The 42,484-nt window shown below is 74.1% G+C and carries 36 protein-coding genes; 18 read left to right on the top strand and 18 right to left on the bottom strand.

Features of this window, described 5'->3' with window-relative positions; translation table 11 throughout:
- Window positions 1-657: 657 nt before the first annotated feature.
- From PUR56_RS12740 to PUR56_RS12720, 5 genes are all read left to right on the top strand, one after another.
- Window positions 658-861, top strand: a complete 204-nt coding sequence (locus PUR56_RS12740) for a cold-shock protein (protein ID WP_030289665.1) — start codon at window positions 658-660, stop codon at window positions 859-861.
- 381 nt (window positions 862-1,242) lie between these two features.
- A complete protein-coding gene (groL, locus tag PUR56_RS12735) occupies window positions 1,243-2,862 on the top strand; it encodes a chaperonin GroEL (RefSeq protein WP_329877131.1) in 1,620 nt (539 codons plus the stop codon).
- A gap of 171 nt (window positions 2,863-3,033) precedes the next feature.
- A complete protein-coding gene (locus PUR56_RS12730) occupies window positions 3,034-3,393 on the top strand; it encodes a hypothetical protein (protein WP_329948975.1) in 360 nt (119 codons plus the stop codon).
- Between the two features lie 312 nt (window positions 3,394-3,705).
- Entirely contained in the window at window positions 3,706-4,458 is a 753-nt protein-coding gene (locus PUR56_RS12725; protein ID WP_329948974.1) for an ABC transporter ATP-binding protein, read from the top strand.
- Window positions 4,455-7,196, top strand: coding sequence for an ABC transporter permease (locus tag PUR56_RS12720; RefSeq protein WP_329948973.1), 2,742 nt, complete (start codon window positions 4,455-4,457; stop codon window positions 7,194-7,196). Before PUR56_RS12725 ends, PUR56_RS12720 begins: the two co-directional genes overlap by 4 nt.
- A gap of 164 nt (window positions 7,197-7,360) precedes the next feature.
- Here PUR56_RS12720 and PUR56_RS12715 read toward each other — a convergent pair whose 3' ends face one another.
- The gene (locus tag PUR56_RS12715; protein ID WP_329948972.1) at window positions 7,361-8,005 is read right to left on the bottom strand and encodes an HD domain-containing protein; all 645 of its coding nucleotides are present in this window, start codon (window positions 8,003-8,005) and stop codon (window positions 7,361-7,363) included.
- 83 nt (window positions 8,006-8,088) lie between these two features.
- Between PUR56_RS12715 and PUR56_RS12710 the strand changes: the two genes are divergently transcribed.
- The 3 genes from PUR56_RS12710 to PUR56_RS12700 all read left to right on the top strand — a co-directional run bounded on the left by PUR56_RS12710 (window position 8,089) and on the right by PUR56_RS12700 (window position 10,472).
- Complete coding sequence (locus tag PUR56_RS12710; RefSeq protein ID WP_329948971.1) at window positions 8,089-8,478, top strand: PadR family transcriptional regulator; 390 nt, start codon at window positions 8,089-8,091, stop codon at window positions 8,476-8,478.
- Window positions 8,475-9,443, top strand: coding sequence for a hypothetical protein (locus PUR56_RS12705; RefSeq protein WP_329948970.1), 969 nt, complete (start codon window positions 8,475-8,477; stop codon window positions 9,441-9,443). The genes PUR56_RS12710 and PUR56_RS12705 overlap by 4 nt, the downstream gene beginning before the upstream one ends.
- Before the next feature lie 342 nt (window positions 9,444-9,785).
- Entirely contained in the window at window positions 9,786-10,472 is a 687-nt protein-coding gene (locus PUR56_RS12700) for a copper homeostasis protein CutC (protein WP_329948969.1), read from the top strand.
- A gap of 151 nt (window positions 10,473-10,623) precedes the next feature.
- Here the strand turns inward: PUR56_RS12700 and PUR56_RS12695 are convergent, their stop codons facing one another.
- A complete protein-coding gene (locus PUR56_RS12695; protein ID WP_329948968.1) occupies window positions 10,624-12,675 on the bottom strand; it encodes a HelD family protein in 2,052 nt (683 codons plus the stop codon).
- A gap of 289 nt (window positions 12,676-12,964) precedes the next feature.
- Here PUR56_RS12695 and PUR56_RS12690 point away from each other — a divergent pair, with 289 nt between their 5' ends.
- The 3 genes from PUR56_RS12690 to PUR56_RS12680 all read left to right on the top strand — a co-directional run bounded on the left by PUR56_RS12690 (window position 12,965) and on the right by PUR56_RS12680 (window position 15,186).
- The gene (locus PUR56_RS12690) at window positions 12,965-13,150 is read left to right on the top strand and encodes a hypothetical protein (RefSeq protein ID WP_329948967.1); all 186 of its coding nucleotides are present in this window, start codon (window positions 12,965-12,967) and stop codon (window positions 13,148-13,150) included.
- 97 nt (window positions 13,151-13,247) lie between these two features.
- The gene (locus PUR56_RS12685; protein ID WP_329948966.1) at window positions 13,248-14,612 is read left to right on the top strand and encodes an AAA family ATPase; all 1,365 of its coding nucleotides are present in this window, start codon (window positions 13,248-13,250) and stop codon (window positions 14,610-14,612) included.
- On the top strand, window positions 14,560-15,186 hold the full coding sequence (locus PUR56_RS12680) for an RloB family protein (RefSeq protein ID WP_329948965.1): 627 nt from the start codon (window positions 14,560-14,562) through the stop codon (window positions 15,184-15,186). The genes PUR56_RS12685 and PUR56_RS12680 overlap by 53 nt, the downstream gene beginning before the upstream one ends.
- A gap of 4 nt (window positions 15,187-15,190) precedes the next feature.
- Here PUR56_RS12680 and PUR56_RS12675 read toward each other — a convergent pair whose 3' ends face one another.
- Window positions 15,191-16,828 (bottom strand): DNA repair helicase XPB, encoded by a 1,638-nt coding sequence (locus tag PUR56_RS12675; RefSeq protein WP_329877109.1) that lies wholly within the window; start codon window positions 16,826-16,828, stop codon window positions 15,191-15,193.
- 82 nt (window positions 16,829-16,910) lie between these two features.
- A complete protein-coding gene (locus PUR56_RS12670) occupies window positions 16,911-17,315 on the bottom strand; it encodes a hypothetical protein (RefSeq protein ID WP_329948964.1) in 405 nt (134 codons plus the stop codon).
- Window positions 17,316-17,451: 136 nt separating this feature from the next.
- On the opposite strand from PUR56_RS12670, the gene PUR56_RS12665 reads away from it, so the two are divergent.
- Window positions 17,452-17,718, top strand: coding sequence for a hypothetical protein (locus PUR56_RS12665; protein ID WP_329877105.1), 267 nt, complete (start codon window positions 17,452-17,454; stop codon window positions 17,716-17,718).
- A 139-nt stretch (window positions 17,719-17,857) separates the two neighbouring features.
- Here PUR56_RS12665 and PUR56_RS12660 read toward each other — a convergent pair whose 3' ends face one another.
- On the bottom strand, window positions 17,858-20,362 hold the full coding sequence (locus tag PUR56_RS12660; RefSeq protein ID WP_329948963.1) for a helicase C-terminal domain-containing protein: 2,505 nt from the start codon (window positions 20,360-20,362) through the stop codon (window positions 17,858-17,860).
- Window positions 20,363-20,901: 539 nt separating this feature from the next.
- Here PUR56_RS12660 and PUR56_RS12655 point away from each other — a divergent pair.
- Complete coding sequence (locus PUR56_RS12655) at window positions 20,902-21,642, top strand: hypothetical protein (protein ID WP_329948962.1); 741 nt, start codon at window positions 20,902-20,904, stop codon at window positions 21,640-21,642.
- A gap of 119 nt (window positions 21,643-21,761) precedes the next feature.
- Here the strand turns inward: PUR56_RS12655 and PUR56_RS12650 are convergent, their stop codons facing one another.
- The 4 genes from PUR56_RS12650 to PUR56_RS12635 form a co-directional block, all read right to left on the bottom strand.
- Window positions 21,762-22,748, bottom strand: a complete 987-nt coding sequence (locus PUR56_RS12650) for an iron-siderophore ABC transporter substrate-binding protein (protein WP_329948961.1) — start codon at window positions 22,746-22,748, stop codon at window positions 21,762-21,764.
- 72 nt (window positions 22,749-22,820) lie between these two features.
- Complete coding sequence (locus tag PUR56_RS12645; protein WP_329948960.1) at window positions 22,821-23,702, bottom strand: ABC transporter ATP-binding protein; 882 nt, start codon at window positions 23,700-23,702, stop codon at window positions 22,821-22,823.
- A complete protein-coding gene (locus PUR56_RS12640; RefSeq protein ID WP_329877094.1) occupies window positions 23,702-24,748 on the bottom strand; it encodes a FecCD family ABC transporter permease in 1,047 nt (348 codons plus the stop codon). Before PUR56_RS12640 ends, PUR56_RS12645 begins: the two co-directional genes overlap by 1 nt.
- A complete protein-coding gene (locus PUR56_RS12635; RefSeq protein ID WP_329877092.1) occupies window positions 24,745-25,773 on the bottom strand; it encodes a FecCD family ABC transporter permease in 1,029 nt (342 codons plus the stop codon). Before PUR56_RS12635 ends, PUR56_RS12640 begins: the two co-directional genes overlap by 4 nt.
- Window positions 25,774-25,887: 114 nt before the next feature.
- On the opposite strand from PUR56_RS12635, the gene PUR56_RS12630 reads away from it, so the two are divergent.
- Window positions 25,888-26,517 (top strand): HAD family hydrolase, encoded by a 630-nt coding sequence (locus PUR56_RS12630; RefSeq protein ID WP_329948959.1) that lies wholly within the window; start codon window positions 25,888-25,890, stop codon window positions 26,515-26,517.
- 37 nt (window positions 26,518-26,554) lie between these two features.
- Here the strand turns inward: PUR56_RS12630 and PUR56_RS12625 are convergent, their stop codons facing one another.
- Window positions 26,555-26,791: a hypothetical protein gene (locus PUR56_RS12625; protein ID WP_329877088.1), complete on the bottom strand. Its 237-nt coding sequence runs from the start codon at window positions 26,789-26,791 to the stop codon at window positions 26,555-26,557.
- Window positions 26,792-27,261: 470 nt separating this feature from the next.
- Here PUR56_RS12625 and PUR56_RS12620 point away from each other — a divergent pair, with 470 nt between their 5' ends.
- Complete coding sequence (locus PUR56_RS12620) at window positions 27,262-27,645, top strand: cold-shock protein (RefSeq protein WP_329948958.1); 384 nt, start codon at window positions 27,262-27,264, stop codon at window positions 27,643-27,645.
- A 100-nt stretch (window positions 27,646-27,745) separates the two neighbouring features.
- Here PUR56_RS12620 and PUR56_RS12615 read toward each other — a convergent pair whose 3' ends face one another.
- From PUR56_RS12615 to PUR56_RS12600, 4 genes are all read right to left on the bottom strand, one after another.
- A complete protein-coding gene (locus PUR56_RS12615) occupies window positions 27,746-28,591 on the bottom strand; it encodes a 1,4-dihydroxy-6-naphthoate synthase (RefSeq protein ID WP_329948957.1) in 846 nt (281 codons plus the stop codon).
- Window positions 28,584-29,483 carry a futalosine hydrolase gene (locus tag PUR56_RS12610; protein WP_329948956.1) on the bottom strand — a complete coding sequence of 300 codons (900 nt, stop codon included), beginning with the start codon at window positions 29,481-29,483 and terminating at the stop codon, window positions 28,584-28,586. The genes PUR56_RS12615 and PUR56_RS12610 overlap by 8 nt, the downstream gene beginning before the upstream one ends.
- Before the next feature lie 10 nt (window positions 29,484-29,493).
- On the bottom strand, window positions 29,494-30,027 hold the full coding sequence (locus tag PUR56_RS12605) for a hypothetical protein (RefSeq protein ID WP_329877081.1): 534 nt from the start codon (window positions 30,025-30,027) through the stop codon (window positions 29,494-29,496).
- Window positions 30,028-30,166: 139 nt separating this feature from the next.
- Window positions 30,167-31,501 carry an MFS transporter gene (locus PUR56_RS12600; protein WP_329877173.1) on the bottom strand — a complete coding sequence of 445 codons (1,335 nt, stop codon included), beginning with the start codon at window positions 31,499-31,501 and terminating at the stop codon, window positions 30,167-30,169.
- Window positions 31,502-32,274: 773 nt separating this feature from the next.
- On the opposite strand from PUR56_RS12600, the gene PUR56_RS12595 reads away from it, so the two are divergent.
- Together PUR56_RS12595 and PUR56_RS12590 are read left to right on the top strand one after the other, a co-directional pair.
- Complete coding sequence (locus PUR56_RS12595) at window positions 32,275-33,156, top strand: DUF3027 domain-containing protein (protein ID WP_329877171.1); 882 nt, start codon at window positions 32,275-32,277, stop codon at window positions 33,154-33,156.
- A gap of 287 nt (window positions 33,157-33,443) precedes the next feature.
- On the top strand, window positions 33,444-36,731 hold the full coding sequence (locus tag PUR56_RS12590) for a sacsin N-terminal ATP-binding-like domain-containing protein (RefSeq protein WP_329877079.1): 3,288 nt from the start codon (window positions 33,444-33,446) through the stop codon (window positions 36,729-36,731).
- A gap of 99 nt (window positions 36,732-36,830) precedes the next feature.
- Here PUR56_RS12590 and PUR56_RS12585 read toward each other — a convergent pair whose 3' ends face one another.
- Genes PUR56_RS12585 through PUR56_RS12575 form a run of 3 tightly spaced genes read right to left on the bottom strand, consistent with a single transcriptional unit; the run spans window position 36,831 to window position 40,015 of the window.
- Entirely contained in the window at window positions 36,831-37,067 is a 237-nt protein-coding gene (locus tag PUR56_RS12585; RefSeq protein WP_329948955.1) for a hypothetical protein, read from the bottom strand.
- 43 nt (window positions 37,068-37,110) lie between these two features.
- Entirely contained in the window at window positions 37,111-39,660 is a 2,550-nt protein-coding gene (locus PUR56_RS12580) for an HAD-IC family P-type ATPase (RefSeq protein ID WP_329948954.1), read from the bottom strand.
- 52 nt (window positions 39,661-39,712) lie between these two features.
- The gene (locus tag PUR56_RS12575) at window positions 39,713-40,015 is read right to left on the bottom strand and encodes a DUF2530 domain-containing protein (RefSeq protein ID WP_329877073.1); all 303 of its coding nucleotides are present in this window, start codon (window positions 40,013-40,015) and stop codon (window positions 39,713-39,715) included.
- Between the two features lie 246 nt (window positions 40,016-40,261).
- Between PUR56_RS12575 and PUR56_RS12570 the strand changes: the two genes are divergently transcribed.
- Window positions 40,262-41,722: an NCS2 family permease gene (locus PUR56_RS12570; protein ID WP_329877071.1), complete on the top strand. Its 1,461-nt coding sequence runs from the start codon at window positions 40,262-40,264 to the stop codon at window positions 41,720-41,722.
- A gap of 232 nt (window positions 41,723-41,954) precedes the next feature.
- Here the strand turns inward: PUR56_RS12570 and PUR56_RS12565 are convergent.
- Window positions 41,955-42,484 (bottom strand): ABC transporter permease (locus tag PUR56_RS12565; RefSeq protein ID WP_329948953.1); only part of this gene is annotated, 530 nt, incomplete at its 5' end.

The following is a 42,484-nucleotide window of genomic DNA, read 5'->3' as shown; positions in this document are numbered from 1 at the left end:
CGACGAGGCTGTGCGGTTCGCCGTGGGGGGGGGCTGGGTGCTCTTGGCCGGCGCGCGCGTGGGTTTCTGTCCGGGGGGGGCGGGGGGCTGCTGAGCGCCTTTACGCGGTACCCGGCCGTTGGCGGCGGGTAATTCCGCGCCGCTCACGGCCGGTCGTATTTTGGCGGGAATATTTTCCGTCCCGGGCGGAGTAAAGTGTCGCCGTACCGGGAACAGCGCCGCCCCTCCCCGCCCTCCCGGCGATCGCGCCCACTCGCACCCGTACCGCCGCCGACCGTCCGGCCGTTGAGACCGGCGACGGGCCCGCGGGAGGGAAACATGTCAGGCCGGTGTCAGAATTCTGGAGCGGATTTCGGGCATTCCGTCCGCTATGTCCGGGAGGAAAGGCGGCCTTCCTCCCGATTACTCCCGGGCTGTCCCTTGATCATGCCGGGGAATTCCCAACCGTTGACCCTGTTGCAGAGGGCGTCGATCCGGATACATTCAGCCGCGGTCGACGCAATCGCCCGTTCGCCGGATACCGTCCGGCGGCGTCGGGGGGATTGTGGCGTGCGCGGTTGCGCCCAGGGGGGGTTCCCCGGGCCGGCCTCCAACCAGACCCGGGCCCGCAGACCTGCGGGCACGTGAAGGGCCAGCACAGCACTAGGGGAGTTCGGAATGGCTCAGGGCACCGTCAAGTGGTTCAACGCGGAGAAGGGCTACGGCTTCATCGCGGTCGACGGTGGTGCGGACGTCTTCGTCCACTACAGCGCGATCCAGATGGACGGCTACCGCACCCTTGAGGAGGGCCAGCGGGTCGAGTTCGAGATCTCTCAGGGGCAGAAGGGCCCGCAGGCGGACATGGTCCGCGCGGCGGTCTGACCTTTCCGACACCCAGGAGTTCGGCTCGGCTCATCGGCTGGTGCGCCTCTTGCTTCCCGGCGGGCCCGTACGACACACGTCGTACGGGCCCGCCGGCCTGTCCGGGGGTGCGTCCGGAGGCGGTCGGGGACCGCCGGAGGTGCCCCGGAGGGGGGCGTGCGGAGGCCCCCGGAGGCGCTCGCGGATTGCCGATTGGGCTTGCACTCGCCCACCTAGAGTGCTAATCATTGGCGTTAGCACTCACAGCTTGAGAGTGATAAGCGGACCGGGTCGGTGAGGCCCCAGGGAGCGGTAGGGGAAGGGACCCCCGCATACCAGGGCCGTCCGTCGCGGGCACCCCTTGGTCCGAGCAGTCGACCGTGTCCCGGAGGACCACTTCAGATGGCCAAGATCATCGCCTTTGATGAGGAAGCTCGCCGCGGCCTTGAGCGTGGCATGAACCAGCTCGCCGACGCGGTGAAGGTCACGCTCGGCCCCAAGGGTCGCAACGTCGTTCTGGAGAAGAAGTGGGGCGCCCCCACGATCACCAACGACGGTGTCTCCATTGCCAAGGAGATCGAGCTCGAGGACCCGTACGAGAAGATCGGTGCGGAGCTCGTCAAGGAGGTCGCCAAGAAGACCGACGACGTCGCGGGTGACGGCACCACCACCGCCACCGTGCTGGCCCAGGCGCTCGTTCGCGAGGGTCTGCGCAACGTCGCCGCCGGCGCCAACCCGATGGCCCTGAAGCGTGGTATCGAGAAGGCCGTCATCGCCGTCTCCGACCAGCTGCTGGCCCAGGCCAAGGACGTGGAGACCAAGGAGCAGATCGCCTCCACTGCCTCCATCTCGGCCGCCGACACCCAGATCGGCGAGCTCATCGCCGAGGCCATGGACAAGGTCGGCAAGGAAGGCGTCATCACCGTCGAGGAGAGCAACACCTTCGGTCTGGAGCTTGAGCTCACCGAGGGCATGCGCTTCGACAAGGGCTACATCTCGGCCTACTTCGCCACCGACCTGGAGCGCATGGAGGCCGTCTTCGACGAGCCGTACATCCTGATCGCCAACTCCAAGATCGGCTCGGTCAAGGACCTCCTGCCGCTGCTGGAGAAGGTCATGCAGAGCGGCAAGCCGCTCGTCATCATCGCCGAGGACGTCGAGGCCGAGGCCCTGTCGACCCTGGTCGTGAACAAGATCAAGGGCACCTTCAAGTCCGTCGCCGTCAAGGCCCCGGGCTTCGGTGACCGCCGCAAGGCCATGCTCCAGGACATCGCCATCCTCACCGGCGGCACCGTGATCGCCGAGGAGGTGGGCCTGAAGCTGGAGAGCGCCGGCCTCGACCTGCTGGGCACCGCCCGCAAGGTGGTCATCACCAAGGACGAGACGACCATCGTCGACGGTGGCGGCGACGGCGAGCAGGTCGCCGGTCGCGTGAGCCAGATCCGCGTCGAGATCGAGAACAGCGACTCGGACTACGACCGCGAGAAGCTCCAGGAGCGCCTCGCCAAGCTGGCCGGCGGCGTGGCCGTCATCAAGGCCGGCGCGGCCACCGAGGTGGAGCTCAAGGAGCGCAAGCACCGCATCGAGGACGCGGTGCGCAACGCCAAGGCCGCCGTCGAGGAGGGCATCGTCGCCGGTGGTGGCGTCGCCCTGCTGCAGGCCGCCGTCGCGTTCGACAAGCTGGAGCTGGAGGGCGACGAGGCCACCGGTGCCAACATCGTCAAGATCGCGCTGGAGGCCCCGATCAAGCAGATCGCGACCAACGCCGGTCTTGAGGGTGGCGTCGTGGTGGAGAAGGTGCGCAACCTTCCCGCCGGCCACGGCCTGAACGCCGCGACCAACGAGTACGTCGACCTCATCGCCGCGGGCATCATCGACCCGGCGAAGGTCACCCGCTCCGCGCTGCAGAACGCCGCCTCCATCGCGGCGCTCTTCCTCACCACCGAGGCCGTCATCGCCGACAAGCCGGAGAAGGCTTCGGCCGCCGGCGGCGGCATGCCGGGCGGTGACATGGACTTCTGATCCTTCGGGATCGGACGGTTCCTCGTCCGCACGGGCGGTCCCCTTCGGGGGGCCGCCCGTGCGGCGTTTGCGGGGGAGCGGGGGCGTTTGCGGGGGCGCGGCACCGGGCGGTTCGGCGGGGCCTCGTGCGGAGGGCGTCCGGGGCGGCGGCGGGTTTGGGAGAATGGGCCGATGGCTTCCCCTGACGACATCGAGACGGCGCTGCACACCGCACGGGCGCTGATTCTGGCCGACCTCACCGCACGGGACGTGGCGGACGCCGCCGTGGTGTCGCTGGTCGAGCAGGCCGTGACGCACCGGCGCTGGTGGCTGGAGCAGTGGCCGGACGGCACCGAGTACGTGCTCGGGCTGGTCGCCCAGGACGTCCAGGACGCGCTGCTGGAGAACTACGGCCGCTGGCCGCTCTGCGCCGAGTGCGCGGCGGACGGGGACCCGCACGCGCTCGGCGTGGAGCCGGAGCTGGGCCCCGAGCCGCACTGGGTCTGCGGCAAGCAGGGCGCCGCGGTGGCGCCCGTCGGGCAGCTCGCCTGACGCCCCCGCCGTTCCGGCGCCGCCCGCTGCCCCGGTCGTCTCCGCCGTCTCCTTCGTCGCCGCGCTCCTTGCCGCCCCTGCCGCTTCCCCGCCCTCCGCCTGCCGGTTCCCCCGCTTCTCCTCGTCCGCCGCCGTCGTGCCTCCGGGTGCGGCGGCTTTTTTCGCGGCTCCGACTCGCGTAACCTGCATATGCAGTCTACCGACTTATGTCGGGCACTTGAGTCACCCCCTCGGGTGGGGGTATACATACTCGGTATGTAGGGCGCCGCCGGCCGCGAGGCCGTCCGCCCACGCGAAACGAGGGGGAGAAGCATGTCCCAGTCAGATTTGGCCCGGCCCGTCCTGCAGCTGCGGAACGTCACCCGGGTGCACGGGCAGGGCCCGTCCGAGGTGCACGCGCTGCGCGGCGTCGACCTGGCCGTCCACCCCGGGGAGTTCGTCGCCGTGATGGGCCCGTCCGGCTCCGGCAAGTCCACCCTGCTGACGCTGGCCGGCGGTCTCGACCGGCCCTCCGGCGGGGAGGTGCTGGTCGAGGGCGTCGAGCTCGGCGGACTGAGCCGGACCGGGCTCGCCGCCGTCCGCCGTCGCTCGGTCGGCTACGTCTTCCAGGACTACAACCTGATTCCGGCCCTCACCGCCGCCGAGAACATCGCGCTGCCCCGGGAGCTGGACGGCACCTCCGGGCGGATCGCCCGCCGCGAGGCACTGGCCGCACTCACCGAACTGGGCATCGCCGAGCTGGCCGACCGCTTCCCCGAGGAGATGTCCGGCGGTCAGCAGCAGCGCGTCGCCATCGCCCGCGCGCTCGTCGGCGACCGCCGCCTCGTCCTCGCCGACGAACCCACCGGCGCCCTCGACTCCGCCACCGGGGAGGCCGTGCTCGCGGTGCTGCGGGCCCGCTGCGACGCCGGCGCCGCCGCCATGATGGTCACGCACGAACCCCGGCACGCCGTCTGGGCCGACCGCGTGGTCTTCCTTCGCGACGGCCGGATCGTCGACGAGAGCATCGGCCGGGACGCCGAGACCCTGATGCTGCTCTCCAGCCGGAACGGAGCCGGTCGATGAGGCTCTCCGCCCTGCGCGTCGCGCTGCGCATCGCCCGCCGCGACGCCCTGCGCGCCAAGGGCCGCAGCGCCCTCGTCGTCGCCATGATCGCCCTGCCCGTCCTCGGTGTCACCGGCGCCGACGTCGTCTACCGCAGCGGCCAGCTCACCCCCGGCGAGCGGGCCGAGCGGCTCATGGGCGGCACCGACGCGCTGGTCACCGCCTACCGGCCGGGCCGCGCGGTCGAACAGGCCCCGGTCGCCGAGGACGGCGTCCGGGTGCTGGTGGCCGGGGAGACGGCCACCGCCGAGCAGCAGCGCGCCGCCGCGACGGCCCCGGCCGCCCTGGTCGCCGGGTTGCTGCCGTCCGGGGCCGTGCTCCTGCCGGCCACCCCCGGACCCGAGGTCAGCGCCTCGACCCGGGAGGGCCTGTTCACCACCTCGACCGGTGAGGCCGACCTGACGGCGAAGGACTGGTCCGGCCGTCTCGACCTGGTCGAGGGCCGGGCCCCCTCCGCGCCGCACGAGGCCGCCGTCACCCGGGCCTTCCTCGACGAGGCCGGGCTGCGGATCGGCGACGCCACCACGCTCAAGGGCCTGGCGGCCCCGTTCACCCTGACCGGCGTGGTCGAGCACCCCGGGGACCTGGACAAGGTGGAGCTGGTCGGCCGCCCCGGCGAGGTGGTCGCCCCGCTCACGGCGGCGATGACGCCGAAGACCGCCGGGATCACCGCCCCGGTCGCCGACGAGGGCGCCCCGCCGGAGCAGTGGCTGGTGCGGCTGCCCGCCGGTGGACGGCTCGACTGGGCCAAGGTCCAGGAGTTCAACAGGTACGGCTTCACCGTCACCTCCCGGGCCGTCACCCTCGACCCGCCCGCCCGGTCCGCCGTCCCCTACCAGCTGGACCGGCCGGTGGACCTCACGGCCGCCACGGACAACCGGACCGTCGTGCTCGTCACCGTCGTCGGGATGGCACTGCTGGAGGTCGCGCTGCTGGCCGGCCCCGCGTTCGCCGTGGGCGCCCGCCGCTCGCGCCGCCAGCTCGCCCTGATCGGGGCGGCCGGAGGCCACCGCGGCCACGTCCGCGCCGTGGTCCTCGGCGCCGGGCTGGTGCTCGGGCTGGCCGGTGCCGCGCTCGGTGTCGGACTCGGCACCGGACTGGTCGCCGCCGTCCGGCCCTGGGCCGAGGAGGCGGGCGGCAGCCGCTTCGGACACTTCGCGCTCGCCCCGGTCGACCTGCTGGCGATCGCCGGCGTCGGCGTCCTCACCGCACTGCTGGCCGCCGTGCTGCCCGCCGTGCAGGCAGCCCGCCGTGACGTGGTGGCCGGTCTCACCGGCCGCGACACCGTCACCGCCCCCAGCCGCTGGGCCCCGGTCGTGGGTCTGCTGCTGGTCGGCGCCGGCGCGGCCGTGGCGGTCTACGGGGTCGGCACGTACTCCAGTGCCGGCATGCCGGTGGTCGGGAGCTTCACCGCCCGGACCCTCTCGGTGCTGGCCGGAGCGGCCACCGCCGAAATGGGCCTGCTGCTGTTCACCCCGATGCTGATCGCCCTGTTCGGCAGGCTGGCCCGCCGGCTCCCGCTCGGCCCCCGGCTCGCCCTGCGCGACTCGGCCCGCCACCGCGGCCGGACCGCGCCGGCCGTGGCCGCCGTGCTGGCCGCCGTCGCCGGGGCCGTCGCCGTCGGCGTCTACACCACCGGTACCGACGCGCAGGAACGCGCCGCCTACCGTCCGGAGGCCCCGCCCGGCGCCGTCGTGGTCGACGCCGCCCTCAAGCCGGACAGTCCGCAGCTGACGCGGCTGCGCACCTCCGTCGAGCAGGACCTGCCCGGGCTCGGCACCCGCGCCGACGTCCACGAGGTCGTCTACGTGTTCTGCCCGGAGTGCTCCTCCAGCGTGCGGATCCAGGGGACGGGCCCGGTCGAACGGGGCAGGTCCGCGGTCCGGACGCTGGCCGGGGACGCGACCGTCCTGCACAACCTGTTCGGCCTGCACGACCGGACCGCCGAGGAGGCACTGGCGGCCGGCAGGACGGTCGTCTTCGACCGAGCCTTCCTGCGCGACGGCCGGGCGGTGCTGACGATGCAGGGCGGCGCCGGTGGACCGGTCCAGCCCGGCCAGGCGCCGCAGACGGAGAACCGCGAGGTCGGCGTCGAGGCGGTCCTGGTGGAGAACCCGGAAGCCGCCCGGTTCGGGCCGGTCCTGATGAGCCTCGACGCGGTGCGGAAGGCCGGTCTCGAAGCCCGGCCGGCCGGGTCGGTCTGGCTGCCGGAGACGGTGCCCACCCCGAAGGAGCAGCAGCGGGCCGAGGCGACCGTGGCACGGATCGTCCCGTTCGCCCAGCTCCGGGTGGAGCGGGGCTACGACCCGAAGAGCAACCTGAACACCGTGGCGCTCACCGGGTTCGCGGCCGTCGTGGTGCTGGGCGCCGCGGCCGTGGCCACCGGGCTCGCCGCCGCGGACTCGCGCAACGACCAGGCCACGCTGGCCGCGGTCGGCGCGCCGCCGCGGATCCGGCGGGTGCAGGCCGGTCTGCAGTGCGCGCTGATCGCGGCGATCGGGGCGGTGCTCGGCACGATCAGCGGGTTCGTACCGGCGATGGGGCTGCTCCGGGCCCACAGTGCCGGGAGCTCGGCGGCGCCGTTCGCCGCACCGTGGGGGGTGATCCTGCTGGTCACGGTGGTGCTGCCGGTGGTGGCCGGGCTGGGAGCGGCCGCGTTCACCCGAGGGGGGCTGCCGCTGGCGCGGCGGGCCGGCTGACGGGGCCGTGCCTCCCGTGCCCGCTCCGGTGGGCCGTGCTTCGACGGGCCCGGCTGCTTCGGCGGCCGGGCCCGCCCCTGTCCGGGAGGCATCGGAACGGGGCCCGGGCGGCGGGCCCGGGTGGCCTGGGGCCCGGGTGGCGGGCCCGCCGGGCACCGGAGGGCCTACGCGCGGGTGAGTCCGGCGAGCTCGGCGGCCAGGTTGGCGCGTGCGGGGGCGTCGAACCGCTCGTGCGCGGTGGGCGTGCGGTAGAGCGCGGGGAGCGCGAGCAGCTGCCGGAGCACCGCCGCGCGCCCGGCGCGGAAGTCCGGCTCGGGGACGAAGGCGTACTCCTCCCGGACGGCTGCCGCGTACGCCGCGTAGGCGTCCGGCGGACCGCCGAGGACGGCGAGGTCGGCGTCGCAGAGCACCTCGCCGTCGCGGTCACCGGGGTCGGGGTGGTGGGTGACGGTGAGCCGGACCAGCCGGGCGACCTCGTCGACCCGTGCGGCGGCGAGCCCCGCCTCGGTGAGCGCGCGGACGGCGAGGACGGCGCTGCGCTCCTCGTTCTCCGAGCGGTCCGGGCGGTAGACGGCGTCGTGGAACCAGGCGGCCAGCCGGACGGCGTCCGGGTCGGCGGCGTGCCCGGCGAGCGCGTCGACGTGGGCCAGGACCGCGCGCAGGTGCTCGGTGGTGTGGTACCGCCGCTGCGGTTCGGCCCAGCGCCGCAGCAGCTCCCGTCCGGCCGGCTCGGGGTCGGCCCCGGTGCCGCAGCGGCGGAGCAGGGCGGTCCAGGCGGCGAGGAGACCGGGGTCGGGTGCGTCGGGCATGGGGTCATTCTGTCCGGCCGTCACCCGGATCGGTGACGGATTCCGCTGGACTGGATATGTCGGTGGACGGTATATGTAGTTCCATGACAGAACGGGCCATGCAGGAGCCGACGCTGCTCCTGCTCACCGCGCTCGCCGATGCCCCCCGGCACGGCTACGCGCTCATCCAGGAAGTCGCCGCGATTTCCGGCGGCCGGGTCACGATGCGCACCGGCACGCTGTACGGCGCGCTCGACCGGCTGCTCCAGCAGGGCCTGATCGAGGTCGCTGCCGAGGAGGTCGTCGACGGCAGGGCCCGCCGCACCTACGCGCTCACCGAGGGCGGACGGGGCGCGCTGGGCACCGAGGCCGAACGGCTGGCCGCCGTCGCCGAGGAGGCGCGGCGCAGGCTGGCGGCCGTCCGGCCCGCCGCCGTCCGTCCGACCGGAACGGCGCGGCCCGCGTTCCTGAGGGTCAGGGGGGCCTTCGCATGACTCATCAGACCTTTCCGGGATTCCTGGCGGAGCCGGTGGCGTTCCGCGCCGCGCTCCGGCTCTACCCGGCCCGCTACCGCCGGGAGCGCGGGGACGAGCTGTCCGCCGTCTTCGCCGACAGCACGGCCGAGGCCGGCAAGCTGGCGACCGCCCGGGAGGCGGTCGACCTCGGGGCCTACGGCCTGCGCATGCGCGCCGGGCTGACCGCCTCGTCCCGCCTGGGGCAGCTGCTCGCGGCCGCCGCGCCGCTGATCGCCGGGGCGATCGCGGGGCTGGGGGTGGCGCAGGCGCTGGGGAGCGCGGTCGGCTCCTACCGGCCCAGGCTGCTGATGACGCCGGACCACATCACGCACGTGCCCGGGTTCATCGCCTCCGTCGGGGAGATGTTCGTCCCGCTGCTGCTCGTCGCCTTCGTGCTGGCGGGCCGCTGGCAGGCCGCCCGGGTGACGGCGCTGGTCGTGGTCCTCGCCGGGGCGTTCCGGATGGTCGAGGTGATCGGGGTCTCGCACGACGGGTGGCAGTTCTTCCTGGGGAGCTGCGAGGCGACACCGCAGCTGGTGTCCGGCCTGCTCTTCGCGCTCGCGCCGCAGGAACTGCTGGAACGTCCGACCTGGCGGAGCCGTGCCGTGGTGGTGGCCTCGATGGTCGGGGGCGGGCTGGTCCTGCTGGCCGAGGAGTTCTACAGCTCCTTCGTGCTGATGGACGGGCGGACGGCGGCGCTGCTGCTGATCGTCCCGCTGGTGTCGCTGCTCGGGGTGGCCCGGGGGCGGCTGGCGCCGGCGGCGATGGGGCTGACGGTGCTCGCGCTGAGCGCGGGGTTCAGTCTCTTCCGGGCCTGGCAGGTGGTCGGCGGGGCGTGGCGGCTGCTGCCGCTGATGGGCGTCGCGCTGGTGGTGCTGCTGGCCCTCGGCCGGATCCTCGGCCGGAGTGGAGCCGGGGCGGGAGGTGGCCGGAGCCTCGCCTGAGTGCACTCGGATCCGTCGGGGATCCGCGGGCCCGGAGGGGTTCGCGCGAACCCCGCCGGAGCGGGGACGGCCGGGGCTTCGCCGCCCCTGAACGGCCGGACGACCGGATGTGGGACCGGTCGTCCGGCCGTTCGGTCTGTCCGGGGTCGGGGCCGGGGCCGTTCGGTCTGTCCGGGGTCGGGGCCGGGGCCGGGGCCCGGGCCGGGGTCGAGGGCGGGGCCGGTCGCGCCGTCGCCGGGCGGGTGCGGTGGACGCGGTTGCCGGAAGGGGCGGGTGGATTCGGTGCTCCGGGTGGCTGCACGGGGCTCGCCGGGCGCTGCCCGATGTGGCAGGCTGTCTGATATGTCTAGACCAATTTTCGAAGTCATCGCGCTGACGCCCCAGGACGCCCAGGCCGCCGAGTCGGGCGGCGCCGACCGGCTCGAACTGGTCACGGACATGGCCGCCGACGGGCTGACCCCCTCGGTCGAGGACTTCGCCAAGATCCGCGACGCCGTGGAGCTGCCGCTGCGCGTCATGCTGCGCCTGCGCGACGGCTTCGCGCCCGGGGACCTGGACGAGCTGCGCGCCCGCGCCGCCGCCCTCCGGGCCGAGGGCGCCGACGAGTTCGTCTTCGGCTTCCTCGACGCCGACGGCGGCGTCGACCTCGCCGCCACCGAGGCCGTCGCCGACGCGGTGGCCGGCTGCCGGTGGACCTTCCACCGGGCGGTCGACCACAGCGCCGACCGGGCCGCCGTGCGCGCGGCCGTCGGCGCGCTGCCCGGACTCGACACCTTCCTCACCTCCGGCGCGGCCGGCGGCGTGGACGCGGGCCGGGACGTCCTGCTGGCCGAGCTGGCCCGCGCCGGCGAGCCCGGCTACACCCAGCGGATCCTGATCGGCGGCGGCCTGCGCGCCGAGCACCTGGCCGGGCTGCTGGCGGCCGGCTTCGACGCCTTCCACGTCGGCGGCGCGGTGCGGGTCGACGGGTGGCAGTCGCCGGTGGACGCCGCCAAGGTGGCCGAGTGGCGGGCGCTGATCGGCGGCTGAACCACGTCGGAGCCCGGGGCCGGCCCTCCACGGGCCGGCCCCTCCGTCGTGGCGCCACCGTCCGCCGTCGCGCGGTCCGTCGGTGCCCGGTACCCGGCGCCCCGTGCCCCGTGCCCCGTGCCCCGTGCCCCGTCCTCCGGCGTCGCGTCCGTCAGCGCAGCTGCTCGGGCAGCGGCTCCGAGTGCAGGACCTCCAGGCCGGAGACCGCACGGGTCAGCGACACGTACAGCCGCCGCAGGCCCGTCCGCTCGTCCGGCTCGCCGGCGATCACCGCGGCCGGCTCGTCGAGCACCACGTAGTCGTACTCCAGACCCTTGGCCAGCGAGGCCGGGACGAGCGTCAGCCGGGCCTCCGCGCTGGTCTCGGTGCCCGGGGCGAGGTGCGGCAGGCCGGCCGCCGCCAGGGCCTGCGCGAGCAGCGGGACGTGCGCGTCCGCCGCGATCAGGCCGGTCGACCCCTCGTTGAGCAGCGCCCGGCGGCAGGCCTCGACCACCGCCTCCACCCGCTCCGCGCCGTCGACGTGACGGACGATCAGCGAACCCGGGGCGTCGCGGACCGAGCCGGCCGGGGCCAGTCCGGGCGCGATCGCCGGCAGCAGCCGGGACGCGTAGGAGATGACCTCCTCCGGCACCCGGAAGCCCTTGGTCAGCTCCTCGATGTGGGCGCCCGGCTTGCCGAGGTGGTGCAGGGCCTCCGGCCAGCTCGCCGTCGCCCAGGGGGTGGTGCCCTGGGCGAGGTCGCCGAGCACGGTCGCCGAGCCGGTGGAGCAGCGGCGGCCGACCGCGCGGTACTGCATCGGCGAGAGGTCCTGCGCCTCGTCGAGGACCACGTGGCCGAGCGAGGGCGTGCGCTGCACCAGGTCGGTCGCCTCGTCGACGAGGACGGCGTCGGCGGCCGTCCAGCGGGCGGTCCTCACCGAGCGGCCCGGCTTCGGCCACAGCACGGCGGCCTGCTCCTCGTCGGTCAGCAGGCCGTCCGCGCACGCGGCCAGGAACTCCGGCTCGGAGAGCAGGCGCAGCACCAGCTTGGCCGGCTCCACCAGCGGCCAGCACTCCTTGACCACCGCCTTCACCGCCGCGTTGCGGGCCACCGCGTCCTGCACCCGGTCGTCCGGGGCCTCGCCGCCCTGCTCCATCTTCAGCAGCACGGCGTGCGAGATCCGCTGCGGCAGGGCATCCCGGGCGGCGCCGTACCGGATGTCGCGGCTCTTCAACTCCTCGATGATCTCGATCAGTTCGTACGCCGGGACGCGCCAGCGGCGGGAGCCGCGGACCACCACGCAGGGCTCGGTGGGCAGGGTGATGCCGGCCCGGACCGCCCGGCGCAGCACCTCGGCCATCCGGGCGTCGCCCTTCAGCCGGGCCGCCTCGGCGGAGTCCTCGCCCCGTACCTCGACGTGTCCGACCAGCTGCTGCACGGTCGCCTGGGCGACGTCCACCTCGCCGAGCGCGGGCAGCACCTGCTCGATGTAGGAGAGGAAGGCGTTGTTCGGACCGATCACCAGCGTGCCGGTCCGCGCGAGCCGCTCGCGGTGCGCGTACAGCAGGTACGCCACCCGGTGCAGGCCGACGGCGGTCTTCCCGGTGCCGGGCGCGCCCTGGACGCAGAGGGTGCCGGAGACGTCGGCGCGGACGATCTCGTCCTGCTCCGGCTGGATGGTGGCCACGATGTCGCGCATCGGGCCGACGCGGGGCTTCTCGATCTCGGCGGCCAGCAGCGCGGAGGAGGTGTCGTGCTCCGCCGGGTCGGTGAGGTGCTCGTCCTCGTACGCGGTCAGTTCGCCGCCGGTGTAGCCGAACCGGCGGCGCCGCTCGACGTCCAGCGGGTCGGTCCGGCTGGCCCGGTAGAACGGCTGGGAGACCGGCGCGCGCCAGTCGATCACCATGGGGTCGCCGCCGGCGTCGTGCACGTGCCGGCGGCCGATGTAGAAGCTCTCGCCGCCGGAGCCCTCGGACAGCTCCTCGCTGATCGCGTGGAGGTAGTCGAGGCGGCCGAAGAAGAGCGGGGTGTGCGAGAGGTCGGCCAGGGAGGCGATCCGGGCCTCGATCTGGTTCCGGAGCACGACGGCGGTGACCCAGGTGCCGGTCACGTCGCTGATGTCCAGCGACTCGACGTCCTCGCGCATCGCGCGCAGCGCGGCGCGGGAGGACGCCAGGTGGTCGCGTTCGCGCTGCAGGGGGTCGGTGGTGGGGGTGGCGGGCACAGCGAACCTTTCCGGCTGCCCCGCGGGCGGGCGCAGCGGATCGTAGGAGCTCACGGTGTGTACGGCCGACCGGTTGCCGAACGGACGGCGCCTCCCCCGGCTGCCTGCGCGACTACAGCAGGTACCACGGTTCGGGAGGGGGCAGGCGGACGATCCTAGTCCGGTCCGCCTCCGGGTTCCAGCTCCTGGATCCCTCGGGGCCTCCGTACTCCCGGAGGACGACCTCCGTCCTGCCGGATGCGGCCTTTGGGGTGATGTGCCCGGCGTGTCCGGAACCTACCGTTGAACCATGAGCACCGTACACATCACGGCGCCCCGAGTGCCGTCCCAGCAGTCCGCCCCCGCCGGCGCCACCGCGACCGGCACCCCCGGCCGCCGCCGCAGCCCCCTGACCACCGCCGTCCGCAACGTCGGCATCGCCCTCGACACCGCCACGCGCGTGGTCCTCCTCGGGCGCGACGGCGTCAAGTACTGAGCAGAGTGCAATCAGAAGCCTGAATTCGCGGAACTTTGCAGATTTCGGCAGTTTGATTTGGGTAGTCTCCCCATCGAATGGATGAGGAGGGCCAACGATGCTGATGCGGTTCCGGGTGGCCAACCACGCGTCGCTCCTGGAGGAGCAGGAGCTGAGCCTGGTCGCCACCGACGAGCATGACGACATCGCGGTGACCGAGGCGTCTTCGGCGGGTGTCCGCGTGCTCCCGGCGCTCGCCATTCTCGGGGCCAACGCGTCAGGCAAGTCCAACGCGCTGCGGGCGCTCGTCTACATGCGTCGTGCGGTCCTCGAATCGCACGCCCGGTGGCTGCCGGACGGTGGCACGTCGCGTGTCCCGTTCCTGCTCACCGCAGGGGGCCGGGCGGCGCCGTCCGCGTTCGCCGTGGACATCGTGCTCGACGGCGTCCACTTCGAGTACGGCTTCGAGCTGGACGACCGGCAGGTGCGCGAGGAGTGGCTCAGGAGCTTTCCGGAGGGGCGACCACGCCGTCTCTTCGAGCGTTCGGTGGCCGACGACGGGACGTCGAGCTACGCGTACGGGCCGAGCTTCCGGGGGCGCAGGCGGCTGATCGAGGACGTCGTGCGGCCGAACAGCCTCTACCTGTCGGCGGGGGCGGGAAACAACCATGACATTCTGCGGCGAATCCACCGCTGGTTTCACCGCGGGCTCAAGGTTGCACTCGACGCGAACTTCGGCGCGAGGATCCAGGAGACGCGCAGGTTGTGGGACAAATCGGAGGAATATCGCGACAGGCTCAGGGGCCTGCTCCAGTTCGCGGACCTTGGTATCACCGATCTTTCGATCACCGAGGAGGAGTGGGACGACGAACGTGTGCGTCAGGTGAGGTCGGCCATGCGGGTCCTGGTTCCCGAGATTCCGGAGGACGAGGCGTTCGACGTGAAGCCGGCCCCCCAGATCGGCTTCGTCCACGCGGCGGAGGGCGGGCCCGTGACTCTCGATCTCCACGACGAGTCGAACGGCACGCGAACCTGGGCCGGACTGCTCGGACCGGTGGTCGGCGCGCTGCAGGACGGATCACTCCTCGTCGTCGACGAGTTGGACGCACGGCTGCATCCGCATCTCGCTGCCCGCCTGGTGGCACTCTTCCAGAACCGGGAGTGGAACACAGGCGGTGCCCAACTCCTCTTCAACACGCATGACGCGACACTGCTCGCCCCGCACAGCGAGGCGAATCTGCACCGGGACCAGGTCTACCTGGCGACCAAGGACGCCCGTACGGGGGCCACGGAGCTGACCGCACTGGTCGACTTCAGGGTCAGGGACGGTGTCGAGAATCTTGAGAAGCGCTACCTCGCAGGCCGTTACGGTGCGCTACCTTTCTTCGACGAAGAGCTTCTGGTGGGGATCGGGGCGAAGCGTGGGGTCGATGAGGCGGGGCAAGCCGCTCGGGACGAAGAAGCAGAACGCGAACACGCGTGAGCAGGAGCGCCGTTTCCTGGTCTACTGCGAGGGGGAGGTCACGGAGAAGATCTACCTCCGCGGCCTCGTCAAGGACCTTCGGAGCAAGCCGATCTCGTTGAAGATCGGCAACACGCACGGTGAGCCGTGGTCGCTCGTCAACTCCGCGATAGCCCACGCTGCCCGTGCGGACGAGTCGTTCGACGAGGTGTGGTGCGTGCTGGACGTCGAAGCCCCGCAGCAGGCACCGTCCCTCGACCGGGCCCTGAGACTCGCTCGCGAGAAGGGCGTGAAGTGCGCGCTCTCCTCGCCGTGTTTCGAGCTCTGGCTCCTGCTCCACTTCGACCGGGGCCGGGCGTACCTGCAGAGCCACCAGGCAGCCAGGGAACTGGCGAAGGTCCTCAAGGGGTACGACCCCAAGAGGAAGGAGTTCGCCTTCGACGACGTCAGGGGCCTGACCGTCAAGGCCCGCGCCGCGGCACTCGATCTGCACGCCCGGCACGAGCAGCCGGACGGGCAGATCGAGTGCTGGTGCGTCAGCAATCCGTGCACCTCGGTGGGTGGTCTGCTGGACGCCCTGGACTACCGGCCGTGACCGGTCACAGCACGTCGTCCGCGTCGATGATGCGGTAGGCGTAGCCCTGCTCGGCCAGGAACCGCTGGCGGTGAGCCGCGAAGTCCTGGTCGACGGTGTCGCGGGCGACCACGGAGTAGAAGTGGGCCGAGTGGCCGTCGGCCTTCGGTCGCAGGACGCGGCCGAGGCGCTGGGCCTCCTCCTGGCGGGAGCCGAACGTGCCGGACACCTGGATGGCGACGGTCGCCTCGGGCAGGTCGATGGAGAAGTTGGCGACCTTGGAGACGACCAGGACGCTGATCTCCTTGTTGCGGAACGCGTCGAACAGCTTCTCGCGCTGGGCGTTGCTGGTCTCGCCCTTGATCACGGGGGCGTCCAGGGTCTCGCCGAGCTCGTCGAGCTGGTCGATGTACTGCCCGATGATCAGCGTCTGGTCCTTCTCGTGCTTCTTGACCAGCGCCTCCACCACGCGGCGCTTGGTCGCGGTGGTCGCGCAGAAGCGGTAGCGCTCCTCGGGCTCGGCGGTGGCGTAGGCGAGCCGCTCGGAGTCGGTCAGGGTGACCCGGACCTCGCAGCAGTCGGCCGGCGCGATGTAGCCCTGCGCCTCGATCTCCTTCCACGGTGCGTCGAAGCGCTTGGGCCCGATGAGCGAGAAGACGTCGCCCTCGCGGCCGTCCTCGCGGACCAGGGTGGCGGTCAGGCCGAGCCTGCGGCGGGCCTGGAGGTCGGCGGTGAACTTGAAGACCGGCGCCGGCAGCAGGTGGACCTCGTCGTAGACGACCAGGCCCCAGTTGCGGGCGTCGAAGAGTTCGAGGTGGGCGTAGACGCCCTTCCGCTTGGTGGTCATCACCTGGTAGGTGGCGATGGTGACCGGGCGGATCTCCTTCCTGGTGCCGCTGTACTCGCCGATCTCGTCCTCGGTGAGCGAGGTCCGCTTGACCAGTTCGTGCTTCCACTGGCGGGCCGAGACGGTGTTGGTGACCAGGATCAGCGTGGTCGACTTGGCGTACGCCATCGCCGCGGCGCCGACCAGGGTCTTCCCGGCGCCGCAGGGCAGCACGACCACGCCCGATCCGCCGTGCCAGAAGCCCTCGACGGCCTGGGCCTGGTAGGGGCGCAGCTGCCAGCCGTTCTCGTCCAGCTCGATGGGGTGGGCCTCCCCGTCGACGTAGCCGGCGTGGTCCTCGGCGGGCCAGCCGAGCTTGAGCAGCATCTGCTTGATCTGGCCGCGCTCGGAGGGGTGGACGACGACGGTGTCGGGGTCGACCCGGGCACCGACCAGCGGGGCGATCTTCTTGGAACGCAGCACCTCCTCCAGCACCGGGCGGTCGGTGCTGGTGAGCACCAGGCCGTGGGTGGGGTGCTTGCTGAGCCGGAGCCGCCCGTACCGGGCCATGGTGTCGGCCACGTCGACCAGCAGCGCGTGCGGCACCGGGTAGCGGGAGTACTTGACCAGGGCGTCGACCACCTGTTCGGCGTCGTGGCCGGCGGCACGCGCGTTCCACAGCCCGAGCGGGGTGATGCGGTAGGTGTGCACGTGCTCGGGCGCACGCTCCAGCTCGGCGAACGGCGCGACGGCGCGCCGGCAGTCGGCGGCCTTCGGGTGGTCGATCTCCAGGAGAAGAGTTTTGTCGCTCTGGACGATGAGTGGTCCGTCGTTCACGCGGGGAAGCCCTCCACTGGCTGACAGGTCTGCAGGGACGCAGACCCTCCAGTGTCGCTCATCCGGCCGCGTGGTCGGGAGGCTACTTCCATTCGTGGTACTTGCCGGTGGACTTCCCGTCCGGGGCGACCTCGTACTCGAAGAGCCCCACGATGCCGTTGAGGCGCTCGAACTGCGGTGACGCGGTGGAGAAGAAGAGCGATCCGCGCCAGCTGGTGCCGCCGCCCTCGGTGAAGTGGCCGATGCCGATGCCGTGCCAGCTGATCGTCTGGCCGTCGGAGGTCATGTCGACCCCCTGGCCCTCGCCGCGGAGCGTGCCGTCGGCGCGCAGCTCGGACTCGTAGGTGCCGAACCCCTTGACCGGAGTGCCGTAGTAGTCGCCGCTGCCCTCGAACGAGACCTCGACGACGACGTGTCCTTCCTCGGCGGCGAGGACGCGTCGACCGATGTCCTGGCCCTTCGTTTCGCCGATCGGATCGCCGAGCATGATGGCTCCTTCCGTCGTCCCCCTCCTCCGGACTACGCCGCCGGACGGTGCGCGTCAAATGCGGCTCAGCGGGGCGGGGGAGGAGCGGGAGCGGGGCCGGGGGTGACCCGGGCCGGGGCGGCTCGTTGATTCGGGTATGAACACGTCGAAGCGCGTCCTCACCGCTCTCGCCCTGGCCGGTACGGCCTTCGCCGCCACCGCCTCCTCGGCCACCTCCGCGCACGCCCTGGCGGGCATCGGCGAGGGGCCGGGCGGTCCGCTCGCGGCGCCCGCGTTCCTGCTCGCGGACCTGGCCGGTGCCAACTCCGTGATGCCGATCGGGCAGGGTGACCTCGCCGCCATGGCGGACAAGGCGATGAAGGAGAAGCAGGGAGAGCAGGCGGCGCAGCAGCAGGCGCACTGACCGCGCACCGTCCTTCCGCCGGCCGTTCCTCGGCCGGCCGTCCTTCCGCCGGCCGTTCCTCGGCCCGGTCCGAGCCGGGTGCATGTGGTCCGGGCCGGGTGCGGTCCGGACCGGCACCGGCTCGCCGCCGGGCCGGTGGCTACTCGTCGAGTTCGGCCACGCCGGTGATCCGGTGCAGCGCGAAGGTGCGCAGCTCGCCGTCGTGGTGGTCGAAGGCGGTGACGAAGCCGCCTTCGACCTTGACCGGGTCGATGATCCGCTGGCTGGCGAGGCCCTCGGCGTTGAGGTAGCCGATCCACATCCGTTCGCCGAGCAGGACCGCCGTCTGGAGCGAGGCGAGCGTCTCGGCCGCGGCCGTGCGCGGGAGTTGGCGGCCGTCGGTGGCGGCCGGTTCGCGGCGGGCGGCGGTCGCGGCGCGGTCGCCGGCCCGGATCGCCTTGATCGCGGCGGCGAGCAGCGTGTCGTCCGGTGCGGGCGGGCCGTCCGGGACGGGCACGGGAGCCGTCCGGGGCGGGGTGCGGTGGCTGTCGGGGCGGGTGATCAGCACGTCGCCCTCGGCGGACTCGGCGGCCGGCGCGTAGCCCATGGTGCGCAGCGCGGCGAGGAGGGCGTCGGGCGGCGCCTGCGAGGCCAGCACGGTGGGGGCGAGCAGCCGCAGGCGCAGGTCGACGGAGCGGCGGTCGGCGAGCACCTCGTTGAGCAGCGCGGGGTCGTCGCAGCGCAGGTACGAGGAGGCGGCGCCGACCCGCAGGATGCCGTGCCGGCGGGCGACGTCGTCGATCAGGTAGCCGAGCGGCTGCGGGACGGGCGTCCGGGAGTGCTGCTCCAGGAAGGCCCGCAGGTCGGCGGCGCTGCGACCGGCGTCGAGCGCGCGGCGGACCGACGTGGGGGTGAAGCGGTAGACGGTGGCGCCGCCCTTGGACTCGATGTCGGCGCAGAGCGCGAGCGCGTGGGCGAGCGGGGTGAGCAGCGGCCCGGGGGCGACCGCGGTGAGGTCGGGCTGGAGGATGACGTGGTCCAGCGGCCGGGGCAGCAGCGGGGCCAGCACCCCGGCGGGGTCGGCCTCGGCGGTGAGCAGCGCACGGGCGGGGGCGGCGAGGGCGCCACGGCCGGTGATGCCGAGGAGTTCGGCCTCGGCGAGGGTCCAGGTGGCGAGGTCGTCGCGCAGGTCGCGGCCGTCGGGGGCGGTCGGTCCGCCGCGCAGCGGGCGCTGCCACCGCAGGGTGGGCAGCAGCTCGTCGGCGGTGGCCGGGGTGCCGGGCGGCAGTTCGGCGAGCAGGGCGAGGGCGGCGCGGCGGACGGACGGGGCGAGGGTGCGGTCCAGCTCCGGTCCGAGGGCGGCGCGCGGCTTGCCCTTGCTGTCGGCGGTGCCGGCGAGGGCGGGGACGCGGGTGGCGGTGAGCCAGGCCCGGGCGAGGACGGTCCAGCGTGCGGCGGTGCCGAGGTGGAGCCAGTCGTCGTAGGCGGGGGTGGGTGCCCAGCGCTCGTCGGCCTCGCCGTCCGGGGCCAGCAGCCCGGCGGTGTGGGCGAGTTCGATCCAGAAGGAGGCGAGCTGCTCGGTGGTCTCCAGGGTCTGCGCGGTGCGCTTGAGGTCGCGGACGCCGAGGCCGCCGGCCCGCAGGGTCGGCGGCGGGGTGAGGCCCCAGTGGTCGAGCAGTTCCTCGACGGTCCGGACGGCGGTGTGGGCCTGTCCGGCGGCGGCGTTGTCCACAGCCTGTGGATCGCGCGGTGGAGCGGCGGGTGACGGTTCGGGCTGGAGCGGTTCGACGGTGCGGTGCGAGCGCCCGCCGCGCAGGTGGAGGGCGAGTTCGCGCGGCAGGACGACGCTGCCCGGGCTGGTGGGCAGCAGCAGGCCGCGGGCGAGCAGCCACTCCACCGGGCTCTGTGCGTCCGCGGCGGTGACGGGGCGGGTGGCGTCCGGGACGGTGCCGGTGGGCGGGCCCCAGACCAGTCGTTCCAGCAGCCGCAGTGCCGGTTCGGGGGCGGTGGCGAGCAGGTCGTCGCAGCGGGTGCGGTCGGTGAGCAGCGCGGTGAACCCGGCGACGGCGGAGACCGGGTCGGCCGTCGCGGGCTGTCCGGCGGAGGCGAGCAGCTGCTGGAGCCGGGCCGGGGACATGCCGGTGCTCGCCTCGGCGAAGGTCGGACCGAGGCCGGTGCGCCCCGGGTTGGCGGCGGTCGGCGCGAGCGCCTCACGGGCGGCGATGACCAGGCGCAGGCCGTTGTCCGGGCCCCAGAGCAGGGCGCGGTCGCGCAGGGTGGCGAGCGCGCGGGGCAGCTCGGCGGCGACGGCCGAGCGGTCGCCGGCGGTCAGCGGGGTGGCGCCGGGGTGCGGCTTCACCTTCGCCGGTCCGGCGAGCAGGGTGCGGACGGCGGTCGGGGTGGCGCCGTCCGGGAGGGCGGCGAGGGCCTCGGCGACTTGCAGGGTGAACCGGTCCAGCCGCTCCAGGGCGCGCAGGGCGGAGGCGCGGGAGGAGAGCCGGGCGGCGAGCTGGGTGAGGTCGCCGGGCACGGGGTTGAGCAGGTCGGGGCGGGACCGGAGCAGGGTGGCGAGGTCGTCGTCGGGCCGGGTACGGAGTTCCTCCGCGAGGGTGCGGGGGCCGGCGGCGGACTTGGCCTGGCGTTGGGAGCCCTGCTGTGTGGTCATTCGACCTAGGTTAGTCGCGCCGGGGCGGGGTGGGGGATGGGCGGAGAGCGGGTGGTGGGGGCCGGTTCCGGTGCCGTTCGGGTGCGGACGCGGGTGGTTCGGTGTCGTGCCGCGCGGTCCGGCGCGGTCCGGCGCGGGAGGACGTGCGGTCCGGCTCGCGTGGTGGGACGGCGGGTGGGTACCGTCACGGGCAACGGGGACGGGTTCCGGTACGGGTTCGGGCAAGGCGGGGTGTGGTGGGCATGTCGGACGGCGAGTGGTGGCGCAAGCAGGGGCCCTGGAGCGAGCCGCCGGGCTCGGGGGGTACGGCGGGCCCGGCCGGAGGTGGGGACGGCGACAGCGTGTACGCCCAGGAGGCGGCGCCCGACGCGCCTCCGCGCCCCTCGACGCCGCCACGCCCCGCCGCCCCGCCTTCCGCGCCTCCGTCCGCGCCGTCCGCGGCTTCCGGTCCGCCCACCCCGCCCACCCCGCCCGCCGCGCGGCCGTCGGTCCCGGCCCCGTCCCCGTCCCCGTCCTCCTTCGGTGGGGACTCGCCGTGGGTGGCGAAGCAGGTGGAGGGGGCGCCCGGCGACCCCGACGCGCTCCCCGCCCCGTACCGGGCGATGAGCACGGGCGACTGGGACTACGTGTCGATCGACTTCGGGGAGGGGCCGGCGGGTCCGGCGGCGCCCGACAAGCCGATCCCCGAACAGCGGACCGCGCAGGGCGACGCCGCGGCGGACGCCTCGGACGCCGCCCCCGCGGGCGGGGGGACCGGGCCGCCGGTTGACCCCGGACCCGGGAAGGCCGGGGCGGAGAAGGGCAGGGGGAAGGCCGGCAAGGCGCGGAAGGGCAAGGCGAAGGGCCGCGAGCCCGCGCCCGCCGCCGGGGACCCGGCGCCGCCGCCGAAGGCCGGTGCGACGGCCGGTGCGACGGCCGGCCGCCGTCCCGCACCGCTGCTGCTGCTCGCCGCCGCCGTCCTGGTGGGTGGCGCCGTCACCGGTCAGCTGATCGCCATGCTGGTGGGCTGGGCGCTCGGCTACCTGTCCCGCCAGCTGGGCGACTTCGCCCGCAAGCTGGCCGTCTTCGGCATCCCGCTGATGACGGTCAGCGGCAGCTCCCTCTGGTTCTGGGGCCGGGCCCAGGGGCGTTGGGGCACCGGTCTGGAACCGGGCCAGCAGGCCACCGACGCCGTGTGGAGCGCCGCTCCCGGCGTGCTGCGGCTGGCGGCGGTGCTGTCGGCCGTCTTCCTGCTGGCCGTGTCCGTCCGGCGCCGCCGCACGGCCGCACCCGGCCAGTAGGGCCCTCCCGGCCGTGGCAACCGGCCGTGGGCGCCTGGTGAGGGCCGGGCGGCCGACCGCTCCGGCTCGCCGCTCCCTCGGACGCCCGGCCTCAGGCGCCCGGCCTCGGACGCCCGGCCTCAGGCCCCCAGGAAGTGCTGCAGCTCGGTCAGGACGTAGTTGGCGCCGGTGTAGCCGATGCCCTGGAACCAGAGCTGGTCGTCGACCGGGAACGCGCGGTGGGCCCGGACCGCGCCGAGCGCCTGCCAGGCCGGGCTCGCCAGCGCGGCCGTCGTCCCGGCCCGGTCCGGGTCGCCGTAGGTCGCGTACAGCAGCAGGTCGCCGTCGGCCTTGGCGAGTTGGTCCGCCGGGATCTCCATGTCGCCCTGTTCGACGTTCTGCGCGTCCGGCCGCCCCACCTGGGCGTCGGTCAGGACCGACCCGGGGAAGCTCTGCTTCCCGTACAGCCGGATGCCCCCGCCCTCGACGAAGCGGACCAGGCTGACCTTCCGGCCGCCCGTCCTGGCGTTCCCCAGTGCCGTCACCACCTGGTTGACGTGCCGCTGGTAGGAGGCCGCGAACGCCGCGGCCGCGTCCTGCCGGCTCAGCGCCTGGGCGTGGGTCTGGACGTTGGCCTTCCAGGGCGCGCCGGTGGTCTGGGTGAGGACGGTCGGGGCGATCGCCCGCAGTGCTTCGTACCGGCCGCCGTCCCGGCTCTGGTTGGAGAGGATGAGGTCCGGCCGCAGCGCTCGGATCGCGGCGAGGTCGGGGTCGCCGGTGGCACCGACGGTGGCGATCGGGGCGAGCCGGGACGCGGGCCAGTAGTCGGGGAAGGACGGGTCCGCCGCGGGCCGGGCCGAGCCGACCGGGGTGATGCCGAGGGTGAGCGCGGAGTCCAGCTCGGCGGTGTCCAGGGTGACGACCCGCAGCGGTGCGCCCGGCACGGTCACCGGCCCCGTGGCGGTGGTCACGACGACGTCCGGCACCGGCGCGGGAGTGGCCGACTCGGCGATGGCGGTGCCGTCGACGGGTGGCGGCGAGGGGTGCCGCGTGGTGCAGCCGCAGAGGGCGGCGCCACCGAGCCCGCCGAGTGCGGTGAGCAGGGCGCGGCGGGTGATCGGAGGCATCGGCGGTCCTCGGACGGATCGGGACGGGGCGGCAACCCGTCGATTATGTCCGAATTGGATGGTAAACCGGCGCTATGCGTCCTTCGTGGCCGTCCACGGCGCGCCCGGCACCACCAGCGGGGTCCCCGTCACGGGGTCCGGCACGACGACGGAGTCCAGCCCGAACACCTCGCGCACCAGCTCCGCCGTCACCACCTCCGCCGGCGGTCCCTGGGCGACGATCCGCCCGTCCCGCATGGCGACCAGGTGGTCCGCGTACCGGGCGGCCTGGTTGAGGTCGTGCAGTACGGCGACGACCGTCCGCCCGCGCTCCACGTTCAGCCGGCGGACCAGGTCCAGCACCTCCACCTGGTGCGCGATGTCCAGGAAGGTGGTCGGCTCGTCCAGCAGCAGGATGTCGGTGCCCTGGGCGAGGGCCATCGCGATCCAGACCCGCTGGCGCTGCCCGCCCGACAGCTCGTCCACGCCGCGCTCGGACAGGTCGGTGGTGGAGGTCCGCTCCAGCGCCTCGGTGACGGCGGTCTCGTCCTCCGCCGACCACTGCTGCCACCAGCTCTGGTGCGGCTGGCGACCGCGCGAGACCAGGTCGGCCACGGCGATGCCCTCGGGTGCGGTCGGCGACTGCGGGAGCAGCCCGATCCGCCGGGCGATCCTCTTGGTGGGGACGCGCGCCAGCTCCTCGCCGTCCAGCAGCACCGCGCCGCGGGTCGGCTTCAGCAGCCGGCCGAGCGCGCGCAGCAGGGTGGACTTGCCGCAGGCGTTCGGTCCGACGATCACCGTGACCTTCCCGTCCGGGATCCGCAGGTCGAGCCCCTCGGCGACGGTGCGGGTCTCGTAGGCGAGGGTCAGGCCCCGCGCTTCGAGCCGGTGGAAGGGCTCCGGCCGGTCGGAGCCGGACGGGCAGGAGCCGGACGGACCGGAGCCGGGCTCGGCGGACACCGCGTCAGCGGACATCAGGAACCTCCACGACGGGAACGGATCAGCAACCACATCAGGTACGGCGCGCCGACCAGCCCGGTCACCACGCCGACCGGCAGTTCGGTGGGCGCCAGCAACCGCCGCGCCACCAGGTCGGCCAGCACGACGACCAGCGCACCGGTCAGCGCCGAGCAGAACAGCGGGATCTGCGCCGAGCGGGCCAGCCGCAGCGCGATCTGCGGGGCCATCAGCGCGACGAAGTCCACCGGGCCGGCCGCTCCCGCCGCGCAGGAGGCGAGCACGATGCCGAGCAGCGCCATGCCGAGCCGGATCCGGTCCAGCCGCAGGCCCAGCCCGACGGCGGTGGCGTCGTCGAAGGAGATCGACCGCTGCGCCCGCGCCGCCCAGAGCGCCGCCGGCAGGGCGGCGAGCAGCACCCAGCCGAGCGGGCCCGCCTGGTCGTAGCCGGAGCCGTTGAGGCTGCCGGTCATCCACACCTTGGCGGCCTGCGCCTGGAAGCCGTCGCCCTTGGTGAGGAATACGGAGGTGAGGGAGGAGAGCGCGACCGAGATGCCGATGCCGATCAGGACGAAACGCTGCGCGTGCAGCCCCCGCCGCCAGGCCAGCAGGTACACCAGCAGGCCGGCGGCCAGTCCGCCGCCCACCGCCGCGTACGGCACCTCGCCGGCGGAGCCGACCACGCCGTACGCCATCAGGCCGACCACCGTCGCCGTCGCGCCCCAGGAGACGCCGACCACGTCGGGGCTGGCCAGCGGGTTGCGGGCGACGGTCTGGACGAGCGCGCCGGCCAGGCCGAGGGCGGTGCCGACCAGCAGGCCCACCACCACCCGGGGCAGCCGGAACTCGCCGACCACCAGCTCGTGCGGGCTGGGCCGCCCCAGCACCACCTTCACCACCTCGCCCGGCGCGACGGTGGACTCGCCCAGGCAGAGCGAGGCGACGACGGTGGCGGCCAGCACCAGCAGCAGGCCCAGGACGGCGGCGGCCGAGCGCCGGTGCAGGAGGAACGAGGCCCGCCCGGCGCGCAGCACGGTGTAGCCGGGCAGGGAGACGGCGCTCATGCCGCGACCACCTTCCGCCGCCGGACCAGTACGACCAGCACCGGCACCCCGACCAGCGCGGTCATCACCCCGGCCGGCACCTCGGACGGCGGGAAGAGGACCCGGCCGAACGCGTCGGCGAGCAGCAGCAGCGCCGGGCCGAGCACGGCGGAGAAGGTGAGCACCCAGCGGTGGTCGGCGCCGGCGACCGCCCGGGCGGCGTGCGGCACGGCCAGGCCGACGAAGGCGATCGGGCCGGCCGCGGCGACCGCCGAACCGGTCAGCACGGTCGCGCCGAGCGCGCCGACGGCCCGGACCGTCCCGGTCCTGGCGCCGAGCCCCTTGGCGGTGTCGTCGCCGAGCGCCAGCGCGTCCAGCCCGCGCGCCACCGAGAACACCAGCACCGTGCCGACCAGCAGGAACGGCAGCAGCTGCCAGGCCACGTCGGAGGTGCGGCCGGACAGCGAGCCGACGTGCCAGAACCGGAACTGGTCCATCGCGGCCGCGTCGGTGGTGAGGACGAGCGTGTTGAGCGAGGCGATGAACGCGGACATCGCGGAGCCGGCCAGCGCCAGCTTGATCGGGGTCGCCCCGCCCCGGCCGCGGCCCGCCAGCCCGTACACGAGGACGGTGGCGACCACCGCGCCGGCGAAGCCGAACCAGACGTACCCGGTGAGCGTGGAGATCCCGAACGCCGAGATCGCCACCACGACACCGGCCGCCGCGCCCTGGCTGACGCCGAGGATGCCCGGGTCGGCGATGGGGTTGCGGGTGATGCCCTGCATGACGGCGCCGGCCAGACCGAGCGCCGCGCCGACCGCGAGGCCGACCACCGTCCGCGGCACCCGCAGCTCGCGGACGACGACGGCGTTGGTGGTGTCCCCGCCGTGCAGCAGGGCGTCGACGGTCTCGCCGAAGGGGATGGTGCGGCTGCCGACCGCGAGGCTCAGCAGCGCCGCGGCGACCAGCACGGTCAGTGCGGCGGCGAGCCAGAGTATTCGGCGGCGCAGCAGTCGCTGCTTGCCGGGCGCGGTGGTGTCGGTCATGGCTCTCTCTCGCCGATAGCTCAGGCAAACCTAAGTTCCACGGAGAAGCCGGGGCAAATCGTCCGGTCCGACGGCTCCCGGGGCCCGCTCCGGAGGGTTGGATAGCCTGGCGGCATGCCTGCGACCCCGGACGCCCCGCTCACCGTCGGTTTCGACCTCGATATGACGCTGCTGGACACCCGGCCCGGCATCCGGGCCACCTACCTGGCGCTCTCCGCCGAGACCGACACCTACATCGACGCCGACCTGGTGGTCACCCGGCTCGGGCCGCCGCTCCTGGACGAGCTCCGCAACTGGTTCCCGGAGGAGGGCCTGGACGCGGTCGCGGACCGGTACCGCACGCTCTACCGGGACCACGCCTTCGCCCAGACCGTCGCGCTGCCCGGCGCACACGCCGCCGTCGACGCGGTCCGCTCGTACGGCGGCCGGGTCGCCGTGATCACCGGCAAGTACGAGCCGAACGCCCGGCTCCACCTCGACCACGCCGGTCTGCACGCGGACGCGCTGGTCGGGGACCTCTGGGCGGAGACCAAGGGCGACGCGCTGCGCGAGCACGGCGCCGGCGTCTACGTCGGCGACCACCTCGGCGACATCCGGGGCGCCCGGCACGCGGACGCCGTCGCGGTCGGCGTGGCCACCGGTCCGTACAGCGCGGCGGAGCTGCTGGCGGCGGGCGCGGACGTGGTGCTCGCCGACCTCACCGAGTTCCCGGCGTGGCTGGCCGGGCACCTCGCGGGGCGCTGACGGCGGACCACCGCCGGGGCGCGCCCGCCCGGGGTCGTCAGGCCCCGGCGCGCGCCCGCCGGCGCTGGTCCCGCGCGGAGAGCAGCAGCCCGCTCAGGGCGAGCAGGAAACCCAGCGGCATCAGCATGCTCAGCCAGTACGCGGCCGACGGCAGCGGCGTCAGATCGAGGAAGAGCGGGACGAAGGTCACCAGGGTGGCGAGCGCCCCGAGCCCGAAGACGATCGCTCCGGCCTTGACGTAGGCATCGCCGCGGTCGGCGCTCTGGCTGCTCACTGGGCTTGCTCCTCTGCGGGGTCGGCTGTCGCCCCAGTCTCGCAGAGGCCCGCAGGCCGTCGCCCCGGCGCCGGCCTGCGGGGTCGTTCCGCGGACCGGCGGTCCCGTCACGTTGCGCAGTTTTCCGGGCGCTGGGAGTTTTGATCCCTGTTGGGCGGGGGTATGCAGGCTGTGCCGAGGGGCGCACCCGTGCGCCCCGCTCTCTTGGACCGGGGGTGTGAGCCTGTGGAAAGCGCCGAGCCGCGCCCCGGCCATGCCGGTACCCGGTCGCCCGCGGTCGCCGGAGCTCCGTACGGATCTTTCGCGGAACGCGGATGAGACAGTGACGGACCGTTAGTCTGCTCTCTACAGCGTGCTGACCGTACGCGCCTCGTCGGCGCGTCCCCCCAAGGTCGGTCCGCCCACCCACCACCCCGTGATCCCCGGCCAGGGCCGAGGATCCCTCACACCCATATCGAGGACTGTTCGAGATGCCCACCGGCCAGGTCAAGTGGTTCAACGAGACGAAGGGCTTCGGCTTCCTGTCGCGCGACGACGGCGGCGACGTCTTCGTCCACACCAAGGCGCTGCCCGCCGGTATCACGTCGCTGAAGCCGGGCCAGCGGGTCGAGTTCGGCGTGGTCGCCGGTCACCGCGGCGACCAGGCGATGCAGGTCCAGCTGCTGGAGGCGCTGCCGTCGGTGGCCGCCGCCCAGCGGAAGAGCCCCGACGACATGGCGGCGCTCGTCCAGGACCTCATCACGATGATGGACGCGGTGCTGCCCGGTCTCCAGCACGGCCGCTACCCGGCCAAGCCGGCCGGGCAGAAGCTGGCGGTGCTGCTGCGCGGGGTGGCGGAACAGTTCGACGTGTAGGGCGTCCCGGGCCCCGGAGAACGCGGGGCCCGGAGAACACGGGCCCCGGGGAGTGCGGGGCCCGGCCGTGCGGAGCGTCGGGGGAGCTCCGGGCGTCGCCCTAGAAGTCCAGCGCACCCGGGCCGAGCGGGGGCACCAGCCCTTCGGCTGCGGCCCGGGTGAGCAGCGCGCGCACGGCGGCGTGACCCTCCTCGCCCAGCTCCGCGGTGAACTCGTTCACGTACAGCGCGATGTGCTGGTCGGCGACGGCCGGGTCCATCTCCTGGGCGTGCGCCAGCACGTACTCCCGGCTGGCGGCCGGGTCGTCCCAGGCCTGCCGGACGGAGGCGCGGATCGCCTCGGTGAGCGCCCGCAGCCGCTCGGCGCCCAGCGAGCGCCTGGCGATGATCGCGCCGAGCGGGATCGGCAGGCCGGTCTCCCGCTCCCAGGCCTCGCCCATGTCGGCGAGGCAGTGCAGGCCGTAGTCCCGGTACGTGAACCGGGCCTCGTGGATGACCAGCCCGGCGTCCACCCGGCCGTCCCGGACGGCGGGCATGATCTCGTGGAACGGCAGGACGACGACCTCGCCCAGGCCGCCCGGCACCGCCGTGGCGGCCCAGAGCCGGAACAGCAGGTAGGCGGTGGACCGCTCGGAGGGCACCGCGACCGTCTTCCCGCTCAGGTCGTCGCCGCTGTCCGGGCGGGTCAGCACCAGCGGGCCGCAGCCGCGCCCGAGCGCGCCGCCGCAGGGCAGCAGCGTGTACTCGTCCAGCACCCAGGGCAGCGCCGCGTAGCTGACCTTGAGGACGTCCAGTTCGCCGCGTTCGGCCAGGCCGTTGGTGACGTCGATGTCCGCGAAGGTGACCTCGGGGACGTCCGCGCCCGGGACGCGTCCGTGCGCCCAGGCGTGGAAGACGAAGGTGTCGTTGGGGCAGGGCGAGTAGGCGATGCTCAGCCGTTCAGCCACGGCCGGCCTCCTTCGACGCGTTCCGGCAGGATGTCAGCAGTTCGGGGTAGGGGAGGGCGGCGAAGGCGCGCTCCAGCGCGGCCAGCGCGTCGCCGATCCGCCAGGCCGCCCGGTCGCGGGGGCCCACGGGGTTGGAGACGGTGCGCAGCTCGAACACCGGCACCCCGTGCCGGGCCGCCGCCTCGGCGACCCCGAACCCCTCCATCGCCTCGGCCGCCACCCGCGGGTGGCGGGCGGCCAGCTCGGCGGCCCGCCCGGCGCTGCCGGTCACCGTGGAGACGGTGAGGACGGGGCCGGTGAGGACGGGGCCGGTGAGGACGGGGTCGGCGACGGCGGCCAGCGCCTCGGCCGCGAGTGCCACGGCAGCCGGGGCGGGGGTGTGCCGGACGGTTCCGAAGCCCAGCTCGGTGACGTCGGCGAAGCCCTCGGGGGTCTCCGCGCCCAGGTCGGCGGCGACGATGTGCTCGGCGATCACGGTCGCGCCGACCGGCGCCTGCGGGGCGAAGCCGCCGGCGATCCCGGCGGAGACCACCAGGTCGTAGCGGGCGGCGGTGAGGGCGGTGGCCGCGGCCGCGGCGGCGGCGGCGGGGCCGACCCCGCCGGCCAGCACGTCGACCGTCACGCCCGACGGGTGCTCGACCCGGTCCGGTGCGCCGCCGGGCCACCGCACGTCGGGGGCTGCGGGAGCCGCCGGACCCGCGGATGCGTGAGCGGTCGCGTGAGTGGCCGCTTGAGCGGTCGCCTGAGCCGTCGCGGGAGCGGAGGGGGACGCGCAGGCGCCGGCCGCGGTCAGACCGCGCAGCACGGCCTCGGCTTCGGGGGCCACCGCGACGACGACGAGCAGCCGGGCCCACGCGGGGCCCGACTGCTCGTCGGGAAGTCGTGCCGTCACCGGACGGCCGTCAGCTGTCCTGGGTGTTCAGCTGGAAGTACCAGACGCCGTAGATCGATTCGGGCTGGTCCGGGTCGGTCTCCACCACGGTGATCAGGGTCTTGCCCGAGGCGTTGAGCGCCTTGCTGGCGGGGACCGAGCCCGAGTAGGTGGTGTCCTTGGCCGCCGAGGCCAGGATGAACCGGCCGCCGGAGCCCTGCTGGCCGCCGTTGGTGTTGGCCCACCAGCCGCGGTCGGCCACCTCCGGGCTCACACCGACGCCGATCCGGTCGCTGACGACCACGTCCGACTTGGGAAGCGTGCCGCTCTCCAGGGCCTTGGCGGCCTTGTCCTGGCACTCCTCCTGCTGCAGGTCGGTCAGCGGGCTGCCGTCGTTGAAGCAGAACGGGTCCGCCGCGAACGAGGAGTTGCCGACCGTCAGGGTCACGCGGTGGTCGCTGATCTCGTGCTGGCCGGACGCGAACGCGATGGACCCGCCGACCGTGCCGGCGCCGATCACGACGACGGCGCCGAGGGCGGCGATGACACGGGTGCTGAGGCTCATGCGTCAGAGGCTACCGGGCTTTCCCGATCACGCTACGCGGGGGTCGGCAACCGCGTGTTGTGCCTCGGCCGGTGCGGGGCGCCCACGGCACCCGAGGGGCCCGCGCGTGCCGCGTCACCCCGGGGCGCGCCGGGGCGCCTCACGCCACCCGGGGCGCGGTCGAGCGGTGTCGCAACCCCACCCGGAAGAGCGAGCGGACCGTCCAGAGCAGCACCGCGCCGACCACGGCCGCCGCCACCGAGAGCCCCAGCGCCCCGTTCAGCGGCAGCAGGATGCCGACCGCGCCGCCGACCACCCAGGACATCTGCAGCAGCGTCTCCGACCGGGCGAAGGCGGAGGTCCGCACCGACTCGGGGACGTCCCGCTGGATCAGGGCGTCCAGCGACAGCTTGCCCAGCGACGCCGCCACCCCGGAGGCCCCGGCGACCAGCACCACCGTCACCGCGCCGTACCAGAGCGCGGCCGCCGCCGTGGCGCAGCCGGCCAGCAGCAGCATCGCCGTGACCGTCACCTCCGGGCCGCGGGTGCGCAGCATGGCGCCGAGCACCGAACCCAGCGCGTTGCCCGTTCCGGCGGCCAGCGCCACGATCCCGAGCGCCAGGGTCGGCTGGAGACTGCCGATCGGCTCCTCGCGGAGCAGGAACGCCAGGAACATCACCAGGAAGCCCACCAACCAGCGCAGCGCCGACATCGCGCGCAGCGCCAGGATCACCGACGGTCCGACGGTGCGCAGCGACGCCTTGGGCCGCTGGTCGGCGGGCGCCGGCTCGTCCGCCTTGCCGTGCAGCACGCCGTGGTGCCCCGGCCCGTGCTCCTCGGCGTGCAGGACGGCCCGCTGCTCGCCCTTGGCCGAGTCCACCTTGTGCGGCAGGTGGAAGGCCATCAGGGTGCCCGCCACGAACACCAGGAACGCCCCGCGCAGCGGCCAGCCCGGCCCGATCAGGTGCAGCAGGCCGCCCACCCCCGCCGCCACCATGGTGGCCAGCAGCCCGGCCAGGGTGACCCGGGAGTTCGCCTTCACCAGCGACAGCCGGCTCGGCAGCAGCCGGGGCACCACCACGCTGCGCACCACGCCGTACGCCTTGGACGCGACCAGCACGCCCAGGGCCTCCGGGTAGAGCGCCAGTCCGCCGCCGGTCACCACGCCGGCCATCGTCCAGGCGAGCACCGCCCGGGCCAGCATCGACATCGCCATGGCGGCCCGTCGGCCGTGCGGCAGACGGTCCAGCAGCGGGCCGATCACCGGCGCGAGCAGGGCGAACGGGGCCATCGTGATCAGCAGGTAGAGCCCCACCCGGCCGCGGGCCTCGCCGGTCGGGACGGAGAAGAAGATGGTGGAGGCCAGCGCGACGGTGATCAGCATGTCGCCGAAGGAGTTCAGCGCGTGCAGCTCGATCAGTTTGGCCAGGCCCGACTCGCCCGCGCCCTCGGCGGAGGTGGCCCGACGGATCCGGCGGCCGGTGCCGTGCACCATCTTGCCGGTGCGGGAGCCGGCGGCGGAGGCGGTGCGGACCAGGAAGTTGCGGCGCCGCTCCCCGTCCTCCTCCTCCGGTTCCTCTCCCGGTCCGGCCTGTCCGGTCTCCTGTCCGGTCTGCTGTTCGACCTCGGGGGTCCCGGCGGCCTTCCGGAGATCCACGGTCGTCCCAGACGCCCCGGACGTCCCGGTGTCCGTGAGGTCCCCGGGTTCGTCGACGGCGTCGGGATGCGGGTCGGGATGCGGGTCGGCGGGCGAGGCGACGGGGCCGGACGCGGGAGCGGGCGTCGTGAAGGAGTCCACCGGTTGCGGTTCGCCCGCACCGTGGACCGGGGGTTGCTGTCGCGGCACGGCGTTCGCCTCGTCGGGGCTGCCGGCCTGCGAGGGGCGCAGTACGTGCTGCGACGGTTTTTCGTCCGCCACAAGGCCATCCTGCCCCAGAATCGGGAAGGCAACGCGAGATTCCGCTCCGCGCGGCGCGGCCGGGCACGGTCCGTGAGCACGGCGGGTACCGCTCTCCGGCGCTTTCGCGCACCGCCGTCCCGGCACAGGGACGGCCCCGGACTGTGCCGGGTGGCCGACCGACGGGTAGCCTGCCCAGGGTCCGCCCGAGCGATCGGCCGGCGCCCGTCGGACCCGGCGAGCGGCGCGGCCGGTATCCGAGGCGGGCCGCGGTCGCGCAGAATGGACGAGGGACACCGAGCCGCGACGGACAGGCAACACGCCGTGGGTGACAGAAGAACTGGGAGAGAATCGACGCCGTGAGTGCTGCGATGCGAAGCCGTACCCCTGATCGGCTCTGTGCCGAGGCCGTCGAACTCGCCCGCCAGGCTGCGGAAGAGGCGGTCGGCACGGAAACCGTGGGAGCGCACCTCGGCGTCCAGGCGGAGGCCGACCGTGTCGTCACCCACACCTTCGAGTGCCTCGACGCGGCCTACCGCGGCTGGCACTGGGCGGTCACCGTGGCGCGCGCCCCGCGGGCCAAGAACGTGACGCTGGACGAGGTCGTGCTGCTGCCCGGCTCCGACGCGATCCTCGCCCCGCAGTGGGTGCCGTGGAGCGAGCGGCTGCGTCCGGGTGACATGGGACCCGGCGACCTGCTCCCCACCGACGCCGACGACCTGCGCCTCGAACCGGGCTGGACCGGCGAGGACGAGCCCGCGCCGAACTCCGTGGTGGCCCAGGTCGCCCAGGAGGACGTGGTGGTCAGCGACCCGCACGTCGAGCCCGCCCCGGCCCGCGCCCAGATCGGCGCCGTCGCCGACGAGCTCGGCCTGGGCCGCAGCCGGGTGCTCTCCCGGCTCGGTCTGCACCTGGCGGCCGACCGCTGGGAGAAGGCGCACGGCTCGCAGACCCCGATGGCGCAGTCGGCCCCGGCCTCCTGCGTCAGCTGCGGCTTCCTGATCCCGATCGGTGGCACGCTCGGCCAGGCGTTCGGTGCCTGCGGCAACGAGTTCGGTCCGGCCGACGGCCAGATCGTCTCCTTCGCGTACGGCTGCGGCGGCCACTCCGAGGCGGCGGTCATCCCGGCCCCGCCGGCGCCGTCCGAGTTGATCCTGGACGAGCTGGTCGTCGAGCCGATGCAGTTGCACCCCGACCGCACCTCCGGCTCCGTGGAGCCCGACGCCCCGGCCGAGGAGCTCGGCCACTCCTGAGCCCGACGGCTTTCCGCGTCCGGCCCCGCCCACCCGGGCGGGGCCGGACGCCGTCGTACGGGCCCGTCCGGACGCCTCCGTGCCGGCGGACACGCTCCCGGCGCCGGACCGCCCCGCACCGCCGGACGCCGCCGCACCCCTCCTGATCGGCCCGGACCGCGCCACGGCACCGGTGCGCACCCACCCCGGTCGGCCGGGGGTCCCCGGGCGGGGGACAATGCCCCGTACGAAGTACAGGGCGGCGGAAGGCGGCAGGTCCAGTGGAACCTCGGATCATCGGCAGCGGAATGGACGAGCACCTCGCGGACCACTTCGGCAGCGCCGGTCTGCGCCGCCGTGTGCTGGACGCCTGGGCCGCCTCCCCGGCCCGGTTCCGGGAGGACGCCAACGCCGAGGAGGAGCTCGCGCTCGGCGGCTACCGCGACCGGCTGGTGGTCGAGTTGGCGCAGAACGCCGCCGACGCCGCGGCCCGCGCGGGCGGCGCCCCCGGCCGGCTGAGGCTCACCCTGGCGGACGGCGTGCTGGCCGCCGCCAACACCGGCGCGCCGCTGGACGCCGCCGCCGTCGAGTCGCTCTCCACCCTGCGTGCCTCCTCCAAGCGCGACTCCGAGGCCGGGGGCCGGCCCACCGTCGGCCGGTTCGGCGTCGGCTTCGCCGCCGTCCTCGCCGTCACCGACGAACCCGCCGTGCTCGGCGCGGCCGGCGGCGTGCGCTGGTCGCTCGGCGAGGCCCGCTCGCTGGCCGAGGCCCAGCCCGCACTCACCGAGGAGCTGCGCCGGAGGGACGGTCATGTGCCTTTGCTGCGGCTGCCGTTCGCGGCCGAGGGCCCGGCGCCCGACGGCTACGACACGGTGGTCGTCCTGCCGCTGCGCGACGCGGCCGCCGAGGACCTCACCCGTCGTCTGCTGGCCGCCGTCGACGACGCCCTGCTGCTGACCCTCGCGGGCCTCTCCGAGATCGTCGTGGAGACCCCGGACAGCACCCGCGTCCTCACCCGCAGCGCCGCCGAGCCGCGTCCGGACGGCGTCACCGAGGTGACCGTCACCGACGACGCGGGCGGCAGGCTGCGACGGACCGTCTGGCAGACCGCCGGCGCCTCCGGCTCCCTGGACGCGGCCCTGCTCGCCGACCGTCCCACCGAGGAGCGCTCCCGCCCGTACTGGACGGTGACCTGGGCCGTTCCGGTCGACCCCGAGGGCACCCCGCAGGCGCCCGGGGTCGACCCGGTGCTGCACGCGCCCACGCCCAGCGACGAGCCGCTCGGCCTGCCCGCGCTGCTGATCGCCTCCTACCCGCTGGACTCCACCCGCCGGCACGTCGCCCCGGGCCCGCTCGCCGACTTCCTCACCGAGCGCGCCGCCGACTGCTACGCCGACCTGCTGCGCTCCCGGGGCGGCGACCTCGGCTCGCTCGGGCTCGTCCCCGGGCCGCTCGGCCAGGGAGCGCTGGACAACGCGCTGCGCGCCGCGATCCTCTCCCGGCTGCCCGGCACGCCGTTCCTGCCCCACCCGGCGCCGGTCGCGCAGGGGACGCCCGCGCTGCGCCCCCGCGACGCGACGCTGCTGGAAGGCGCGGACGGCTCGGTGGTCGAGGCGCTGGCGCCGATCTTCCCCGGCCTGCTGCCGGCCGGCCTGGAGCGCCGGACCGAACTGCGGGTGCTGAACGTGCGCCGGGTGCCGCTCGCCGAGGTGGTCGACCAGCTCGGCGGCCTGGACCGCGAGCCGGCCTGGTGGCGGAACCTCTACGCGGCGCTCGGCGGGGCCGACCCGGAGGCGCTCGGCGCGCTGCCCGTCCCGCTCGCCGACGGACGGACCGTCACCGGCCCGCGCCGCGTCCTGCTGCCCTCCGACGACGCCGACTGGGCGGCGTTCCCCGGCTATCCCGAGTCGCTGGCCGGCGCGCTGGCCGTGCTCGACCTCCGACTCGCCCACTCCGAGGCCGCGCACCCGCTGCTGGCCAAGCTCGGGGCCGGCGCCGCCACCCCGGCCGGGGTCCTGGACACCCCCGAGGTGCGGGCGGCCGTCGCGCGTTCCTACGAGGTGGCCGAGGACGACCCGGACGCCGCCGCGGACCTCGCCGATGCCGTCCTGGCCCTGGTCAAGGCGGCCGCCCCGGCCGTGGGCGAGCACCCCTGGCTGGGCCGCCTCGCGCTGCTCGACGACGAGGGCGAGCCGGCTCGTGCGGGCGAACTCGTGCTCCCGGACAGCCCGTTCGCAGCCCTGGCCCGGGAGGACGACGCCGGCTGGGTGGACGACGACCTGCTGGAGCGCTGGGGCCCCGAGGTGCTCACCGCCGTCGGCGTGCTGGCCGACTTCGTGCTGGTCCGCGCCGAGGACGTGGTGCTCGACCCGGACGACCTGGAGCGGCTCGACCCGACCGCGCCCGCCGACCGCGCGGCCGGCGGTCACCCCACCGGCCTGATCGACGAGGCGCCGGACGGCCTCGCCGAGTGGGCCGAGGACGTGCTGGAGGTCCTGAACGCCGACGCGGGCAACCCGACGGGCCTCCCACCGGTCGCCGCCGAGCTGCTGGCCGTCCGCGACCTCGATCTGGTGGAGGACGACGCGTGGCCGCAGGCGCTGGCCGCGCTCGCCCGGCCGCCCTACCGGGACGCCGTGGTCACCCCCGTCCGCACCCTGCTGCCCGACGGCTCGTACGCCGACCTGCCGCCGTACACCGCCTGGTGGCTGCGTGACCACCCGGTGCTGGACGGCCGGGAGCCGGCCGGGCTGCGCGCGGCAGGCGCCGACCCGCTGCTCCGCGGCCTCTACGACGAGGCGCGGACCGCGCTCGACGAACAGTTCCTGCACGCGCTGGGCGTCCGCACGACGCTGACGGCGCTGCTGGCCGAGCCGCACGGGCCGGACGAGGTGCTGGACCGGCTCGCCGACCCGGAGGCCGAGGTCGGGCACCGCCAACTGCACGGCATCCACAGTGCGTTGGCCCGCGTGCCGGTCGAGCGGATCGAACCGCTGGACGTGGTGCGGGCGTTGCCGCCGCTGGACCGCTCCACCGGCCGCCGCCCGTCGCGGACGGTGATCGTGGACGCTGCCGACGCGGTCGTCGCGGACGCCCCCGACCTGGTTCAACTCCTGCACGACCACGCGTTGTTGCCGGTGGCTCCGGCGCTGGCGGCCGACCTCGCCGAGCGGCTGCACGTCTCGCTGGCCAGCGAGGTGGCCGGCGGGCGGGTGCTCTCCGAGGGTGCGCTGCACCGGGTGCCGGCCGTGGTGCGGGAGTTGCTGCCCGGCTGTCCGGTCGCCTACGAGGAGCACGAGGAGCTGCTGGTGGTCGGCCCGGACGGCGGCGAGGCCGCCGTCGACTGGCGCTGGGACACCGGGGCGGACGCACCCGAGGCGCCGTACGACCCGGAGTCGGCCGAAGAGGCCGACGAGGACGACGAGTTCGAGGTCCCGCCGGTGCCCGGTCTGCTGCACGCCGCCACTCCGGAAGGGCTGGCCGCAGGGCTCGCCTGGTCGGTGGGCCAGTGGCACCGGCGGTTCGAGGTGCTGGCCGCGCTCAGCGAGCCCGACCGGGCCTACGAGCTCTCCGCGGCCCGGGACTTCGAGGGCTGAGCGGGGCGGCCCGGTCGGGCCTGCTCCGGCGCCCGGGTCGCCGCCCGGGCCCGTTCCGGTGTCCGGTCCCGCAGCTGTTCCCGCACCCGTTCCGGCGTTTCAGGAGCGGGTGCCGGAGCGGGTCCGGCCACGCGCGATCAGTCGCAGGTAGATCCCCAGCGTCACGACCACCCAGACCGCGCCGAGCAGGGCCGTCGCCACCTTCACCAGCCGCGGTCCGGCGTCGACACCGGCGAGCGTGCCGACCCCCACCAGCGCCAGGGCCAGCAGACCGGTCGCCAGCAGGCCGCCCAGGAAGGCGGTGAACGCCTCCAACTCCCCACCCCTGCGCGCCATGCGGAACCCCCCCCCCGGTTCGGGCTCGATCCGTCCAGTGCGGTCAATCATCCGTCCTGCGTCGCATGATGCGCCAGGTCACTTCCAGCAGAATTCCGGCGATCAGCGCGATCCCGACGCCGATCCACGGGTCCCGGGTGCCGGACAGCGAGAGCTGGAAGAAGTCGGAGAGCCACGGCACGGTCAGGACCAGGGCGAACGCCCCACCCATCGTCCCGATCAGCAGCAGCCGCCACCAGTTGTACGGCCGGGCCACGATCGCCAGCACCCAGATGGCGACCAGGAAGAGCGTCAGGGTGGCGACGCTGGTGTCCGATTCGAGGTCGGTCGCATGGTCCGCACGGGCCAGTGCGTACGCGGTGAAGGTGGCTGTACCGGCGATGATGCCGCCGGGGATCGCCAGCCGGAGCACCCGCCGGACGAAGCCGGTCCGGGCCCGCTCGTTGTTGGGCGCCAGTGCCAGGAAGAAGGCCGGCACGCCGATGGTGAGCGTGGAGAGCACGGTCGAGTGCCTGGGCAGGAACGGGTACGGCGAATGGGTGAAGATCACCAGCAGGGCGAGCAGCACCGAGTAGACCGTCTTCACCAGGAAGAGCCCGGCGACCCGTTCGATGTTCCCGATCACCCGCCGGCCCTCGGCGACCACCGAGGGCATGGTCGCGAACGAGTCGTCGAGCAGCACGATCTGCGCGACCGCCTTGGTGGCGTCGCTGCCGGTGCCCATCGCCACGCCGATGTCCGCGTCCTTGAGCGCCAGCACGTCGTTGACACCGTCGCCGGTCATCGCCACGGTGTGGCCGCGCGACTGCAGGGCGCCGACCAGTTCGCGCTTCTGCTGCGGGCTGACCCGGCCGAAGACGGTGGTCCGCTCGGCGGCGTCGGCGAACGCCTCCGGGACGGTGGGCAGGGTGCGCGCGTCCAAGGGGTGGTCGGCGCCGGGCAGCCCGAGGTGGGCGGCGACCGCGCCGACCGAGACGGCGGCGTCGCCCGAGATCACCTTGGCCTGGACGCGCTGGCTCTCGAAGTAGCGCAGGGTGTCGGCGGCGTCGTCGCGCAGCCGCTGCTGGAGCACCACCAGGGCGAGCGGCCGGAGGCCGGCGGCCGGGTCGGGGGCGTCGAGCGGGGTGGGCGTGCGCCCGAGCAGCAGCACCCGCAGGCCCTGGGTACCCAACTCGTCCACCTCGGCGAGCGTCGGGTGGCCGGCCGGCAGCAGCACGTCCGGTGCGCCGAGCAGCCAGGTGGCCTCGCCGCCCTGCGGCTCCAGCAACTGCACGCCGCTCCACTTGCGGGCGGAGGAGAAGGGCATCGCCTCGATGACCCGCCAGCCGCCGCTCCGCTCGCCGCTGCCGTCGCCGTAGGCGTCGATCACGGCGCGCATCGACGGGTTGGGGCGGGCGTCGGCGCCGGCCATCATGCCCAGCGCCTGCTTGACGATCTCCTTGACGGTGACGCGGTCGTCCAGACCGTCCCGGGCCTCGGGGCCGTCCTGGCCGTCCCCGGTGCCCGTGATGCTCCGCCCGACCGGGCCCCGGCCTTCCCGGTCCGGGTCGCTCCCGTCGGGACCGGTCTCGATCAGGCGCAGGTCGACGACGTCCATGCCGCCCTCGGTGAGGGTGCCGGTCTTGTCCAGGCAGACGGTGTCCACCCGGGCCAGCCCCTCGATCGCCGGCAGCTCCTGCACCAGGCACTGCTTGCGGCCCAGCCGGACCACTCCGATCGCGAAGGCCACCGACGTCAGCAGCACCAGTCCCTCGGGCACCATCGGCACGATCCCGGCGACCATCCGGCGGACCGCTTCCTTCCAGTCCCGGCCCTCCACCGCGAGCTGGCTGATGATCAGACCGATCGCGGTGGGCACCAGCAGCCAGGTGATGAACCGCAGGATGCTGTCGATGCCGCTGCGCAGCTCCGACTTCACCAGGGTGAACCGGCTCGCCTCCTCGGCCAGCTGTGCGGCGTACGCCTCGCGGCCGACCTTGGTGGCGGTGAACGCGCCGGCACCGGCCACCACGAAGCTGCCGGACATCACCTGGTCGCCGGGCTGCTTGAGGACCGGGTCCGGTTCGCCGGTGAGCAGGGACTCGTCGATCTCCAGGCCGTCCGCCTCGGTGACCTCGCCGTCGACGATCACCTTGTCGCCGATGCCGAGCAGCACGGTGTCCTCCAGCACGATCTCGCCGACCGCGAGCTGCTGGACGGTGCCGTCCCGGCGGACCTGGGGTTTGGCCTCGCCGATCAGCGCGAGGCTGTCCAGGGTCTTCTTGGCGCGCAGCTCCTGGATGATGCCGATCGCCGTGTTGGCGACGATGACCAGGCCGAAGAGGCCGTCCTGGAGGGGGCCGACGATCAGGATGATCCCGAACATCACGCCGATGATCGCGTTGAACCGGGTGAAGACGTTGGCCCGGACGATCTCCTTGGCCGAGCGGCTGGAGCGGACCGGGACGTCGTTGACCTCGCCGCGGGCGACCCGCTCGGCCACCTCGGCTGCGGTCAGGCCGCCGCGCCGGCCGGGCAGCAGCCCGAGCGGGTGCGCGCCTTCGGGCTTCTCCTCGGTGGGCCGGTCCTCGGCAGGCTGGGCAGGCTGCGTCATGGCACCGACTCTACGGGTGCCTTATGTCCGATGCGTGCTACTAAAGGACTATTCAGTCCGACCGGGTGGCCGGGTCCGTGCCGTTCCCGTTCGGGGCCTGCGCCCGGGCCTCGGCGGCCCGGCTGCGGGCGATGGCGTCCCGGCGGGCGCGGCAGTACCAGAGGCCGATCAGGCCGAGGCCGCTGCCGGCCAGGCAGATCCAGGGCCAGTTCCCGTGGCCGTGGTCGGAGAGGGTGCCCCAGAAGGGCAGCAGCACCAGGAAGGCGACGAACCACACCACCGTGCCGCCGCCGACGATGGCGACGTCGTTGGCCTCCAGCGACGGGGGCGAGGGGTGCAACGGCGTCTTCGGCATGGGCTCTAGGGTACGGTGCGGCGGGCGCTTGTCCGATTCCGTGCCGCAGCTGTCTCTTTCTTTCCGGAAACCCCTTCGTTCTACGCGCGAAGATGGCGTACGAGCGAACAGGGAACTCATACTTGTGTCCCCGGTCGGCCGCGGCATGCTCAGAACACCTTGCTTCGTGCCCGTCCCACCGGGCCGCCCGGCCACCGTCGCTCCGGGTGGGTCCCCCTCTCCTCAGCCCCCACCAGAGGATGCAGCATGCCCGTGGCCCAGCCGACCGCCGAGTCGCCCGAGCCCACCTCCGACGCGCCGAAGCCCCCGTCCGGCGCGATGGACCGTTACTTCCGGATCAGCGAGCGCGGCTCCACCCTGCCGCGCGAGATCCGCGGTGGCATCGCCACCTTCTTCACCATGGCGTACATCCTGGTGCTCAACCCGATCATCCTGGCCAGCGCCACGGACATGAACGGCGCCCACCTGGACAGCGCCCAGCTGGTCACCGCCACCGCGCTCACCGCGGGCCTCACCACGCTGCTGATGGGCGTCATCGGCAACGTCCCGATCGGCCTCGCCGCCGGCCTCGGCGTCAACACCATCGTCGCCCTCCAGCTCGCACCCAAGATGACCTGGCCCGACGCGATGGGCATGGTGGTGCTGGCCGGCTTCGCGATCATGCTGCTGGTCGCCACCGGCCTGCGCGAGCGCGTGATGAACGCCGTCCCGCTCGGCCTCCGCAAGGCCATCGCGATCGGCATCGGCCTCTTCATCAGCCTCGTCGGCCTGGTCGACTCCGGCTTCGTCAGCCGCATCCCGGACGCCGCCCACACCACCGTCCCGCTCCAGCTCGGCACCGGCGGCCACCTGCTCGGCTGGCCCGTCCTGATCTTCGTGCTCGGTCTGCTGCTCACCCTGGTGCTGATCGTCCGCAAGGTGCCCGGCGCGATCCTGGTCTCGATCGCGGTCATGACCGGCCTCGCGGTCGTCATCGACAAGATCGCCGACATCCCGGCCCTCAACTGGGGCCTGACCGTCCCGGCCTGGCCCGGCAACCCGGTCGCCGCCCCCGACTTCGGCCTGGTCGGCGAGGTCAGCCTCTTCGGCGGCTTCGAGAAGGTCGGCGTCCTCACCGGCGTCCTCTTCGTCTTCACCGTGCTGATGTCCTGCTTCTTCGACGCGATGGGCACCATCCTCGGCGTCGCCGACGAGGCCCACCTGCTGGACGAGAAGGGCGACCTGCCGGGCATCAACAAGGTCCTGATGATCGACGGCATCGCCACCGCCGCGGGCGGCGCGACCTCCTCCTCGGCCAACACCTGCTTCGTCGAGTCGACCGCAGGCGTCGGCGAGGGCGCCCGCACCGGCTTCGCCTCGATCGTCACGGGCGGCCTCTTCGTGGTGGCCCTGTTCCTCACCCCGCTCGCCACCATGGTCCCCGCCCAGGCCGCCACCCCCGCCCTGGTCGCCGTCGGCTTCCTGATCCTGGCCAACTCGATCAAGGACATCGACTGGGCCGACTACACCATCGCGATCCCGGCGTTCCTGACCATCGTGATGATGCCGTTCACCTACTCCATCACCAACGGCATCGGCTTCGGCTTCATCACCTTCTGCATCCTGCGCCTCGCCGCCGGGCGTGGCCGCGAGGTCCCGGTCGCGATGTACGCGGTCTCCGCCGTCTTCGCCTTCTACTACCTGATGCCGGCCCTCGGCCTGCTCTGACGGATCCGCACGCTGCGGCGGACACCGTGCGCGGCGTGCGGCCTCCGGGCCCCGGCTTCCGATGCCGGCCTTCGGGACTCGTTTCGAAGGCCGGCATTCGTCGTGCGGGGCGGTGGCTGCCCGCTCCGTCCGGCCGGGAACGCGGACGGGGCGGCGTAGGCCGACGGGGTGTCGGGGTACGCCGCCCCGGGGCGGGGCGAGTGGCGGGTGGTGGTGGGTGCCGCCATGGCGGTTACTTCGGGTCGCGGTTGAACGTCGAGGTCGACCAGCGGTAGCCGAGCGCCGCGAGGCCCAGGCACCAGGCGACGGCGAGCCACCCGTTGTGGCCGATCTCGCTGCCGAGCAGCAGTCCGCGCAGGGTCTCGATGGCGGGTGTGAAGGGCTGGTACTCGGCGATCGGCTGGAACCAGCCGGGCATGGAGTGGATCGGGACGAAGGCGCTGGAGAGGAGCGGCAGCAGGATCATCGGCAGTGCGTTGTTGCTGGCGGCCTCGGCGTTCGGGCTGATCAGACCCATGCCGACGGCGATCCAGGTGAACGCCAGGGCGAAGAGCACGAGCAGCCCGAAGGCGGCCAGCCACTCCAGGGCGGTGGCGTCCGTGGACCGGAAGCCGATGGCCACGCCGACGGCGCCGACGAGGACCACGCTGGCGACCGACTGCAGCACGCTGCCGACGACGTGTCCGACGAGCACCGACGGGCGGTGGATCGCCATCGTGCGGAAGCGGGCGATGATGCCCTCGGTCATGTCGTTGGAGACGG

It is taken from the genome of Streptomyces sp. BE303, assembly GCF_036290945.1.
Classification (GTDB): Bacteria; Actinomycetota; Actinomycetes; order Streptomycetales; family Streptomycetaceae; genus Kitasatospora.
Note: the sequence above shows the minus strand (reverse complement) of the source record. Positions and strands in the feature narration are given on the sequence as shown.

Coding starts and splice junctions, on each gene's coding strand:
- PUR56_RS12740 (WP_030289665.1), top strand. CDS start 658: ATGGCTCAGGGCACCGTCAAGTGGTTCAACGCGGAGAAGGGCTACGGC.
- groL (WP_329877131.1), top strand. CDS start 1,243: ATGGCCAAGATCATCGCCTTTGATGAGGAAGCTCGCCGCGGCCTTGAG.
- PUR56_RS12730 (WP_329948975.1), top strand. CDS start 3,034: ATGGCTTCCCCTGACGACATCGAGACGGCGCTGCACACCGCACGGGCG.
- PUR56_RS12725 (WP_329948974.1), top strand. CDS start 3,706: ATGTCCCAGTCAGATTTGGCCCGGCCCGTCCTGCAGCTGCGGAACGTC.
- PUR56_RS12720 (WP_329948973.1), top strand. CDS start 4,455: ATGAGGCTCTCCGCCCTGCGCGTCGCGCTGCGCATCGCCCGCCGCGAC.
- PUR56_RS12715 (WP_329948972.1), bottom strand. CDS start 8,005: ATGCCCGACGCACCCGACCCCGGTCTCCTCGCCGCCTGGACCGCCCTG.
- PUR56_RS12710 (WP_329948971.1), top strand. CDS start 8,089: ATGACAGAACGGGCCATGCAGGAGCCGACGCTGCTCCTGCTCACCGCG.
- PUR56_RS12705 (WP_329948970.1), top strand. CDS start 8,475: ATGACTCATCAGACCTTTCCGGGATTCCTGGCGGAGCCGGTGGCGTTC.
- PUR56_RS12700 (WP_329948969.1), top strand. CDS start 9,786: ATGTCTAGACCAATTTTCGAAGTCATCGCGCTGACGCCCCAGGACGCC.
- PUR56_RS12690 (WP_329948967.1), top strand. CDS start 12,965: ATGAGCACCGTACACATCACGGCGCCCCGAGTGCCGTCCCAGCAGTCC.
- PUR56_RS12685 (WP_329948966.1), top strand. CDS start 13,248: ATGCTGATGCGGTTCCGGGTGGCCAACCACGCGTCGCTCCTGGAGGAG.
- PUR56_RS12680 (WP_329948965.1), top strand. CDS start 14,560: ATGAGGCGGGGCAAGCCGCTCGGGACGAAGAAGCAGAACGCGAACACG.
- PUR56_RS12670 (WP_329948964.1), bottom strand. CDS start 17,315: ATGCTCGGCGATCCGATCGGCGAAACGAAGGGCCAGGACATCGGTCGA.
- PUR56_RS12665 (WP_329877105.1), top strand. CDS start 17,452: ATGAACACGTCGAAGCGCGTCCTCACCGCTCTCGCCCTGGCCGGTACG.
- PUR56_RS12660 (WP_329948963.1), bottom strand. CDS start 20,362: ATGACCACACAGCAGGGCTCCCAACGCCAGGCCAAGTCCGCCGCCGGC.
- PUR56_RS12650 (WP_329948961.1), bottom strand. CDS start 22,748: ATGCCTCCGATCACCCGCCGCGCCCTGCTCACCGCACTCGGCGGGCTC.
- PUR56_RS12645 (WP_329948960.1), bottom strand. CDS start 23,702: ATGTCCGCTGACGCGGTGTCCGCCGAGCCCGGCTCCGGTCCGTCCGGC.
- PUR56_RS12640 (WP_329877094.1), bottom strand. CDS start 24,748: ATGAGCGCCGTCTCCCTGCCCGGCTACACCGTGCTGCGCGCCGGGCGG.
- PUR56_RS12635 (WP_329877092.1), bottom strand. CDS start 25,773: ATGACCGACACCACCGCGCCCGGCAAGCAGCGACTGCTGCGCCGCCGA.
- PUR56_RS12630 (WP_329948959.1), top strand. CDS start 25,888: ATGCCTGCGACCCCGGACGCCCCGCTCACCGTCGGTTTCGACCTCGAT.
- PUR56_RS12620 (WP_329948958.1), top strand. CDS start 27,262: ATGCCCACCGGCCAGGTCAAGTGGTTCAACGAGACGAAGGGCTTCGGC.
- PUR56_RS12605 (WP_329877081.1), bottom strand. CDS start 30,027: ATGAGCCTCAGCACCCGTGTCATCGCCGCCCTCGGCGCCGTCGTCGTG.
- PUR56_RS12600 (WP_329877173.1), bottom strand. CDS start 31,501: ATGGTGCACGGCACCGGCCGCCGGATCCGTCGGGCCACCTCCGCCGAG.
- PUR56_RS12595 (WP_329877171.1), top strand. CDS start 32,275: ATGCGAAGCCGTACCCCTGATCGGCTCTGTGCCGAGGCCGTCGAACTC.
- PUR56_RS12590 (WP_329877079.1), top strand. CDS start 33,444: ATGGACGAGCACCTCGCGGACCACTTCGGCAGCGCCGGTCTGCGCCGC.
- PUR56_RS12585 (WP_329948955.1), bottom strand. CDS start 37,067: ATGGCGCGCAGGGGTGGGGAGTTGGAGGCGTTCACCGCCTTCCTGGGC.
- PUR56_RS12580 (WP_329948954.1), bottom strand. CDS start 39,660: ATGACGCAGCCTGCCCAGCCTGCCGAGGACCGGCCCACCGAGGAGAAG.
- PUR56_RS12575 (WP_329877073.1), bottom strand. CDS start 40,015: ATGCCGAAGACGCCGTTGCACCCCTCGCCCCCGTCGCTGGAGGCCAAC.
- PUR56_RS12570 (WP_329877071.1), top strand. CDS start 40,262: ATGCCCGTGGCCCAGCCGACCGCCGAGTCGCCCGAGCCCACCTCCGAC.